The 55,762-nt window shown below is 64.6% G+C and carries 54 protein-coding genes, 1 tRNA gene and 1 pseudogene (2 of these 56 only partly in view); 28 read left to right on the forward strand and 28 right to left on the reverse strand.

Annotated features, from left to right (window positions below):
* Positions 1-1,633 carry the 3' portion of a thioredoxin domain-containing protein gene (locus EL335_RS11505; RefSeq protein ID WP_126447035.1) on the forward strand. Its footprint begins 191 nt before the window's first position, so only the last 1,633 of its 1,824 coding nucleotides appear in the window; its start codon lies beyond the left edge, outside the window; it ends in the stop codon at positions 1,631-1,633.
* Positions 1,634-1,723: 90 nt separating this feature from the next.
* Positions 1,724-2,050, forward strand: a complete 327-nt coding sequence (locus tag EL335_RS11510) for a c-type cytochrome (RefSeq protein WP_126447037.1) — start codon at positions 1,724-1,726, stop codon at positions 2,048-2,050.
* A gap of 64 nt (positions 2,051-2,114) precedes the next feature.
* On the opposite strand, the gene EL335_RS11515 is transcribed toward EL335_RS11510, so the two are convergent.
* Positions 2,115-2,768 carry a response regulator transcription factor gene (locus EL335_RS11515; protein WP_126447039.1) on the reverse strand — a complete coding sequence of 218 codons (654 nt, stop codon included), beginning with the start codon at positions 2,766-2,768 and terminating at the stop codon, positions 2,115-2,117.
* A complete protein-coding gene (locus EL335_RS11520; protein WP_172600095.1) occupies positions 2,765-4,471 on the reverse strand; it encodes a sensor histidine kinase in 1,707 nt (568 codons plus the stop codon). Before EL335_RS11520 ends, EL335_RS11515 begins: the two co-directional genes overlap by 4 nt.
* Before the next feature lie 205 nt (positions 4,472-4,676).
* On the opposite strand from EL335_RS11520, the gene EL335_RS11525 reads away from it, so the two are divergent.
* The 8 genes from EL335_RS11525 (at position 4,677) to EL335_RS11555 (ending at position 11,386) form a co-directional block, all read left to right on the forward strand.
* Entirely contained in the window at positions 4,677-5,822 is a 1,146-nt protein-coding gene (locus EL335_RS11525) for a YeiH family protein (protein ID WP_126447043.1), read from the forward strand.
* Between the two features lie 16 nt (positions 5,823-5,838).
* Positions 5,839-5,988, forward strand: coding sequence for a hypothetical protein (locus EL335_RS14365; protein WP_172600096.1), 150 nt, complete (start codon positions 5,839-5,841; stop codon positions 5,986-5,988).
* Positions 5,985-6,434 carry a universal stress protein gene (locus EL335_RS11530; protein WP_126447045.1) on the forward strand — a complete coding sequence of 150 codons (450 nt, stop codon included), beginning with the start codon at positions 5,985-5,987 and terminating at the stop codon, positions 6,432-6,434. Before EL335_RS14365 ends, EL335_RS11530 begins: the two co-directional genes overlap by 4 nt.
* Before the next feature lie 89 nt (positions 6,435-6,523).
* Positions 6,524-7,759 carry a branched-chain amino acid ABC transporter substrate-binding protein gene (locus tag EL335_RS11535; RefSeq protein ID WP_126447047.1) on the forward strand — a complete coding sequence of 412 codons (1,236 nt, stop codon included), beginning with the start codon at positions 6,524-6,526 and terminating at the stop codon, positions 7,757-7,759.
* A 78-nt stretch (positions 7,760-7,837) separates the two neighbouring features.
* Entirely contained in the window at positions 7,838-8,830 is a 993-nt protein-coding gene (locus EL335_RS11540; protein ID WP_126447049.1) for a branched-chain amino acid ABC transporter permease, read from the forward strand.
* Complete coding sequence (locus EL335_RS11545; RefSeq protein ID WP_126447051.1) at positions 8,827-9,885, forward strand: ABC transporter permease subunit; 1,059 nt, start codon at positions 8,827-8,829, stop codon at positions 9,883-9,885. The genes EL335_RS11540 and EL335_RS11545 overlap by 4 nt, the downstream gene beginning before the upstream one ends.
* Positions 9,882-10,658, forward strand: a complete 777-nt coding sequence (locus tag EL335_RS11550; protein WP_126447053.1) for an ABC transporter ATP-binding protein — start codon at positions 9,882-9,884, stop codon at positions 10,656-10,658. The genes EL335_RS11545 and EL335_RS11550 overlap by 4 nt, the downstream gene beginning before the upstream one ends.
* A gap of 26 nt (positions 10,659-10,684) precedes the next feature.
* Positions 10,685-11,386 carry an ABC transporter ATP-binding protein gene (locus tag EL335_RS11555; RefSeq protein WP_126447873.1) on the forward strand — a complete coding sequence of 234 codons (702 nt, stop codon included), beginning with the start codon at positions 10,685-10,687 and terminating at the stop codon, positions 11,384-11,386.
* Here the strand turns inward: EL335_RS11555 and EL335_RS11560 are convergent.
* The 3 genes from EL335_RS11560 to EL335_RS11570 form a co-directional block, all read right to left on the reverse strand.
* Positions 11,371-13,776, reverse strand: coding sequence for an EAL domain-containing protein (locus EL335_RS11560; RefSeq protein ID WP_126447055.1), 2,406 nt, complete (start codon positions 13,774-13,776; stop codon positions 11,371-11,373). The two genes, EL335_RS11555 and EL335_RS11560, sit on opposite strands and share 16 nt — an antisense overlap.
* Before the next feature lie 4 nt (positions 13,777-13,780).
* Positions 13,781-14,665 carry a phosphate/phosphite/phosphonate ABC transporter substrate-binding protein gene (locus EL335_RS11565; RefSeq protein ID WP_126447057.1) on the reverse strand — a complete coding sequence of 295 codons (885 nt, stop codon included), beginning with the start codon at positions 14,663-14,665 and terminating at the stop codon, positions 13,781-13,783.
* Between the two features lie 111 nt (positions 14,666-14,776).
* On the reverse strand, positions 14,777-15,781 hold the full coding sequence (locus EL335_RS11570; protein WP_126447059.1) for a CDP-6-deoxy-delta-3,4-glucoseen reductase: 1,005 nt from the start codon (positions 15,779-15,781) through the stop codon (positions 14,777-14,779).
* Between the two features lie 14 nt (positions 15,782-15,795).
* Between EL335_RS11570 and EL335_RS11575 the strand changes: the two genes are divergently transcribed.
* Genes EL335_RS11575 through EL335_RS11585 form a run of 3 tightly spaced genes read left to right on the forward strand, consistent with a single transcriptional unit; the run spans position 15,796 to position 18,319 of the window.
* Complete coding sequence (locus EL335_RS11575) at positions 15,796-16,680, forward strand: NAD-dependent epimerase/dehydratase family protein (protein ID WP_126447061.1); 885 nt, start codon at positions 15,796-15,798, stop codon at positions 16,678-16,680.
* Entirely contained in the window at positions 16,668-17,084 is a 417-nt protein-coding gene (locus EL335_RS11580; RefSeq protein ID WP_126447063.1) for a CopD family protein, read from the forward strand. The genes EL335_RS11575 and EL335_RS11580 overlap by 13 nt, the downstream gene beginning before the upstream one ends.
* An 11-nt stretch (positions 17,085-17,095) precedes the next feature.
* The gene (locus EL335_RS11585; protein WP_126447065.1) at positions 17,096-18,319 is read left to right on the forward strand and encodes a THUMP domain-containing class I SAM-dependent RNA methyltransferase; all 1,224 of its coding nucleotides are present in this window, start codon (positions 17,096-17,098) and stop codon (positions 18,317-18,319) included.
* A 3-nt stretch (positions 18,320-18,322) separates the two neighbouring features.
* On the opposite strand, the gene EL335_RS11590 is transcribed toward EL335_RS11585, so the two are convergent.
* From EL335_RS11590 to EL335_RS11600, 3 genes are read right to left on the reverse strand one after another with little or no spacing between them, the layout of a single operon-like run.
* The gene (locus EL335_RS11590) at positions 18,323-18,811 is read right to left on the reverse strand and encodes a hypothetical protein (RefSeq protein WP_126447067.1); all 489 of its coding nucleotides are present in this window, start codon (positions 18,809-18,811) and stop codon (positions 18,323-18,325) included.
* Positions 18,812-18,832: 21 nt separating this feature from the next.
* On the reverse strand, positions 18,833-19,969 hold the full coding sequence (locus EL335_RS11595) for a PilT/PilU family type 4a pilus ATPase (protein ID WP_126447069.1): 1,137 nt from the start codon (positions 19,967-19,969) through the stop codon (positions 18,833-18,835).
* Between the two features lie 5 nt (positions 19,970-19,974).
* Entirely contained in the window at positions 19,975-21,018 is a 1,044-nt protein-coding gene (locus EL335_RS11600; RefSeq protein ID WP_126447071.1) for a type IV pilus twitching motility protein PilT, read from the reverse strand.
* A gap of 67 nt (positions 21,019-21,085) precedes the next feature.
* Between EL335_RS11600 and EL335_RS11605 the strand changes: the two genes are divergently transcribed.
* Genes EL335_RS11605 through EL335_RS11625 form a run of 5 tightly spaced genes read left to right on the forward strand, consistent with a single transcriptional unit; the run spans position 21,086 to position 24,264 of the window.
* Complete coding sequence (locus EL335_RS11605) at positions 21,086-21,778, forward strand: YggS family pyridoxal phosphate-dependent enzyme (protein WP_126447073.1); 693 nt, start codon at positions 21,086-21,088, stop codon at positions 21,776-21,778.
* Positions 21,775-22,587, forward strand: coding sequence for a pyrroline-5-carboxylate reductase (gene proC / locus EL335_RS11610; RefSeq protein WP_126447075.1), 813 nt, complete (start codon positions 21,775-21,777; stop codon positions 22,585-22,587). The genes EL335_RS11605 and proC overlap by 4 nt, the downstream gene beginning before the upstream one ends.
* A complete protein-coding gene (locus tag EL335_RS11615; protein ID WP_126447077.1) occupies positions 22,587-23,132 on the forward strand; it encodes a YggT family protein in 546 nt (181 codons plus the stop codon). The genes proC and EL335_RS11615 overlap by 1 nt, the downstream gene beginning before the upstream one ends.
* Positions 23,132-23,425, forward strand: coding sequence for a DUF167 domain-containing protein (locus EL335_RS11620; RefSeq protein WP_126447079.1), 294 nt, complete (start codon positions 23,132-23,134; stop codon positions 23,423-23,425). The genes EL335_RS11615 and EL335_RS11620 overlap by 1 nt, the downstream gene beginning before the upstream one ends.
* 2 nt (positions 23,426-23,427) lie before the next feature.
* Positions 23,428-24,264 carry a symmetrical bis(5'-nucleosyl)-tetraphosphatase gene (locus tag EL335_RS11625; protein ID WP_126447081.1) on the forward strand — a complete coding sequence of 279 codons (837 nt, stop codon included), beginning with the start codon at positions 23,428-23,430 and terminating at the stop codon, positions 24,262-24,264.
* A 1-nt stretch (position 24,265) separates the two neighbouring features.
* Here EL335_RS11625 and ychF read toward each other — a convergent pair whose 3' ends face one another.
* From ychF to EL335_RS11650, 5 genes are all read right to left on the reverse strand, one after another.
* Entirely contained in the window at positions 24,266-25,360 is a 1,095-nt protein-coding gene (ychF, locus tag EL335_RS11630) for a redox-regulated ATPase YchF (RefSeq protein WP_126447083.1), read from the reverse strand.
* Entirely contained in the window at positions 25,357-25,950 is a 594-nt protein-coding gene (pth, locus tag EL335_RS11635) for an aminoacyl-tRNA hydrolase (RefSeq protein ID WP_431306272.1), read from the reverse strand. Before pth ends, ychF begins: the two co-directional genes overlap by 4 nt.
* A gap of 506 nt (positions 25,951-26,456) precedes the next feature.
* On the reverse strand, positions 26,457-27,122 hold the full coding sequence (locus tag EL335_RS11640) for a 50S ribosomal protein L25/general stress protein Ctc (RefSeq protein ID WP_126447085.1): 666 nt from the start codon (positions 27,120-27,122) through the stop codon (positions 26,457-26,459).
* 54 nt (positions 27,123-27,176) lie between these two features.
* The gene (locus EL335_RS11645) at positions 27,177-28,127 is read right to left on the reverse strand and encodes a ribose-phosphate pyrophosphokinase (protein WP_126447087.1); all 951 of its coding nucleotides are present in this window, start codon (positions 28,125-28,127) and stop codon (positions 27,177-27,179) included.
* A gap of 63 nt (positions 28,128-28,190) precedes the next feature.
* Positions 28,191-28,267, reverse strand: a tRNA-Gln gene (locus EL335_RS11650).
* Between the two features lie 97 nt (positions 28,268-28,364).
* Between EL335_RS11650 and EL335_RS11655 the strand changes: the two genes are divergently transcribed.
* The 4 genes from EL335_RS11655 (at position 28,365) to EL335_RS11670 (ending at position 31,512) form a co-directional block, all read left to right on the forward strand.
* Positions 28,365-28,928, forward strand: coding sequence for a CDP-alcohol phosphatidyltransferase family protein (locus tag EL335_RS11655; RefSeq protein WP_126447089.1), 564 nt, complete (start codon positions 28,365-28,367; stop codon positions 28,926-28,928).
* On the forward strand, positions 28,912-29,748 hold the full coding sequence (locus EL335_RS11660; RefSeq protein ID WP_126447091.1) for an ROK family protein: 837 nt from the start codon (positions 28,912-28,914) through the stop codon (positions 29,746-29,748). Before EL335_RS11655 ends, EL335_RS11660 begins: the two co-directional genes overlap by 17 nt.
* A gap of 175 nt (positions 29,749-29,923) precedes the next feature.
* Positions 29,924-30,283, forward strand: a complete 360-nt coding sequence (locus EL335_RS11665) for a thioredoxin family protein (RefSeq protein ID WP_126447093.1) — start codon at positions 29,924-29,926, stop codon at positions 30,281-30,283.
* Entirely contained in the window at positions 30,280-31,512 is a 1,233-nt protein-coding gene (locus EL335_RS11670; RefSeq protein WP_126447096.1) for an MFS transporter, read from the forward strand. Before EL335_RS11665 ends, EL335_RS11670 begins: the two co-directional genes overlap by 4 nt.
* Here EL335_RS11670 and EL335_RS11675 read toward each other — a convergent pair.
* From EL335_RS11675 to hemE, 5 genes and pseudogenes are all read right to left on the reverse strand, one after another.
* Entirely contained in the window at positions 31,499-32,311 is an 813-nt protein-coding gene (locus EL335_RS11675; RefSeq protein WP_126447098.1) for an ABC transporter ATP-binding protein, read from the reverse strand. The two genes, EL335_RS11670 and EL335_RS11675, sit on opposite strands and share 14 nt — an antisense overlap.
* Complete coding sequence (locus EL335_RS14590) at positions 32,304-32,738, reverse strand: CZB domain-containing protein (protein ID WP_431306273.1); 435 nt, start codon at positions 32,736-32,738, stop codon at positions 32,304-32,306. The genes EL335_RS11675 and EL335_RS14590 overlap by 8 nt, the downstream gene beginning before the upstream one ends.
* Before the next feature lie 30 nt (positions 32,739-32,768).
* Positions 32,769-33,023 (reverse strand): annotated as a pseudogene (locus EL335_RS14595) (methyl-accepting chemotaxis protein); the annotation flags it as partial.
* 742 nt (positions 33,024-33,765) lie between these two features.
* Entirely contained in the window at positions 33,766-35,748 is a 1,983-nt protein-coding gene (locus EL335_RS11685) for a primosomal protein N' (RefSeq protein WP_126447102.1), read from the reverse strand.
* Between the two features lie 360 nt (positions 35,749-36,108).
* Positions 36,109-37,167, reverse strand: a complete 1,059-nt coding sequence (gene hemE / locus EL335_RS11690) for a uroporphyrinogen decarboxylase (RefSeq protein WP_126447104.1) — start codon at positions 37,165-37,167, stop codon at positions 36,109-36,111.
* A 100-nt stretch (positions 37,168-37,267) separates the two neighbouring features.
* On the opposite strand from hemE, the gene EL335_RS11695 reads away from it, so the two are divergent.
* On the forward strand, positions 37,268-38,410 hold the full coding sequence (locus EL335_RS11695) for a 6-phosphofructokinase (protein ID WP_126447106.1): 1,143 nt from the start codon (positions 37,268-37,270) through the stop codon (positions 38,408-38,410).
* A 2-nt stretch (positions 38,411-38,412) separates the two neighbouring features.
* Complete coding sequence (locus EL335_RS11700; RefSeq protein ID WP_126447108.1) at positions 38,413-38,988, forward strand: TMEM165/GDT1 family protein; 576 nt, start codon at positions 38,413-38,415, stop codon at positions 38,986-38,988.
* Positions 38,989-39,025: 37 nt separating this feature from the next.
* Here EL335_RS11700 and EL335_RS11705 read toward each other — a convergent pair whose 3' ends face one another.
* The 7 genes from EL335_RS11705 to rsmB all read right to left on the reverse strand — a co-directional run bounded on the left by EL335_RS11705 (position 39,026) and on the right by rsmB (position 47,056).
* The gene (locus EL335_RS11705) at positions 39,026-40,480 is read right to left on the reverse strand and encodes a TrkH family potassium uptake protein (protein ID WP_126447110.1); all 1,455 of its coding nucleotides are present in this window, start codon (positions 40,478-40,480) and stop codon (positions 39,026-39,028) included.
* A 31-nt stretch (positions 40,481-40,511) separates the two neighbouring features.
* Positions 40,512-41,900 (reverse strand): Trk system potassium transporter TrkA, encoded by a 1,389-nt coding sequence (trkA, locus tag EL335_RS11710; RefSeq protein ID WP_126447112.1) that lies wholly within the window; start codon positions 41,898-41,900, stop codon positions 40,512-40,514.
* Entirely contained in the window at positions 41,897-43,153 is a 1,257-nt protein-coding gene (locus EL335_RS11715; RefSeq protein WP_126447114.1) for a sigma-54-dependent transcriptional regulator, read from the reverse strand. The genes trkA and EL335_RS11715 overlap by 4 nt, the downstream gene beginning before the upstream one ends.
* Positions 43,154-43,240: 87 nt before the next feature.
* A complete protein-coding gene (locus EL335_RS11720) occupies positions 43,241-43,429 on the reverse strand; it encodes an EAL domain-containing protein (RefSeq protein WP_348541431.1) in 189 nt (62 codons plus the stop codon).
* 18 nt (positions 43,430-43,447) lie between these two features.
* A complete protein-coding gene (locus EL335_RS11725) occupies positions 43,448-45,229 on the reverse strand; it encodes a sensor histidine kinase (RefSeq protein ID WP_126447118.1) in 1,782 nt (593 codons plus the stop codon).
* Positions 45,226-45,816 carry a DUF4390 domain-containing protein gene (locus tag EL335_RS11730; RefSeq protein WP_126447121.1) on the reverse strand — a complete coding sequence of 197 codons (591 nt, stop codon included), beginning with the start codon at positions 45,814-45,816 and terminating at the stop codon, positions 45,226-45,228. The genes EL335_RS11725 and EL335_RS11730 overlap by 4 nt, the downstream gene beginning before the upstream one ends.
* Positions 45,776-47,056, reverse strand: coding sequence for a 16S rRNA (cytosine(967)-C(5))-methyltransferase RsmB (gene rsmB / locus EL335_RS11735; RefSeq protein WP_126447123.1), 1,281 nt, complete (start codon positions 47,054-47,056; stop codon positions 45,776-45,778). The genes EL335_RS11730 and rsmB overlap by 41 nt, the downstream gene beginning before the upstream one ends.
* A gap of 44 nt (positions 47,057-47,100) precedes the next feature.
* Between rsmB and EL335_RS11740 the strand changes: the two genes are divergently transcribed.
* Complete coding sequence (locus EL335_RS11740; RefSeq protein ID WP_126447125.1) at positions 47,101-48,516, forward strand: homospermidine synthase; 1,416 nt, start codon at positions 47,101-47,103, stop codon at positions 48,514-48,516.
* Here EL335_RS11740 and fmt read toward each other — a convergent pair.
* Both fmt and def read right to left on the reverse strand, forming a co-directional pair.
* On the reverse strand, positions 48,494-49,426 hold the full coding sequence (fmt, locus tag EL335_RS11745; protein ID WP_126447127.1) for a methionyl-tRNA formyltransferase: 933 nt from the start codon (positions 49,424-49,426) through the stop codon (positions 48,494-48,496). The genes EL335_RS11740 and fmt overlap by 23 nt on opposite strands.
* Positions 49,423-49,926: a peptide deformylase gene (gene def / locus EL335_RS11750; protein ID WP_284155357.1), complete on the reverse strand. Its 504-nt coding sequence runs from the start codon at positions 49,924-49,926 to the stop codon at positions 49,423-49,425. Before def ends, fmt begins: the two co-directional genes overlap by 4 nt.
* A gap of 73 nt (positions 49,927-49,999) precedes the next feature.
* Between def and EL335_RS11755 the strand changes: the two genes are divergently transcribed.
* The 3 genes from EL335_RS11755 to EL335_RS11765 are packed head-to-tail and all read left to right on the forward strand — an operon-like array spanning position 50,000 to position 54,695.
* A complete protein-coding gene (locus EL335_RS11755) occupies positions 50,000-51,025 on the forward strand; it encodes a LysM peptidoglycan-binding domain-containing protein (protein ID WP_126447131.1) in 1,026 nt (341 codons plus the stop codon).
* Between the two features lie 16 nt (positions 51,026-51,041).
* The gene (gene dprA / locus EL335_RS11760; protein ID WP_126447133.1) at positions 51,042-52,124 is read left to right on the forward strand and encodes a DNA-processing protein DprA; all 1,083 of its coding nucleotides are present in this window, start codon (positions 51,042-51,044) and stop codon (positions 52,122-52,124) included.
* Between the two features lie 45 nt (positions 52,125-52,169).
* Positions 52,170-54,695, forward strand: a complete 2,526-nt coding sequence (locus EL335_RS11765) for a DNA topoisomerase III (protein ID WP_126447135.1) — start codon at positions 52,170-52,172, stop codon at positions 54,693-54,695.
* A 21-nt stretch (positions 54,696-54,716) separates the two neighbouring features.
* On the opposite strand, the gene EL335_RS11770 is transcribed toward EL335_RS11765, so the two are convergent.
* A protein-coding gene (locus tag EL335_RS11770; RefSeq protein ID WP_126447137.1) for an HD-GYP domain-containing protein crosses the window boundary here: on the reverse strand, positions 54,717-55,762 show its 3' portion. It continues 178 nt past the right edge of the window; 1,046 of the gene's 1,224 nt are visible here — the last part of the coding sequence; its start codon lies beyond the right edge, outside the window; the stop codon is at positions 54,717-54,719.

Below are 55,762 nucleotides of genomic sequence, written 5' to 3' on the forward strand. Positions count from 1 at the left end.
GCACGAATCCTTCGAGGACGATGCCGTCGCGGCGGTGATGAACCGGCTGTTCGTCAACATCAAGGTCGACCGTGAAGAGCGCCCCGATCTCGACCAGATCTACCAGACCGCCCACCAGATGCTCACCGGGCGCCCCGGCGGCTGGCCGCTGACGCTGTTTCTCACCCCGGAGGGCACCCCTTTCTACGGCGGCACTTACTTCCCGAAGGAGGCGCGTTTCGGCCTGCCCGGCTTCGTCGAGTTGTGCGAGCGCATCGGCGAGATCTGGCGGACGCGCCGGCATGACATCGAAGCGCAGAACCGCGAGCTGCTCGCCGCGCTGCACCGCCGCACCCCATCCCCCGCGATCGCGCTCGACGAGCGGCCGATCGCCATGCTGAGAAACCTGTTGCTCGGCAGCTTCGACCGTGACTATGGCGGTTTCGGCAGCGCGCCGAAATTCCCGCATCCGACCGATCTCGCCTTCCTGCTGCACCGCAAAGACGACCCGCCGGCGCAGGAGGCGGCGCTGTTTACGCTGCGTCGCATGGCGATGGGCGGCATTCACGACCAGTTGGGAGGCGGCTTCTGCCGCTACAGCGTCGATGAATTCTGGGAGATCCCGCACTTCGAGAAAATGCTCTATGACAACGCGCAGTTGCTCGGCCTGTACGCCGATGCCTTCACGCTGAGCGGCGAGCCGTATTTCCGGGAGGTGGCCGAAGGCATCGTCGGCTGGCTACTGCGCGAAATGACCAACCCCGACGGCGCCTTCTACTCGTCACTCGATGCCGATTCGCAAGGCGAGGAAGGCAAGTTCTACCTCTGGGATCGCGCCGAGGTCGCCCATCTGCTCACGCCCGAAGAGTCGGCGCTGGCGGGACGGCACTGGGGGCTCGATGAGCGGCCGAATTTCGAAAATCGCAACTGGCATCTGAAAATCGCCCAGCCGCTCGCGGCGGGCGAAGAAGCCTTGCGCGACAGCGCGCGCGCCAAGCTCTTCGCCGCGCGCCAACAGCGCGTCCGCCCTGGCTGCGACGACAAAATCTTGACCAGCTGGAATGCGCTGGCGATCGCCGGGCTCGCCCATGCGGCACGGGTGCTCGATCGGCCAGAATGGCTGGCACACGCGCGTCGGGCACTCGACTACCTGAAGACGCAGCATTGGCAAAACGGCCGGCTGCTCGCCACTTCACGCCTAGGCAAGGCGCATTTGCCCGCCTATCTCGACGATCACGCCTTTCTGCTCGCCGCCCTGCTCGAGCTTCAGGAAACCGATCCACGCAACGAGGACATCGATTTCGCACGGCAGCTCGCCGATATCTTGCTGACGCACTTCGAGGACCAGCAAAACGGTGGTTTCTTCTTCACCGCCCACGACCATGAAGCGCTGATCCAACGCTCGAAGAGCGCCCACGACAATGCCTTGCCTTCCGGCAATGGCATCGCGGCGCGCGCCTTGCACGAGCTCGGCGAACTCGTGGGCGACGCACATTACCTCGCTGCGGCACGGCGCACGCTGCAAGCCTTTGCCGCGCCCATGCAGGCGCAGCCGGCCGGCTGTGCGACGCTGATCATGGCGCTCGAAGCCGAGCTCGCCGTCAACCCGCCGTCCTGCGACGGCGTTAATTGCTCTGTGCCGACAGCTGGCTAAAGCCCGGCGGACGAATTCTCAAGCCCGGCGTTTTCCGCTAGACTGGCGCATGCGATTTATCCCTAACCAACCACTACGAGGAACGAAGCAATGAAACAGATCAAACTGATCGCCTCCGCCCTGATCGCCGCCGGCGTGGTCGTCTCCGCTCCCGCCTTTGCCTCTGCCGGCCTCGATTTGGCCAAGAAGAGCAACTGCATGTCCTGCCACATGGTCGACAAGAAGCTGGTCGGCCCGGCCTATCAGGATGTGGCCAAGAAATATGCCGGCCAGAAGGACGCCGAGGCCAAGCTCTTCGAGAAGGTCAAGAAGGGTGGCAAGGGTGTCTGGGGCGAAGTGCCGATGCCGCCCAACTCCGCCGTCAAGGACGAGGACATCAAGACCCTGGTCAAGTGGGTCCTCGATGGCGCAAAGTAATCTGCCTTGATCTGCCTGTATCGTGATGAGAACGGGGAGCCGTGGCTCCCCGTTTTTCATTGCCTCACGGCGTCGCTGCCGCTTTGCTTCCCTGCCCTTGCGCCGCCGGAGAATCCGCCAGCAGAATCAGCCGGGCGATCTCGGCGGTGGAATGCACGCCGAGCTTTTCCATCGCATGCTGGCGATGCACCTGCACGGTCTTGTCGCTGATCGCGAGCTTGCGGGCGATGATCTTGTTGCACTCGCCGGCCGCAAGCAGCTCGACGACTTCGCGCTCGCGCGCCGTCAGGGTGGCGAGCCGTCTGCGTGCCGCCTCGATGCTGGAACGCGACAAGCACTGCTGGATACTCATGCGCACCGCGCGTCCGACGGCGTCGAGCAGCTCGTGATCCTTGCAGGGTTTCTCGAGGAAATCGATCGCCCCGCGCTTCATCGCCTGCACCGCCATCGGCAGGTCGCCGTGCGCGGTCAAGAAAATCACCGGTAGGCAGAGGTCCTGGGCACGCAGCTGGCGCTGCACTTCCAACCCGCCCATCAGCGGCATCAGCACATCGAGCACCAGACAGCCGGGCCGGTTGCGCTCGAAGGCGGCGAAGAATTCTTGGGCCGAGGCGAAGCTGTGCGTGCGCCAGCCCGCCGCATCGAGCAGGAAGCTCAGCGAGTCGCGCATCGCCGCATCGTCATCGACGACATAGATCACTGCATCCCGTTCGTTCATCCGTGTTCTTCCTCCGGCAACCAGAAACTGGCGCACACGCCGACATCCGCGTCATGTAGTTCCAGCGTGCCACCGTGCGACTCGACGATCCCCTTGCACAGCGACAAGCCCAGCCCCAGACCGGCCGGCTTGGTGGTAAAGAACGGTTCGAACAGCCGGGCGCGCTGTTGCGTATCGAGCCCGCCGCCGCGGTCGCGCACCGCGACGCGATAACCATGCTGCTCGGCCGTCAACGAGACTTCGATTGGTGCACCAGGATTGCCATGCGTCGTCTGGGCCTCGATGGCATTCTGCAACAAATTGAGCACCACTTGCTGGATCTGGATCGCATCGGCCCGCACCCGAGCTCCAGCACGAACGCTGTCGCCTTTCCAGACCACTTTGGCCTCGGGGCAGGCGATTCCGAACAGATCGACGGCTTCCTTGACGAGAGGTTCCAGCGCCACCGGCTGGATGCTGCCACCCCCTTTGTGGGCGAATTCGCGGATTTTCTCGATGGTCTGTGCCGCGCGACTGCTCTGGCGTGCGATTTCCCGGCAGACGTTCTGCAAAGGCTCCGCCTCCAGCCGTCCGGTGGCGATGCGCCGGTCGATGCCGCGCGCATAATTGGCGATAGCCGCCAGCGGCTGTTTCAGCTCGTGGGCGATCGCGCTCGCCATGCCGCCGAGGATTGCCATGCGTCCCGCATGTTCAAGCTCGCTCTGGCGTTCGCGCATCGCCGCGGCCAGACGCTCTTTTTCCGCGTGCATCTCGCTGAGCTCGCGGGTGCGGCGCGTGACCAGATAATCGACGCGCACGGCATGGATGATGAGGGCAAACAGCAGCACGGCGACCACGCCGATGCCGACGCGATGCCGCTGGATCAGCGCCGCCAGGGTCTCCTGCTGCAAACGCGCATAGCGGCCAATGCCGAGATCGCGGAACAGTTCATCGACACTGTCATATTGCGCCGGGATCGTCCATTGACTGCCGCTCGGCGAGCGCGGCATCTCGAGCAACGCGATCGTCACTGCCTTGGCCAGCCGAGGAGCGGTATCGGCAAGCGCGGCGAACGGCCAGTCGGGATACAGGCGTGACGAAGTTTGACACGGAAAGCCGGTGATCTGCCGCGGCGAGAGCACGCGCAACGCGCCCGGGGCGATTTCCCCACGCTCGACCATCTGCTCGATCAGGCAGGTCTTGACGATGCCGGCATCGGCCTTGCCGTCGCGCACCGCACGCGCGATCGCCTGGATCGGGAAGCCGACGAACTCCAGGCGCCCCAGGTCGCTTTCCGGATCGACACCGGCCAGTTTCAGCTCGCGCGCCGCGATCTGAAAGCAGCAGAACGCGTCGGGGCTCGCGGCCAGGACATGCTTGCCTTGTAAATCGGTCAGCTCGGTAAGTGGCGCATCCGCGCGCACGATCACCGCCGAGCCGACGGCCTGCGTCGGTGAAAGCGCGAGCGGCGAATCCAAGGTCACCAGCCGCGTCAGCCCGTCGCTATGTTCGAGCTCGCTGTAATTGCCGGCATTGGTGATCACGAAATCGACGCTGCGCTCATGCACCGCCTGGCGCAGTCCCGGGTGATCGAGAGCGACGAGGACGAAATCGAGCTGCGGCAGACGGCCTCGCAGCCAGTCGAAAACGTAGGCCCACTCCGCTTCGGCGCTCTCGATGCCCTTATCCGCGAGCACCGCGACGCGGATCGTCTGGCGCACCATCGCCCGGTGCTCTTCAAGCGCAGCGGCAGGGGCCGACAGAAGGAAAGATAGCCACGCCGCCCATAACACAAAACCTCGAAACAGTAAATTGGGCAATTCATTTACCTCGCTTGGGTAATCGGCCAATATCCAGCCGCGCCTCGCGTCTCTATAGTCCCAAAAATCGAGTTTATCGGATGGTTCAACCCACGGAGGAGGAAAAAGCATGACGACCGCAAAAGAAACGGGCTTCGTAGGTAAACTGCCCGGTGCGCTGCCCGGTTTGGCGCTGCTGATCGGCACGATGGTGGTGATCCGGCTCTGGGTCGAGCCGTGGATGGCCAACGCCGTGGTCTTCGGCCAGAAAGGCTGGCTGATCAAGGTCACGCACCTCAATTACATTCTGCTTGGCATCATCATGGGCATGCTTTACCGCAATGTGCTCTTCGGCGGCAAGCTGCCGGAAGTGTTTGCCGATGGTTTCAGGCTGTCGCGCCTGTTCATCAAGACTGGCATCATCTTGCTCGGCTCGCTCTACACCGTGCAGGCCATCGTCAAGCTCGGTGCGCTGGCGATCTTCCTGATCGGCGGCTTCGTCGTGCTGTCGATCGTGATGGTGTTGTGGCTCGGCAAGCTTTTCGGCATGGAGCGTTCGATGACCGGCGTGATGGCCAATGCCTGTTCGATCTGCGGTGTGTCCGCGGCGGTCGCTACCGCGCCGGCGGTCGAAGCCAAGGCCGCCCACGTCGCCTATGCGATCGCCACCATTCTCGGCTTTGGCATCCTGACGATGTTCATCAGCCCTTTCATCGGCCATGCGCTGGGGCTCAACGACCTGCAATACGGCGCCTGGGTCGGCACCGGGATCCTCAATTCCGGTCAGGTGCTCGCCGCGTGCCTCGCGTTCAACCCGACCGTCGCCCCCGGTACTGCCGTCTCCGTCGGCGAAATCTGGAACATCATGCGCGTGATCTCGATCCCCTTCGCCGTATTCGCCGTCACCGTCTGGTACTGGGCCGGCCATGAGCAGCCGCAGGGACAACGCAAGTCGCTCACCACCCTGCTGGTCGAAAAATTCCCGGTGTTCGTGCTCGGCTTCCTCGGCATGGTGCTGCTCACCAGTATCGGTGCCTTCGGTGATGCCGGTATCAAGGGTGGGCCGCCGGCTTCTGCGACGATCAAGATGATTCGCGACTGGATGCAGTGGATCTTCGGTATCGGCCTGGTCGGCATGGGCGGTTACATCGACTTCAAGGAGCTCCGCCAAGCCGGCGGCACGCCGCTCAAGGTCGGCCTGATCGTCGGCGTCACCAAGTATGTGCTCGCGCTGGTCGTGGTGCTGTTGATCCGCGACTATCTCGTCGAAATTTGATTCAGAGGAGGACGTCATGGCAGAAGTGAAAATCGGCTCCGAAACCGTCGCCAGCGCCGCGAAGGGAAAAATGACGCTGTTCCGCGACGACCGACAGGAAGACTGGGGAGCGATCGTCTTGAGCATCCTGATCATCGCCATCATCGTCCTGCTGACCATGAAATGAGTGCGAGGCTGCCGATCGCGGTCGCCGTCGATGGCTCGCCGGCCAGCGATGCCCCGCTCGCGGAGGCGTTGCGGCTGGCGCAGGCCGACAACCGGCCGCTGCTCGGCGTGTTCGTGCTCGACACCGGCTGGGCGGACTACATCGGCAACGACTGGCAGTCCGCCGCCGGCGCGCGCCAAGGCTTCCTCGACTACATCCGCGGCCAACTCGAAAGTCAGGCCGAGGCTGCCCGCACGCAGTTCGCGGCGGTCACGCGCGACCTCCCTTCCGCACACTTCAGGGTCATTCCAGGCGAGCCGCTAGAGGAACTCTGCGCACTGATCGCGCGCGGTGAGGCTGAGATTCTGGTCGTGGGCCCGCAAGCCTTTCAAATTTGCGGGCGGCCGAGCGTCAAGACGCTGGCACGCGATCTGGCGCGTCGGGCTTCCTCGTTGCACATCGTCTGATCGATGCTTCCGAGCGTTTGACACGCCAGAAACGGCGCGCGACAATCTTTTTCGCATTGCATGAATAACGACGAACAGGAGACCCGCCAATGAACACAGCCGTCAAAGTCCTCTCCCTTTCCGTCGCCACGGCCCTGGCGTTGCTGGGCTGCGGCAAGAAGGAAGAAGCGCCGAAGCCTGCCGCGCTGGCCGCAGCGCCCGCCCCTGCCGCACCTTTGCCGGTGACCATCAAGATCGGTCACGTCGGTCCGCTCACCGGTGGCATCGCCCACCTCGGCAAGGACAACGAAAACGGCGCGCGTCTGGCGCTCGACGAAGCGAACGCCGCCGGCATCAAGCTCGGCGGCGCGCCGGCGAAGTTCGAGCTCATCGCCGAGGACGACCAGGCCGACCCGAAGGTCGGCAACACCGTCGCCCAGAAACTCGTCGATGCCAAGGTCGTCGGTGTCGTCGGCCACCTCAATTCCGGCACGACGATTCCCGCCTCGGCGATCTACAACCAGGCCGGCATCCCGATGATCTCGGGTTCCGCGACCAATCCGGCGCTCACCGAGCAGGGCTTCAAGAACGTCTTCCGTGTCGTCGGCCGCGACGACCAGCAAGGCCCGGCCGTGGCCAATTATCTGATCGCGGTCGCAAAACCGAAGCTTGCCGCGGTGATCGACGATGCCACCGCCTACGGCGAGGGGCTGGCCAACGAAGTCGAGAAGACCTTGAAAGAAGCCGGCGTCAAGGTGCTGCCGCGCGAGAAGGGCACCGACAAGACCTCCGACTGGAAAGCGGTGCTGACCAAGCTCAAGGGCAAGAAGCCCGATGTCGTGTTCTACGGTGGCATGGACGCCACTGGCGGCCCGTTGCTCAAGCAGGCGCGCGAGCTGAAGATCAATGCTACGTTCGCCTTCGGCGACGGCGCCTGCACCGACAAGATGGCCGAACTCGCCGGCACCGCCGCCGAAGGCCTGATCTGCTCGCAGGCCGGCATCCCGGTCCAGGCGGCAGGCAAGAAGTTCCTCGACGCCTATAAGGCAAAGTTCGGCATCGACCCGATCCTCTATTCGCCCTTCACTTATGACGCGGCCTGGCTGTTGATCGAGGCGATGAAAAAGGCCGATTCCGCCGATCCGGCCAAGTATCTGCCGGCGCTGCAGTCGATCCAGCATGACGGCGCCTCCGGCCACATCGAGTTCGACGAGAAGGGCGATCGCAAGGATGCGGAGATGACCATCTTCACGATGAAGGACGGCAAGGTCACCCCGCTGGCGATCATCAAGGGCGGCAAATCGCTGACGCTCGACGAATACGCCGCGCTCTCCGCCGCGAAGTAATCCGGCCCCTTCCCCACCACGGCGTCTTGTGGTTATCCACACGACGCCGTTGTTTTGCCTGCCGTATCATCCGCGCCCGTGGATATCTTTATTCAGCAGCTCATCAACGGCTTGACCACCGGCAGCGTCTACGCGATCGTCGCGCTGGGCTACACGATGGTCTATGGCGTGATCCAACTGATCAATTTCGCGCATGGCGAGGTGGTGATGATCGGCGCGATGGTCGCCTTCACGGTGATCATGGCGCTCGTCGGCATGAACCTGCCGATCCCACCAGCGCTGATCGTCTTCATCGGCGCACTGGCCGCGATCCCCGTCTGCATGGCGATCGGCTATCTGCTCGAGCGCCTCGCCTACCGTCCGCTGCGTCACGCGCCGCGGCTGGCCCCCTTGATCACCGCGATCGGCATGTCGATCATCCTGCAGCACCTCGCCCTGTTGCTCTGGGGGCGCGATCCGCGCGCCTTTCCGCAAATCATGGAGAACGTGAGCTTCGCGATCGGCGGGGCGGCGATCAGCACGGTGCAGATCGCCATCATCCTGCTGTCCGTGGCGATGATGGCGGGGCTGACCTGGTTCGTCTATCGCACCAAGTTCGGCATCGCGATGCGCGCCGCTGCCGAGGACGTGCGCATCGCCGCATTGATGGGTATCGACGCCAACCGCGTGATCGCCGCAACCTTCGTGATCGGCGCGGGTCTTGGCGCGGTGGCCGGCGTGATGGTCGGCACCTACTACGGCATCGCCCATTACACGATGGGGTTTACGCTCGGCCTGAAGGCTTTTTCCGCCGCAGTGCTCGGCGGCATCGGCAACATCGCCGGCGCGATGGCGGGCGGCATCCTGCTGGGGCTGGTCGAGGCGCTCGGCACCGGCTACATCAGCGAGATCAGCGACTTGTGCCACTGGCCGGTGGTGAGCGGCTGGCTGACCGATCGTTGTGCCGACGGCGGCAACGTCGTCCTGTTCGGTAGCAACTACCAGGATGTGTTCGCCTTCCTGGTGCTGATCCTCGTGCTCGTCTTCCGGCCCTCGGGCCTGCTTGGCGAACGCGTCGCGGAGCGTGCATGAGCCGCAGGCGCTTCGGCCTTCTCCTCGTCGCCGTCACCCTCTTGGCGCTGCCGCTGGTGCTCACCCAGATCGGCACGGCCTGGGTGCGCATCGCGAATCTCGCGATCCTGTTCGTCTTCCTCTCGCTGGGGCTCAACATCGTCGTCGGCATGGCCGGGCTGCTCGATCTCGGTTACGTCGCCTTCTATGCGGTCGGCGCCTACACCTGGGCGCTCCTGGCCTCGCCGCATTTCGATCTGCATCTGCCGTTCTGGGTCATCCTGCCGCTGGGCGCCCTGTTGGCCTGCATCGCCGGTGCCGTGTTGGGAGCGCCGACTTTGCGCCTGAGGGGCGACTATCTGGCGATCGTCACGCTCGGCTTTGGCGAAATCGTGCGCATCTTCATGAACAATCTCTCGGCGCCGTTCAACATCACCAACGGCCCGAAGGGCATCACACGCATCGACGGGATGCGGATCGGCAATCTCGATTTCGTCCGCACCGATACGCTGTTTTCCATCGACTTCAGCGGCCCGGTGAAGTATTACTACGTGCTATTGCTGCTGCTGTTGGGTGTCATCGTCGTCAATCTGCGTCTGCAGAATTCGCGCATCGGCCGTGCCTGGGTGGCGATCCGCGAAGACGAGATCGCCGCCAAGGCCGCCGGCATCAATACGCGCAACGTGAAGCTGCTTGCCTTCGCGATGGGCGCTTCCTTCGGCGGCATCGCCGGCGGCATGTTCGCGGCGATGCAGGGCTTCATCAGCCCGGAAAGTTTCGTGCTCAACGAATCGATCATGATCCTGGCGATGGTGGTTTTGGGCGGCATGGGCAATGTCTGGGGCGTGATCGCCGGCGCGCTGTTGCTCTCTTTCGTGCCCGAATTCCTGCGCTACTCGGTCGAACCGCTGCAGCGCGCCTTATTCGGCCGCATGCTGATCGATCCCGAAGTGCTGCGCATGCTGCTGTTCGGCCTCGCGCTGGTGCTGACGATGCGTTTCCGACCCGCCGGCCTGTGGCCGGAAAAGCGTCACCGACGCGAGATGAGCGAAGCCGGGGAGGAAGCGGCAAGATGAGCGCCCTCCCGCCGATACTGCTCGAAGCGCGCCACATCAGCAAGCGTTTCGGCGGCGTGCAGGCCCTCAAGGATGTCTCGCTGACCATCCGCACAGGCGAAATCTACGGCCTGATCGGCCCCAACGGCGCCGGCAAGACCACCTTCTTCAACGTGCTCACCGGGCTTTACCCGCGCGATACGGGTGATGTGCTGTTCCTCGATCGGGCGCTCGATCTGTCGAGCCCGCACCGGGTTGCTGAAGCCGGCATCGCGCGCACCTTCCAGAACATCCGCTTGTTCGGCAACATGACCGCGCTGGAGAACGTCATGGTCGGCCGACACGTGCGCAGCCGTGCCGGCGTATTCGGCGCGATCCTGCGCAGCAAGGCGCAGCGGGCGGAAGAAGCCATGATCCGTGAGAAGAGCATGGCGCTCTTGCACTACGTCGGCATCGCCGATCGCGCTCACGATCTCGCGCGCCATCTGCCTTATGGTGACCAGCGCCGGCTGGAGATCGCCCGGGCGCTCGCCACCGAGCCGAAGCTGTTGGCGCTCGATGAACCCGCCGCCGGGATGAACGCGCTTGAAACCGCGGGCTTGCGCCAGCTGATCGAAGGGCTACGCAACGATGGCCTGACGGTGCTCTTGATCGAACACGACGTGAAGCTGGTGATGGGCTTGTGCGACCGTGTCGCCGTGCTCGATTATGGCGAGAAGATCGCCGAGGACGTCCCCGCGGTGGTGCAAAAGGACCCCCAGGTCATCGCGGCTTATCTCGGAGGCGCTCGATGAGCGCGCCGCAAGACCGCAAACATGCGCTGCTCGAGGCGATTGGTCTCGAAGTCCATTACGGCGGCATCTGTGCGGTGAAGGGCATCTCGTTCGCGATCGAAGAAGGCGAGATGGTTTGTCTGATCGGCGCGAACGGCGCTGGCAAGACCTCGACGCTGAAAGCCCTGGCGCGGATGATCCCCTCTTCTGGCGAAATCCATTACCGGCAAGAGCGCCTCGACAAACTTCCCAGCCATGCGCTGATCAAGAAGGGATTGGCGCTGGTGCCCGAAGGGCGCGGCATCTTCGCCCGTCTGACGGTGGCCGAGAACCTCGCGATGGGCGCTTATCACCGCAATGACAAGGCTGGCGTCAGTGAGGATCTGGAGCATGTCTATGGCCTGCTGCCGCGTCTTAGGGAGCGCGCCGGGCAACTGGCCGGCACGCTTTCCGGTGGCGAGCAGCAGATGCTGGCGATCGGCCGCGCGCTGATGGGCCGCCCGAAGCTTTTGCTGCTCGACGAGCCGTCGATGGGCCTGGCGCCGTTGATGGTCGAGAAGGTCTTCGAGCTGATCCGCGCGATCGCCGCCGAGGGCGTGACGATCTTCCTCGTCGAGCAGAATGCCCGCCTCGCCCTCGCCACCTGCTCGCGCGGCTACGTGATGGAAAGCGGCAAGATCACCCTCGCCGACAGCGCCGACAGACTGCTCGCCGACCCGCGCGTGCGCGCCGCCTATCTCGGCGAATGATCGATCGCGCCGGCAATCGGCATGGCGATCGCCCGAATGATGCCCTCGAGCTTGTCGAGCAAGGCATCGCGCTTGGCCAGCAAGTCCGGCAGTAGCGCAGCCGCCGCAGCGTGTTCGTCGCTTTCGCAGAGCATCGCGATGCGCCGGCCGAGTGCGTGGATTTCCTCGTGGAGCGCATCGATGGCGGCGAATTCCGCCAGCCGGGCATAACGGCGCCGCCCTTCGCCATGCAGCCAGATGCCGAAGCGGCAGGCACGCGGATCGAGCGGAATCTGGTCGGCCCGATACGCTTCCCTGCGCTCGACGCACGCCAGCAGCCTTTCGACCCAGCGACGATGTTCGACCGCGGCGGTGACGATCGGCAGATCGGTGCGCGGCAACGTATATCTAGAAACCTCGCGCAGCGCCGCATCCGGCTGCCAGGCAGCGATCCAGCCGGGCAGCGCCTCGGCCGGCATCGGCCGGCCGATGCCATAGCCCTGCGCCCGGTCGCAACCGAGATGCAGCAGCATCCTCGCATGATCGATGGTCTCGACGCCTTCGGCGATCACCTCGTCGCGGAAGGCCTGCGCAAGCCCAAGCACGCCTTCGACGATCGCCAAGTCGTCCGGGTCGTGCAGCATGTCACGGACGAAGGACTGGTCGATCTTCAACAAATCGATCGGCAGCCGGCGCAGATAGGCCAGCGAGGCATAGCCGGTGCCGAAATCGTCGAGTGCGAAACGCACACCCAGCGCGCGACACCGCTCCATGCGCGCGGAGACGCCGACGACATCCTCGAGCGCCGCCGATTCCAGCACCTCGAGCTCGAACAACGCTGGCGGCGCGTGCGGATGGCGCGCCAGCGCCGCGGCGAGGAAATCGGCGAACGACGGCTGCTGCAGATGCACGGCCGGCAGATTGATGCTGATGCCGATCGCAAGCCCTTGCGCCTGCCAGGCTTCCAGCTGGGAAAGCGCCGTCTCGATCACCCATTCCGAGAGGCGGATGCCAAGCTCGCGCTCCTCACTGATCAATGGCAGGAAATCGGCGGGGCCGATGAGGCCGCGCTCCGGGTCGCGCCAGCGCACCAGCGCCTCGACGCCGACGATGCGCATCGCTCGCAAATCGGCCTTGGGCTGATAGTAGAGGCACAGCTCGCCGCCCTCGAGCGCTCGAGCAAAGCGGGCGATGGCTTCCTGGCGCACCTGGGTGTCACGGTCCACGCGGGTATCGAAGACATGCGTGCGATTGCGCCCCGACTGCTTGGCGAGATACATCGCCTGGTCGGCGTGGCGAATCAGCGCATCGGCGTCGGCATCGTCGTCGGGGAAGAAGGTGACGCCGATACTGGCCGAGAGGCTCACCTGCTCGCCATCGATCGGATAGGGTTGCGCCAACGCGGCAAGGACGCGCCCCAACAGTTGCAGGTAATCATGCTCCTCGGCCGCCCCGGAGAGCACCAGCACGAATTCATCGCCACCGAGGCGGGCGATCGTGTCGGTTTCGCGCAAGGTCGCACGCAGCCGGTTGGCCACTTCGATCAGCACCCGGTCACCGACGGCATGCCCCCAGGTGTCATTGACCGGCTTGAAGCCGTCGAGATCGAGCAGCGCCACGGCGCCGCGACGGCCATCGCGGCGCGCTTGCGCAAGCGCCATCACCAGTCGGTCGGCGAGCAGCGCCCGGTTGGGCAGCTGGGTGAGCGGATCGAAGTGGGCGCGATGAACGAGACTGTCGGCCATCCGGTTGAAAGCGTCCGCCAGACGCGAGAGCTCGTCGCTGCCGGGCAGGCGGATACGGGCGTCGAGCTGGCCGGCGGCCAGACGCTGGGCAGCCTGTTCGAGCGCGCCCAGACGCCGCGTCACCCAGAAATCGAGCGGCAACAGTAGCGCCAGGCCCAGCAGGATGCCGACGAGACCGATCTGCAACAGCTGGGCGGTGGTGTGGCGGCGCGCCTTTTCGAGGAACTCGAGCGAAATGCCGTAGTGCACTTCGCCGAGTCGCTGAGCGACGAAATCGATCGGCGTTTGAAAATGCCGCACACCGTGTCGTTCCTCGCCTGCCTCTGGCAGCGCCCCCCCTGCCGGCCAGCCGACGCGGACGATCATTCGCCCCTGATGATCGAAAATCACCAGATGCGTGGCCGTGCCTTGGGCGACGAGGCGCTCGGCGATACCGGCAAGCGTCGCGTAATCGCGCTGCGCGAGCGGCAGCGCGAGCGAAGCGGCAAGCAGCGTGTCGGTACGTTCGACCTGTGTCCGAAGCTGCCCGCGCAGCTCCGTTTCGAGCAGATCCCAGGTCTTCCAGACCAGCAGTCCGAGCAGGACCAGTAGCGCCGAGAGCGACATCATCGCCAGCTTGGCGCGAAACGACAGATGGGCGAACGGGTTCGGCATCTTCGCGGTCATGCCCTCAAGGTTGGCTCATCACACGCCGCGTCTCGGGCAGAAAACGCTCGAGCACCGCCAATTGCTGCATATCGGGTAAATCGAAGCCGAGCTGTCCGGATTCCTTGGCGAAGATGCGCCCGGCGGTACTGGCGTCGAAGTCGAAGATGGCCTTGCGGATCGCTTCTGGAGTGGGTAGATCGGCGGCCGGCCGCATCATCAGCATGCCACCCGGCAGTCCCTCAGAGCGATAGATGATCTGCAGTCGACTGCGCAGCTCGTCCGGTAAATCGGGCCAGGCCACATCCGGACAAGCCGCGGCGGCTACCTCGCCGAGCGCCACCGCCTGGACGGCATTGAACGGCGTCTTCTCCGTGCGCAACATCACGTCACGGCCTGGCTCGAGGCCATTTCCCTGCAGCAAGGCCGCAGTGACCTGGGCCGTCACGGTGAGCGGATCGATCGTCGCCACCATCTTGCCGCGCAGATCGGTCAGCTGGCGGATCGTCCCACCCTGCGCCACGACGAGATAAATCCTCAGGATCGCCTTGGCGACGACCAGCACGAGGTGATGACGATCGCGATGGACCTGCCAGCCGGGGCCGGGGCCGATGAAGTAGAGGTCATATTCTCCATCGAGTGCGCGGCGCTGGAAGCTCTTGAAATCGGGCGCCGTCGACAGGGCGATCGGACGCTGAAAGCTTGCGGCGAAATGAGCGCGCAGCGGCTCGAAGATGGTCAGCAGCCGTGCGGTCGGCAGATAAGGAACGACGCCGAATTCGAGCGGCCGATCACGGCCGGCGAGATCCGCACCGCAGACCCGACCAGCGAGCATGACGCCCGCCGCGCCGAGTGAACTCAGGAGCAGGCGCCGCCGGAGCGGATCGATGTCGGGATGTCTGGCAGCCATGGCAGCTACGGCGTGACGGATCGCAATACCAAAATCATAGCCGGAATTCGGCAGTGTGCGTGCCGTCTCGCCAGCGCCGAGTTTCGGAATCCCCCGGACGAAGGGGATTATTTACTTTGCCGCGTAGCTGAACACGTCGGCGAAGAACTCTTGCGGGGGCAGCCCATGCGCGACGAAATCGCGCTGCGCCGCCTCGCACATCGCCGGCGCGCCACAGACATAAGCCTGGTACGCGGACAGATCTGGATGGTCGGCGAGCACGACTTCATGGACTAGGCCAGTGCGACCTTGCCAATCGGCATCCGGCTCGGAAAGCACCGGAGTGTAGCGAATGCCGTTTTCCTGCGCCCAGCGCTCGCACAGCGCGTTCAGGTAGAGGCCGGCGCGGTTCTTCGCTCCCCAGTAAAGCGCCATCGGGCGTTTGATGCCGATGTGCAGCGCATGCTCGATCAGGCCCTTGATCGGTGCAAAGCCAGTGCCGCCGGCGACCAGGAGGATCGGCTTGTCGGATTCCTCGCGCAGATGGAAGCTGCCGAACGGCCCTTCGATGCGCAGGATCTCCTTGACCTTCATCTTCGAAAACACATGCTCGGTGAAATTGCCGCCAGGAATGTGGCGCACGTGCAGTTCGAGCAAGTCGTCGGCATGCGGCGCATTGGCGAGCGAAAACGCGCGGCGCTTGCCGCCCGCCAACAGGAACTCGATGTACTGGCCGGCGAGGAACTGCAGGCGCTCGTTGCTCGGCAGCTTGAGATGAATCACCATCACGTCGTCGGCGACGCGTTCCAGCTGCTCTACGCGGCAGGGCAGGGTTTTCACCGGGATGTCGCGCGCGGCATTCACCTCATGCACCTCCACGATCACGTCGGAAAGCGGTCTTGCGCAGCACATGAGCGCCATGCCGGCAACACGCTCATCGGCCGGCAGCGCGCTTTCCTGGGCGGCGCCGAGATCGACCTTTCCCCTAAGCACCTTGGCCTTGCAGGCGCCGCAGGCGCCGTTCTTGCAGCCATAGGGCAGGTGGATGCCGGCATCGAGCGCGGCCTCGAGGATCGTCGCGCCATCGGCGACAGAGAAGCTGTGGCCGCTGGGCTGGAGAGTGACTTGATGAGCCATGCGATAATCGTCTGGTGAGAAAAAGAAGATTGCTGATCGTCGGTTGCGGGGATGTCGTGCGACGCGCGCTGCCCTGCCTCACCCGCCGCTGGCAGGTCACCGCGCTGGTGAGAAGCTTCGATCCCGCCTTGCGCGCCCAAGGGGTGCGGCAGATCCGCGGCGACCTCGATGCGCCGGCCACGCTGCGCCGGCTTGCCGGAATCGCCGACGCGGTGCTGCACAGCGCGCCGCCCCCAGGCGAAGGGAACGACGATCCGCGCACCCGCCATCTCCTCGCAACGCTGACCAGTGCGCGGAGTCTACCACGCAGACTCGTCTACATCAGCACCAGCGGCGTGTATGGCCCCTGTGGCGGCGAACGTGTCGCCGAGACGCGCCGGCTGGCCGCCGCCACCGGCCGCGCGCGCCGCCGGGTCGCGGCGGAAACCCGGCTGCGTGCCGCAGGACGCCGAGGCATGACGGTCAGCATCCTGCGCGCGCCCGGCATCTATGCCGCCGACCGGCTGCCGCTGGAGCGCGTGCGGCACGGCGATCCGGTGCTGCTCTTCGCCGAGGATTCCTACACCAACCACATCCACGCCGAAGACCTCGCCGCCGCCTGCTGCGCGGCGCTGGAGCGCGGCCGGCCCAACCGCAGCTACAACATCAGCGACGACTCGGACATCCGCATGGGCGACTGGTTCGACAAACTCGCCGATGCGTTCCAACTGCCCCGCCCGCCGCGCGTAACGCGCGCCGAGGCGCAGACCCGCCTGTCGCCCCAACTGCTATCTTTCATGAACGAATCGCGCCGCCTCGACAATACCCGCATGAAGCGCGAACTGCGGCTGAAACTGCGCTATCCCACTGTCGATGCTGGCATCGAAGCTGCCTTGAGGAATCCGCCATGCTCTGGCTGAAAGCCTTCCACATCTTCTTCGTCGTCTCCTGGTTCGCCGGCCTGTTCTATCTGCCGCGCATCTTCGTCAATCTTGCGCTGGTGCCGATGGAAAGCGCCGCCGAGCGCGAACGCCTGCTCGTGATGGCCAGAAAGCTCTACAAATTCGTCACGCCGATCGGGCTGTTGGCCGTCGTCACCGGCTTGACGCTCTGGTTCGGCTTTGGTTTTTCCGGTGGCTGGCTGCATGTCAAGACCACGCTGGTCGCCGGGCTGCTCGCCTATCACTTCTACTGCGGCCGTCTGCTGCGGCAGTTTCAGGCGGGCGCCAACACGCGCTCGCATGTCTGGTTCCGCGTCTTCAACGAGCTGCCCGTGCTGGTGCTACTCGCCGTCGTGATCCTCGTCGTGGTGAAACCGTTTTGACGCGCATGATCATGCGTCGCCGTGCTGGCCCGCAATGTGACCGCGTAGAACATGGCAGCGTTGGCGCCGGGCCGCCCCAAGCCAACGCGGCTTATTTTTCGACCTGCCCCCGCGGGCTGGAGGCGCTGCTCGCCGAGGACATCGCCGCCTGTGGCGGCACCGCGATCACCACGACGCCCGGCGGCGCGGGGTTTTCGGGCAGCCTGGAAACCTGCTACCGGTTGAACCTCCATTCGCGCATCGCCACCCGCGTGCTGTGCCGTCTCGCCAGCGCCGAATATCGAGACGAGCGCGACATCTACCGGCTCGCCTTCGAGATCGCCTGGCCAAGACTGTTCGAGGTCTCGCGCAGCATCCGCGTCTATGTCACCGCGACCAAGGCGCCGGTAAAAAGCCTCGAATACCTCACGCTGAAAGTCAAGGATGCCGTCTGCGACCGTTTCCGCGCCGATTGTGGCCGCCGGCCCGATGTGAATACCGCGGCGCCCGACGTGCGCATCCACCTCTACGTCACGGCCACAGAGGCGACCTTGTATCTCGACACCTCGGGCGAGCCCCTGTGGTTAAGAGGCCAGAAAATCGCCAAGGTCGCCGCGCCGCTGAAGGAAAACCTCGCCGCCGGCATCCTGCGTCTGTCCGGCTGGAGGCCCGGAGTGCCACTGATCGATCCGATGTGCGGCTCGGGTACCTTGCTGCTCGAGGCGGCCGGGATGGCACTCGATGACGCGCCGGGCCTGTCGCGCGAGATGAAGGATTTCGGCTTCACGAAGTGGCTCGACTACCGGCCGGCGCTGTGGAAGCGGCTGTGCGTCGAGGCCGCCGAGCGTCGTGTCGCCGCGCCGGGAAAGCTGCCGATCTGGGGAGCCGACCTCAATGCCGATGCCGTGGCGCGCACGCGGCAAAACCTGGCCCATGCCGGTCTGGATCACCTGATCGAGGTGCGCAAGATCGACATTCTCGACATCACCCCGCCGGCGCCAGGCGGTGTGCTGGTCGCCAATCCGCCTTATGGCGAACGTCTTGGCGAGCTCGACGCGCTGGCGGCCTTCTATCCGCGACTCGGCGATGCGCTCAAAAAACGCTTCGCCGGCTGGAGCTGCTGGTTCCTCTCTGCCGATGCGCGCCTGCCGAAGCTGATCGGTCTGAAGCCGAAGCGAAAGATTCCGCTCTGGAACGGGCCGCTCGAGTGCCGGCTCTACGGCTTCGATATCGTCGCTGGCAGCGCGCGCAAATGATGACTATTTGCTGAACAAGGGCAGAATAAACTGCCAGACGAGATACAGAACGACGAGGACGACCGCCAGTTTGCCCACCACGGCAAAGAGTCCGCCACTGCTTCCTTCGCTGTGCTGAATGTGGGTCACCGGCTGCGGTTTGACGCCGATCTCCCGCTCTTCGCGGGCGTAGCTGTCCCGCGCCACGAGCGGATCGAGCGGGTCGCCCAGATCCGCGCCGCGGTCCTGTTTGTCGACCTTTTGATAAGCCTCGCGCAGTGGAATCTGCAACTTGCGGGCGAGATCGATCGCGCGGATCAGCTTGTTGATCTCGGCGAGGAATAGCAATTCAGCCGTCACCTCGACAGGGAAACCGCTGCGTTGGCCATCGCGCGTATCCGTCATCAGATGCGTGATGTACTGGTCGAGATCGTGGGTGCCCCACAGCATGCAGATGCGATTGCGGATGTGCGGGTAGGCTTCGATGGCGCTGGCTTCAGTGGTGGGCTTCATGATCGGTTCGTCCTGGGCAGGTTAGACGATGTCGAGATTCTTGATGCCGCTGGCGAGATCGCGCTCGGCCATTTCCTTGCCGTGCAGCTTGATCTGCAGGCGCACTTCGTTCATCGAGTCGGCGAAGCGCAGTGCATCCTCGTAGCTGATCTTGCCGGCTTCATAGAGATCGAACAGCGCCTGGTCGAATGTCTGCATGCCGAGTTCCCGCGAACGCTTCATCACCTCCTTGATCTCGTGCACCTCGCCCTTGCCGATCAGATCGGAGATCAGCGGCGAGTTGATCAGGATCTCGACCGCCGCGACGCGCCCCTTGCCTTCGCGTGCCGGTAGCAGCCGCTGCGAGACGACGGCCTTCAGATTCAATGACAGATCCATCAACAGCTGTGGCCGCCGATCCTCGGGAAAGAAGTTGATGATGCGATCCATCGCCTGGTTGGCATTGTTCGCGTGCAGTGTCCCCATGCACAGATGGCCGGTCTCGGCGAAGGCGATCGCGTGCTCCATCGTCTCCCGATCGCGGATCTCGCCGATCAGGATCACGTCGGGCGCCTGACGCAACGTATTCTTCAGCGCCGCTTCCCAGGAATCGGTATCGACACCGACCTCGCGCTGGGTAATGATGCAGTTCTTGTGCTCATGCACGTATTCGATCGGGTCTTCGATCGTGATGATGTGGCCGTAGCTGTGTTCGTTACGGTAGCCGATCATCGCCGCGAGCGAAGTCGATTTGCCCGAGCCGGTGCCACCGACGAACAGCACCAGACCGCGCTTGGTCATGCCGATGTCCTTGAGGACGGGCGGCAAGCCGAGGTCCTCGAATTTCGGGATCGCCGTGTTGATGGTGCGGAACACCAGGCCGACGCGCCCCTGCTGGATGAAGGCATTGACGCGGAAGCGGCCGATGCCGGCAGGCGAGATCGCGAAATTGCACTCCTTGGTTTCTTCGAAAGTCGCCGCCTGCTTGTCGTTCATCACCGCGTGCGCCAGCTCGATCGTGTGCTGGGGCATCAGCGGCTGCGCGGTGACCGGCGTCACCTTGCCGTCGACCTTGATCGCCGGCGGAAAGCCGGCGGTGATGAACAGGTCCGAACCCTTCTTCTGCACCAGCATCGCCAAGAGCTGGTATAGGAATTTGAGCGATTCGTCGCGTTCCATGCGCTTTACCCGAGGAAACTATCCTTGTTGGCGGCTTTGGCGCGCGCCTCGGCCGCCGAGACGATGTTGCGCTTGACCAGATCCGCCAGACACTGGTCGAGGGTCTGCATGCCAAACGCCTGGCCGGTCTGGATCGCCGAATACATCTGCGCGACCTTGTTCTCGCGGATCAGGTTGCGGATCGCCGGTGTGCCGATCATGATCTCGTGTGCGGCGACCCGACCATTGCCGTCCTTGGTCTTCAACAGCGTCTGCGCGATCACCGCGCGCAAGGATTCGGACAACATCGAACGCACCATCTCCTTTTCCGCCGCGGGGAAGACGTCGACGATCCGGTCGATGGTCTTGGCCGCCGACGAGGTGTGCAGCGTGCCGAACACCAAGTGGCCGGTTTCGGCGGCAGTGAGCGCCAGACGGATCGTTTCCAGATCGCGCATCTCGCCGACGAGGATCACGTCCGGATCCTCACGCAAGGCCGAACGCAAGGCATTGGCGAATGACAACGTGTGCGGGCCAACCTCGCGCTGGTTGATCAGGCACTTCTTCGACTCATGGACGAATTCGATCGGATCTTCGACGGTGAGGATGTGAGCATATTCCTTTTCGTTGATGTGATCGATCATTGCCGCCAGCGTCGTCGATTTGCCGGAGCCGGTGGGCCCAGTAACCAGCACGATGCCGCGCGGCTGGTCGGCAATCTCGGCGAAAATCTTCGGCGCGTTGAGCTGTTCGAGGGTGAGCACCTTCGATGGAATGGTACGGAACGCCGCCGCTGCACCGCGGTTCTGCACATAGGCATTGACGCGGAAGCGCGCCAGATTCGGCACCGCGAACGAGAAATCGCATTCCAGCGTCTCTTCGTAGTGCTTACGCTGGGCATCGTTCATGATGTCATAGACCATCGCATGCACATCCTTGTGCTCCATCGGCGGCAGGTTGATGCGCCGGATGTCGCCATGCACGCGGATCATTGGCGGCAGTCCCGAAGACAAGTGCAGGTCCGAGGCCTTGTTCTTGACGGCAAACGCCAGCAATTCGGTAATGTCCATGTGAGAAACGCTCCGTGCAACCGGTCAGGGCGGTTCGGTATACTGATTCCAGCAATTCAAACGCTATATGACAACAATTTCTGCCAACCTGCAAGCCGTGAATAGGCGCATTATCCACGCCTGTTCTGCCGCCGGGCGCGACCCGGGCACGGTACGGCTCATCGCCGTCTCGAAAACCTTCCCGGCAGAAGCGGTGCGCGAAGCCCATCATGCCGGCCAGCAGGCCTTCGGTGAAAGTTACGTGCAGGAAGCCTTGGCGAAACAGGCCCAACTTGCCGATCTCGAGCTCGAATGGCATTTCATCGGCCCACTGCAGAGCAACAAAACCAAGGCCGTGGCCGAGCATTTCGCCTGGGTGCATTCGGTCGACCGCCTCAAGATCGCCGAGCGGCTCTCGGCGCAGCGCCCCGCCGACCTGCCGCCGCTTAACGTCTGCGTCGAGGTCAATGTCAGCGGCGAAGCGACCAAGAGCGGCTGCACGCCAGAGGAAGCGCCGGCCTTGTGCCATGCGGTGGCGCAGCTTCCCAATCTCAAGCTGCGCGGCCTGATGACGATCCCGGCGCCGGCGCCGGACTCGGCGCTGGTCAAACGGCAGTTCGCCCAGCTGCGCTCCCTGTTCGAACGAATCAGGCGGGGTGGCCTGGAGCTCGATACCTTGTCGATGGGCATGAGCCACGACCTCGAAGAGGCCATCCAAGAGGGCGCGACCATCGTGCGCATCGGCACGGCCATTTTCGGCGAGAGGAAACACACGACATGAAAATCACCTTCATCGGCGGCGGCAACATGGCCACCGCGCTGATCGGCGGCCTGCGCCAACAGGGCTTCTCGGCCGCCGGCATCCAGGTCGTCGATCCTGTCGAGGAAACCCGTGCGCGGCTCACCGAAACCTACGGCGTGCGCTCTACACCGGCCATCGACCCCGCGGCCCTCAACTGTGAAGTGCTGATGCTCGCCGTCAAGCCGCAGATCATGAAGGAAGCCCTTCTGCCTGCCGCCGGCAAGCTGACGGACCAGCTCGTCATCAGCATCGCCGCCGGCTTGCGGCTTGCCGACATCAGTCGCTGGCTCGGTGGTTACCAGCGCATCGTGCGCAGCATGCCGAACACGCCCGCGCTGATCGGCGCTGGCATCACGGGACTTTACGCACCGCCCGCGGTCGATCACGCAGACCGCGCGCAGGCCGAGAAGATCCTTCGCGCGGTCGGTCGCACGCTGTGGGTCGACGACGAGGCGCTGATGGACGTCGTCACCGCCGTCTCGGGCAGCGGGCCGGCCTATGTCTTCTACTTCATCGAAGCCCTGCAAAATGCCGGTGCGGCGCTGGGCCTTGGGGCCGAAACGGCGCGCCTGCTGGCGATCGAAACCTTCCTCGGCGCGGCCAAACTCGCCGCAAAGAGCACCGAACCCGTTGACCAGCTGCGCCAGCGCGTCACCTCGAAGGGCGGCACCACCGCAGCGGCGCTCGAAGTATTCGATGGCGAAGCGCTCGCCGCAATCGTCGCCCGAGGTGTGGCAGCGGCGGCCGCGCGCGGCCGAGAACTCAGCGAAATCCTCGGGAAAGACTGATGCTGGCGCAGATTCTCGCTCTCCTGCTCGGCACCGCGACGAGCCTCATCACCCTCGCCTGTCTTTTGCGCATCTGGATGCAATGGCTGCGTGCCCCCTTTGGCAATCCCGTCGGCCAGTTCGTCGTCACATTCACCAACTGGGCCGTGTTGCCGTTGCGGCGCCTCGTGCCCGGGCTGTTCGGCCTCGATCTGGCCAGCGTGCTGGCCGCTTGGCTTGCGCAATGCGTGTATTTCTTCGTCATGGCGAGCCTGGCCGGCGTCGACATCCTCGCCTGGGGCGGCTTTTTCGCCCTCGTCTGGACTGCCACCTTGGCGCTCCTCAAACTGTTCGTCTATCTGCTGATGGGCATCGTGATCCTCGCCGCGATCCTGTCATGGATCGCGCCTTACGCTCCGGCATCACCGCTGTTTTATGCTCTCGCCGCACCGCTTTTGCAGCCGGCGCGCCGCCTCGTGCCAGTGATCGGCGGGCTCGATTTCGCCCCGCTCATCGTCGTCCTGCTGTTGCAGGTGGTGCTGATCGTGCTGGAGAACCTGCGCTGATGGCTGACTGGATCAAATCAGACGGCGATGGAGTGATCCTCCTACTCCACATCCAGCCGGGGGCAAAGAAGACCGAGGTCGCCGGCCTGTATGGCAATGCGCTGAAGATCCGGCTTGCCGCACCGCCGGTCGAGGGCAAGGCCAATGACGCGCTGCACGCCTTCCTGGCGAAGAAACTCGGCGCTGGCAGGAAGGCAGTGGAGCTCGTCAGTGGCGAGACTTCGCGGACCAAGCGCGTGCGCATCCTGGGTGTTGCGGCAAAGGACGTGCGGGCGGCACTCGGCATGGGGTGAGCATGGCGACCTACGCGATCGGCGATGTGCAGGGTTGTTTCGAGCCGCTCGAACGGCTGCTCGACTACCTGCGTTTTTCACCCGCGTCGGATCGGCTCTGGTTCGTCGGCGATCTGGTCAATCGCGGCCCCGCCTCGCTCGAGGTGCTGCGCTTCGTCAAGGCCCTGAACGATGCGGCGACCATTGTGCTCGGCAATCATGATCTGCACTTGGTGATGCAGGCCGAAGGCTTCGGCAAGGCAAGCCGAGAGGACACGCTCGATGCGGTGCTCACGGCGCCCGACCGCGAGGAGCTCATCGCCTGGCTGCGCAGCCGGCCGCTGTTCCATGTCGAGGGTGAATGGGCGATGGTGCATGCCGGCCTGTTGCCATGCTGGGACGTGGCCAAGGCGCAGGCGCTCTCGGATGAGGTCTCGGCGGCGCTCACCGCATCCGATTACCGTGAATTCCTCGCCCACATGTGGGGCTCGGAGCCGGACGCCTGGCGCGACGATCTTTGCGGTTGGGATCGGCTGCGCGTGGTGGTGAATGCGATGACGCGGATGCGCTTCGTCACGCCAGAGGGGCGCATGGAATTTCGCGCGGCCGGCGCAAAGGGGCCGCCGGAACGGGGGCCCGCCGGCACGCTGCCATGGTTCGCGGTACCGGGACGCAAGAGCGCCGATCACCACATCGTCTTCGGCCACTGGTCGGCGCTGGGCTTCCGGCAGATGGACAACGTGCTGGCGCTGGATTCGGGCTGCCTGTGGGGCGGCAGCCTCACTGCGGTGCGCCTCGAAGACCGGCGCGTGTTCCAGATGCCTTGCGGGCAGGCGGCCAAGCCGACCGGTTGGCAATGATTCAGACGTTGAACAGAAAGTTCATCACGTCGCCATCCTTGACGACGTAATCCTTGCCTTCGGCGCGCATCTTGCCGGCTTCCTTGGCGCCTTGCTCGCCCCCAAAGGCGATGAAGTCATCATAGGCGATGGTCTGGGCGCGGATGAAGCCGCGCTCGAAATCGCTGTGGATCACGCCGGCTGCCTGCGGCGCGGTGTCGCCCTGATGGATCGTCCAGGCGCGCACTTCCTTGACCCCGGCGGTGAAATAGGTCTGCAGCCCCAACAGGTGATAGGCGGCGCGGATCAGGCGATTCAAGCCCGGCTCGGCTAGCCCCAAGTCGGCGAGGAACACTTGCTTGTCTTCGTCCGACAGATCGGCGATCTCGGCCTCGATCGCCGCGCAGATCGGCACCACCTCCGCGCCCTCCTTGGCGGCGTGCGCGATGACGGCATCGAGATGCGGATTGTTCGTGAAGCCGTCTTCCTTGACATTCGCCGCGTAAAGCACGGGCTTCGCGGTAAGCAGAAAGAACTGCCGCAGATTGCCCCATTCCTCTTTGGCCAGATCGAGCGCGCGCACCGGCTTCGCTTCGTTCAGTTGCTTTTGACACTTTTCCAGCACATCGACCAAGAGCTTCGCTTCCTTGTCGCCGCCGGCCTTGGCCTGCTTCGAGTAACGCGCCAGCGCTTTCTCGACGGTGGCGAGATCGGCCAGACACAGCTCGGTATCGATCACCTCGATGTCGCGGATCGGGTCGACGCTGCCCGAGACATGAACGACGTTCGGATCATCGAAGCAGCGCACGACATGGACGATTGCGTCGGTCTCGCGGATGTTGGCGAGGAACTGGTTGCCCAGACCCTCGCCCTTGCTCGCCCCGGCGACGAGACCGGCGATGTCGACGAATTCGACGACGGCTGGGACGACGCGCTGCGGCTTGACGATCTTTGCCAGCTCAGCCAGACGCGGGTCGGGCACCTCGACGATGCCGACATTCGGCTCGATGGTGCAGAAGGGATAGTTCTCCGCGGCGATGCCCGATTTGGTCAGTGCATTGAACAGGGTGGACTTGCCAACGTTGGGCAGCCCGACGATTCCGCATTTCAAACTCATGATGCTTCCTTTTTCGGTGCCGCGGGACGCGCATTGATGCGCTGCATCGCGGCGTTGAAATCGCCGTTGATGATGAGCGGCCAGACGGCCAGCGCGCGATCGAGCGCGGCGTCGATTTCCGCCGCTTCTTCCTTGCGCGGCGGCTTCAACACATAGTCGATCACTTGGTTGCGATCGCCCGGATGGCCGATGCCGATGCGCAGCCGCCAGTAATCCTGCGTGCCGAGATGGCTGGTGATGTCCTTCAAGCCGTTGTGGCCACCCAAGCCCCCGCCAAACTTGAGGCGCAGTTGGCCCGGCGGCAGGTCGAGCTCGTCATGGACGACGAGCATTTCGGCAGGCTCGATGCGGTAGAAATGCAGCACCGCCTGCACCGACAGGCCCGAGCGATTCATGAAGGTCTGCGGTTTCAAGAGGAAAAAATCGGCGCTGCCGACACGGCGTTTGGCGATGAGTCCATGAAAACGTGCTTCGCGCGCAAACGGCACGCCAAGCTCACGCGCCAGCCGCTCACAAAACCAAAACCCGGCGTTGTGCCGGGTTTCAAGGTAGTCGGGGCCTGGGTTGCCCAGCCCGACGACGAGACGCAGCGCCACAGGGAAACGATCATCCACGCAGCGTTGGCGAACGGCCGCCCCGAGCCAACGCGGCACGCGCCGGATGGCGCAAACTGCTCTGTCCAAGCCACGGAGAACCCCTCATCTTCGTGAGCGCAGCGAGCCAGTCTGGAACCCCCCGCGAGGGGGGCGAAGGGGGGCGGGCCGTCGCAAAACTGCGGCGCAGCGTTGGCGAAGGGCCGCCCCGAGCCAACGCGGCACGCGCCGGATGGCGCAAACCGCTCTGTCCAAGCCACGGAGAACCCCTCATCTTCGCGAGCGCAGCGAGCCAGTCTGGAACCCCCCGCGAGGGGGGCGAAGGGGGGCGGGCCGTCGCAAAACTGCGGCGCAGCGTTGGCGAAGGGCCGCCCCGAGCCAACGCGGCACGCGCCGGATGGCGCAAACCGCTCTGTCCAAGCCACGGAGAACCCCTCATCTTCGCGAGCGCAGCGAGCCAGTCTGGAACCCCCCGCGAGGGGGGCGAAGGGGGGCGGGCCATATTACTTCTTCTCTGGCTTTTTCTCAGACGCAGCGGCCGGCTTCTTCTCGGTGATGATCTGCGTTTCGGCCGGCGCGGCTTCTTCCTCGCTGGCAGCACCAGCGCCACGCACCACGATGGTGACGACGACCGGATCACCCTCGCCATGATGCACTGCCTCGACGCCCGCGGGCAGCGTGAGCTGCGAGACGTGCAACGACTGGCCGCCTTTCAGATCCTTCAGGTCCACTTCGATGTACTCGGGCAGGTCCTTCGGCAGGCACTTGACGTCGAGCTCGGTCATCACATGCTGCACCATGCCGCCATCGAGCTTGACGCCCGGAGCGATCTCGGCGTTGACGAAATGCAGCGGTACCTTCTGGTGAATCTCGTGGGTAGCGTCGATGCGCTGGAAGTCGACATGGCGGATCTGCCGCTTGACTGGGTGCATCTGCACGTCACGCAGCAGGCACATCTCCTTCGCATCGCCGATCACCAGATTGATGATCGAGGAATGGAAAGCTTCCTTGCGCAGCGCCTGGAAGAGCTCGTTGTGGTCGAGCTCGATCATCTGCGCAGCGCCGCCGCCTCCGTAAAGAATACCGGGGACTTTGCCGGCGCGACGCAGGCGGCGGCTCGCACTCGATCCCTGCGCCTCGCGCTTGGTTGCATTGATTTCGAATTGCATGGTTGGCTCCAGAAAATGTCCTGCCCGCGACCAGGCCGGACGGTTGTTGAAAAGCTATTCCATGAACAGCGAGGACACCGACTCTTCGTTGCTGATGCGGATGATGGTCTCGGCCAAGAGGCCGGCGATCGAGACGACACGGATCTTCTCGCAGGCGAGCGCGTCTTCGCGCAGCGGGATGGTGTCGGTGACGACCAGCTCGTCGAGGTCGGATTCCTCGATGCGCGCCACCGCGCTGCCGGAGAGCACCGGGTGCGTGCAGTAGGCGATCACTTTCTTCGCGCCATGTTCTTTGAGCGCGCGCGCCGCCTTCACCAGCGTGCCGGCGGTATCGACGATGTCGTCCATGATCACACAGCTTCTTCCCTCGACATCGCCGATGATGTGCATCACCTCGGCGACGTTCGCCTTCGGGCGGCGCTTGTCGATGATCGCCAAGTCCGTCTCCAGGCGCTTGGCCGCAGCCCGTGCCCGCAGCACGCCACCGACGTCGGGGGAGACGACCAGCAGGTCGTCATGGCGCTGCTTCCAGATGTCGCCGAGCAGGATCGGCGTCGCGTAGATGTTGTCGACGGGAATGTCGAAGAAGCCCTGGATCTGGTCGGCGTGCAGATCGACGGTGAGCACGCGCTGCACGCCGACGGCCTGCAGCATGTTGGCGACCACCTTCGCCGCAATCGGCACGCGCGCCGAGCGCGGCCGACGGTCCTGGCGGGCATAGCCGTAGTAGGGCACCGCGGCGGTGATGCGCCCGGCCGAGGCGCGCTTCAAGGCGTCGGCGAGGATCACCAGTTCCATCAGATTGTCGTTGGCCGGCGCGCAGGTCGGCTGCAGGATGAAGACATCCTTGCCGCGCACGTTTTCCAAGAGCTCGACGTTGCTCTCGCCGTCCGAAAAACGGCCAACGGTGGCGCGGCCGAGTGAAATGTTGAGGCGCTTGGCGACGTCGGACGCCAACTTCGGGTTGGCGTTGCCGGTGAAGACCATCAGACTGTCGTAGGCCATGGCGTCCCTGAAAGAGAAACGGGCAGCCTCAGGATCTGGGCCCGGGTCTGCCCGTGAAATGTCTGGCTGGGGAGGAAGGATTCGAACCCTCGTATGCCGGAATCAAAATCCGGTGCCTTAACCAGCTTGGCGACTCCCCAAACTCCGGCCGCGAGTGCGGCAGCGCGGAAGGACGCGGATTTTCCGGGTTTCGAGTCAGGCTGTCAATGCCTTGCGCCGACTCAGTAGAATTGTTCAATGCTTCCGAACCGGGTCCTCACCCTGCCGAACATCGTCACCTTCATCCGCCTCGGCTTGCTGCCGCTGCTGCTGTGGATGCTGGCGGCGCGACGCTTCGAGCTGGCCTTTTGGCTGTTCATCGCCGCCAGCGTCGGCGACGGTCTCGACGGTTATCTCGCGCGCCGACTCGACCAACACTCGCGCCTCGGCGCGTTGCTGGACCCGATCGCCGATAAGCTGACGATCCTCGGCATCGCGTGGATCCTTGCCGCCCAAGGGCTGTTGCCGGTGTGGATCGCCGCGCTGATGAGCCTGCGCGATCTGGTCATCGTCACCGGCGCGCTCGCCTACCGGCAGCTGGTCGGGGCGCTGGAGATGGCGCCCACAATGCTCTCCAAGTTCAATACCCTGCTCGAATTCCTGCTGCTCGCGCTCGTGTTGATGGCGCAGAACCGCTGGATCGAAACGGCGCCCTGGCTTGCGCCGCTCCTCGGCGCCGTGGCGGTGACGATCGTCGCCTCGGGGGCGCAGTATGTCTGGGTCTGGGGCAACAAGGCGCGGGACCATGCGCATCGGCATTGATCTGGGCGGCACGAAGACCGAGATCATCGTGCTGGGCGACGATGGCGCGACGCTGCTGCGCGAGCGCGCGCCCACCCCGCGCGGCGATTATGCGGCGACGGTGGCGACGATCGCCTCATTGGTGCGCAGGGCCGAGCAAAAACTCGGCGTTGGCGGGACGGCACCACCGATCCCCGTGGGCATCGGCATCCCTGGTGCCGAATCGCGGGTCAGCGGGCTGATCAAGAACGCCAATTCGACCTGGCTGATCGGCAAGCCTTTGCGTGCCGATCTGGAAGCGGCGCTGTCCCGGCCGGTGCGGCTGGCCAACGATGCCAATTGTTTCGCGCTCTCCGAAGCGACCGATGGCGCGGCAGCGGGCGCAACGGTGGTTTTCGGCGTGATCCTCGGCACGGGTGTCGGCGGCGGCATCGTCGTCGAGGGCAAAGTGCTGGTGGGGCCGAACGCGATCGCCGGCGAATGGGGTCACAACCCGCTGCCGGGCGCGAGCGAAGGACGCCCCTGCTACTGCGGCCGTCAGGATTGCATCGAGACTTATCTTTCCGGCCCGGCGTTGGCGCTCGATGGCGGCGCCGACGACGAAGCCGCGCTCGAGCGCTACGAGCGCCGGCTCGCCCGGGCGCTCGCCGGTGTCATCAATCTGCTCGACCCGGACGTGATCGTCTTGGGCGGCGGCGTGTCGAACCTCGATCGGCTGTATGATCGCGTTCCCCGCCTGTGGCGCGAATGGGTGTTCTCCGACCACGTCGCCACTCGACTGCTCAAAAACCGGCATGGCGACTCGTCCGGGGTCAGAGGCGCCGCCTGGCTGTGGGGCTGATAATAAACTCGCCCCCGTTCGACCCGCCCCCCTTCGCCCCCCTCGCGGGGGGGTTCCAGACAGGCTCGCTGCGCTCGCGGACATGTAAACGGCGGTGCGGTTTGCGGCTTCGCCGCGTGCCGCGTTGGCTCGGGGCGGCCCTTCGCCAACACTGCGCTTTAAACTACTTCTTGCTATGCACCATCACCCCCAACCCGATTTCATCTTCGACGTCGATCTCGATGACTTCGAGACACGCGTGATCGAGGCCTCGAAAAGCGTGCCGGTGATCGTCGATTTCTGGGCCGACTGGTGCCCGCCCTGTCGCGCGCTCACGCCGGTGCTCGAACGCATCGCCCTGGCGATGGAGGGCAGGCTCAAGCTCGCCAAGGTCGAGGTCGATGAGGGCGCGAACATGAAGCTCGCCGGCCGCTATGGCTTGAAGGGCTTTCCGACCGTGCTCTTGTTCATCGATGGCGAGATCAGGGGACGCTTTTCCGGGGCGCGCGCCGAGCATTGGCTGCGCGACTTTCTGGTCGAGCACGGCGTCAGATGAACGCTGCCGTGCCCAACCCGTGGACACGGGTCTTCGCGCCGTTCGCGATCGGCTATTTCTTCTCCTATCTGCTGAGAAACGCGAATGCCGTCATCTCCCCCGAGCTGCGCGGCGATCTCGGCCTGACCAATGCCGATCTGGGGCTGTTGACCTCGGCCTATCTGCTCGCTTTCGGCGCTTTCCAGCTACCCTTGGGACTGCTGCTCGACCGTTTCGGCCCGCGCCGCGTCGAGGCCACGCTTCTTCTGATCTGCGCGGCCGGCTGCGCGCTGTTCGCGGCGGGGCAAGGCATCACTCAGCTGACGCTGGGGCGGGCGATGATCGGACTCGGTGTGTCGGCCTGCTTGATGGGCAGCTTCAAATCCTTTTCGTTGTGGTTTCCGCTCGAGCGGCAGGCCTCGCTCAATGCCGCGATCATGGCCGCCGGAGGGCTAGGTGCCATGTTTGCGAGCTCCCCACTTTCGCTGCTCCTGCCGCTTCTCGGCTGGCGCGGCATTTTCTTCGTACTCGCCGGCCTCACCCTCGGCGTGTCGCTATTGATCTTCACCTCGCCGGAAAAATCCATTCACAGCGGACGCGAAACGCTCGCCCGGCAGCTCGAGGGCTTGGCCACGATCTTCAAAAGCCGCAGCTTCTGGCGCTTCGCACCGCAAACCACGCTGATCGTCGGCGGCTTCATGGCCTTGCAAGGGCTGTGGGCGCTGCCCTTCATGACCCAGGTCGATGGACTCTCGCGCGAGGCCGCTGCTCGCGTGCTGCTGATGATGGCTGCGGCGATGATGGTCGGCTTCCTGCTCATCGCCTTCTTCGTACGACGGCTTACCCATGCCGGCCTGCCGCCAGCGCATCTTTTGGCGATCGGCATCGGCTGCGGACTCATCATGACGTTGGGCATCGTTTTGCAGCTTGGGCCGGCCTGGTTGCTCTGGCCATCGTTGGGGTTGGTGTTCGCGGTGAGCAATCTTGCCTACGCGCTGCTGACCGCCGAATTTCCGGTCGAACTCGCCGGCCGCGCCAATACCGCGTTGAATTTCGGCTCATTCATCGGTGCCTTCGGCATCCAGTGGCTGTTCGGCGTCGCGGTGGACGCCCTGCAGCGCGCTGGCCTGGCAACACCCGAGGCCTATCGCGCCGCCTTGGCCGTCGTGCTCGCGCTGCAGGCCGCAGGCTGGGGTTGGTATGTGCTGGAAACGCGCCGCGCGCAGCGTGGCGCTGTCAAGCTGCCATGAGCCGCAGATCGTCCCTGAACGGCGGGGCGGGGTGGTGAAAGGCCACCGGGCCGTCGGGTTTGGCATGGATGAACTGATGCACGGCCGGATCACGCGAGTCGAGCAGTTCCTGGGGCGTGCCGCTGGCGACGACGACGCCGTCATGGATGAAGTAGGCGTAATCGACGACCTTCAGCGTTTCCGACACGTCGTAGGTGACGACGATCGAGGTAGCGCCGAGCGCGTCGTTGAGACGGCGGATCAGCTGGGCGATGACGTTGAGCGAGATCGGGTCGAGGCCGGCGAAGGGTTCGTCATACATCGTCAGCACCGGATCGAGCGCGATCGCGCGCGCCAGCGCCACCCGCCGCGCCATGCCGCCGGAGAGCTCGTTGGGCATCAGCTGGCTGGCGCCGCGCAGGCCCACCGCATGGAGCTTCATCAGCACCAGGTCGTGGATGATCTCCTCGGAAAGGTCGGTGAGCTCGCGCATCGGAAAGGCGATGTTGTCATAGACGGAGATGTCCGAGAACAGCCCGCCGGCTTGGAACATCATGCCGATCTCGCGGCGCAGCCGGTAAAGCCCGGCATCGTCGAGCTCATGCACCACCTGGCCAGCGAAGACGACGCGGCCCTGCTGCGGCCGCAACTGGCCACCAATCAGCCGCAGCAGCGTGCTCTTGCCGGCGCCTGAAACACCGAGGATGCCCACCAGCTTGCCGCGCGGCACGGATAACCGGATGCCGCGCAGCACGCGGTTTCCGCCATAGGCGAAATGCACATCGTCGATCTCGATCAGGGCTTCGCCACTTTCAGGCATGGCACAACAGGCTCGGATCGTTTTCGCCGCTCGCCGCAAGCTTCTCCAGGCTGGCGAGCACCTTGAAGCTTGCCTCTTCCATCTTGGCGATTTGCGCGAAGCTGGCTTCCATCTCGCCCGCGGCATTTGCGGCGAGCGCTGCTAGGCCGGCGTCGTGGAAGGCTTTGTGCGGCCCTTCCATCTCGGCGTAGCCGGGCAGCTTCGAGAAGCACTCGCGCCCTTCGCCTTCGTAATACCACTTGCCGAGCCGGCAGGCGGTGTGCGGCGCGAAATCGGCCGCCGTCTTGGTCGACACGCCCATCAGCACGCGATAGATCTCGAACTTGTAGATCAGGTGATCGATCTTGGCCACTTCGACGAAGCTCCTCAGCGCGGCGGCGGTGATCGTGCTTTCCATGCGCCGGGACAGATCGAACAGCGCGCGCATGTCCTCGGTCGCCGCAGCGCCTTCCTTGCCAAAATCGGCGCTGCGGCCGGCCCACTGTTCCATCTGCTCGCGCGTGACGCGCGTTTCACTCTGGATCGCGCTCACCAGGCCAGAGATTTCGTTGGTCGCGGTCGCGGTTCGCTCGGCCAGCTTTCTCACTTCGTCCGCCACCACCGCGAAGCCGCGCCCCATCTCGCCGGCGCGCGCCGCCTCGATCGCCGCATTGAGCGCCAGGAGATTGGTCTGGTCGGCGATCTCGCGGATCAGCTGCACGATGCCGCCGATCTGCTGCGCGCGCTCGGCGAGACTTTGCACGTTCTGCGCCATCGTGGCGCTATCACCGGCCTGGTTGGAGAGGCTGGCGGCGATCTTCTCCATCGACTGCCGGCAACTGCCAGAAACCGTCGCCGCCTCGATCGCGTAGCGCTTTTCCTCGCGCAGATCGGCGGCGATCGAGGCCTGCGAACGTTGGATTTCGAGGAAGGAATCGCCGAACGACTGCATCGTCCGGTAGATGCGCTGGCAACGGTCGAGATCGCCATTCATCAGCGCGAGGTTTTCCTCCGCTGCGCGGCGGGCCTGCAACGCCACATCGCGTTCCCGCTCGGCCGCCTCGGCCCGCGCACGCTCGGCGCGCAACTCGGCTTCCAGTTCTCCGATCTTCTTCTTGTAGCTGCCGCAGAACATGATGCCTTCCTTTCCCTTTGCACCAAGGGGGTGGTGCTTTCGACGAAAGCGATATCTTACCTCCCGATCGCAGCCGATCGGACGCGACCTTCAAAATCTGGGTTCAACCTAAAAACCTCAGTTGGACGCGCCCGATGGTGCGTTCCGGCGGGTGCATGGCGCGACGCATCGAGGCCGCAGGCTCATGCCTGCAAGGAGGAGCTTTAATGCCAGGCGCCCGCCGGGGTGTGCCAGCGGGTGCGTAGCGGGGTCACCCTCTCGGTGAGCGGTGAAGGTGAGGCACCTGATGATTCGTGATGGCATTTTCACCTTGAGAAGCGGTCAACTGGGGTTTTTAGGTTCAATACTCCGCCGGATCGACATCGAGGTGCCAGCGTAGATCGCGCGGCGCCTTGAAGCCGTAGAGCGTGGTCAGCCAGGCATCGAGGAAGGCGTGCAGTCTCGGCCGGCTGGTCGATTCGATCAAAACTTGCGCGCGCTCGCGGCTTTTCAGACGGAAAAGCCGCATCGGCACCGGGTCATAAAGCGTCACATCGGCAAGACTCGGCGCTCGCGAGACGGCATCCTTCAGGAAGGCGAGTGCATCATCGAGCGCATGCGCCTCGGCGCGCAAGATCGCCTGGTGGGAAAACGGCGGAAAGCCCGCCGCCTGGCGCTCATCGAGCTGCTGGCGGGCGAATGAGACATAGTCGTGGCCGATGAGCGCCTGATAGAGCGGATGATCCGGGTATTCGGTCTGGATCAGCACCTCGCCGGGTAGCCGATGGCGGCCACAGCGGCCGCCCACCTGCATGAGCTGGGCAAACAGCCGCTCGGGAGCGCGAAAGTCGGCGGCGAACAACGCCGCATCGGCGCCGACGACGCCGACGAGCGTGAGGTTTGGAAAATCATGCCCCTTGGCAAGCATCTGGGTGCCGACGAGGATATCGGCCTCTCCGCCGTGGATCGCGGCCAGGAGCGTCTGCCATTTCTTCGGCGAGTCGGCCGAGTCGCGGTCGATGCGCAGGATGCGTGCATCGGGAAAGAGGGTGGCGAGGCGTTCTTCGAGCCGCTGCGTGCCGCGGCCGAACGGCTGGATGTCGAGGTTGCCGCAGTCGGGGCAGGCGCGCGGGATGGGCGCTTCGAGGCCGCAGTGATGGCAGCGTAGCCGCCGGTCCGCCAGATGCAGCACCAGATTCGCCGCGCAACGCCGGCAGCGCGAGATCCAGCCGCAGGCCGGACAGGCGAGCACCGGGGCATAGCCCCGCCGGTTGAGGAAGACCAGGCTCTGCTCGCGCCGATGCAAGCGAACGCTCAGCGCCTCGATCAGCTCCTGGCTCAGGCCGTCCTGCAGTGTCTGCTTGCGTGTATCGACGGTGACGACCGTGGGCAGCTCGGCAGCGGCGAATGCACGCTCGGGCAGCGCGAGCAGGGTGTAACGGCCGCTCATCGCGTGGTAGAAGGTTTCGAGCGACGGAGTGGCCGAGCCCAGCACGATCGGCACGTTCCTTAGCCGGGCGCGCCAGATCGCCACGTCGCGCGCCGAATAGCGCAGCCCTTCCTGCTGCTTGAACGAAGCGTCGTGTTCTTCATCGACGACGATCAAACCGAGCCGCGGCAGCGGCATGAACACGGCGAGCCGTGTGCCGAGCACGATGTCGGCCTCGCCCGTGAGCGCGGCGAGGAAGGCACGGGCGCGCGCGGCATCACTGACGCCACTGTGGGCGGCGACGATCCGCGCTGCCGGAAAACGGTCGCGCACGCGGCCTTCGAGCTGCGGTGTGAGCGCGATTTCCGGCACCAGCATCAACGCCTGGCCGCCCTTGGCCAGTACCGCCTCGATCGCGCGCAGGTAGACCTCGGTCTTGCCGCTGCCGGTCACCCCGTGCAACAGGAAGGTCGCGAAGCCCGTGGCGCCGCCGATCGCATCGATCGCAGCCTGCTGGTCGGCGGTCGGGTCGTAGCCGGCCGGGGATGCCGTCTTTCCAGCGCCGACTTTCGGCTTCGGCTCGCGCGGTCGTTTGCCGCGGCGCATCAGCGGCGGCAGCGCGAACGCCATCACCTGACCGAGCGGATGGTGGTAGTACTGGGCGCAAAATCGGCACAGCTCGAGCCATTCCTGCGGCAGCACCGGCAAGGTGGCAACGGGTTCGGCGGTCTTGAGCCTTTCCACCGGCTGATCGCTATGCGCGATTTCGCCAACCACCACGCCGATCTTGCTGGGCTTGCCAGAGGAGCCGAAGGGGACTTTGACCAGCCTTCCGGCAGGATCGCCCGCGCCTTCGAGACGGTAATCGAACAGCCGGGGCACCGGCAGATCGAGGGCGACCTGGACCAGCCTCACTTAGCGAAGCTCCTTCGAGAAAAACTACGCAATCGCCTTCAATCGATTGCTTGGAAAGCTTTTTTTCATCCCCAGCCCAGCCTGTGGATAATTTTGTGAACAACTCCTGGCGAAAACGGCCGGAGAGCCGCCTTAGCCCACCAAAGCCATAGATTTCATACGCATGGAATGTTATTTCTCATTTATTATCATTAAGTTATCTTGAACGTACTCTTCGCCGAGCGAAAAACCGCTGGCAAATCATGGGGATCGTGATTCTGTGCATAACTCGGCTCCCGTGATTGCCGGAAAGCCCGTCAGCCGGGGTTTCGCGGCGGGTGGTCACTCAGATTGCCGGCGGGAAGTGGGTTCCCGCCCACCTCATTTCCGGACGTAGCGGTGAACGGTTTCGACCAGCACTGCGACATTGTCCGGCGGGGTGTGCTGATGGATGCCGTGGCCCAGGTTGAAAACGTGGCCAGTCATCCCGCCGCCAAAGCTTTCCAGCACTCGTGTCGCCTCACGGGCGACGGCTTCGGGTGAGGCGAACAGCGCGATCGGGTCCATGTTGCCTTGCAGCGCCACCTTCTCGCCGACACGGTGGCGCGCCTCGCCCAGATGGGTCGTCCAATCCAGACCCACCGCATCGCAGCCGCAAGCGGCGATCGCTTCGAGCCACTGACCGCCGCCTTTCGTGAACACGATACAGGGCACCCGCTCGCCATCGCGGGTCTTTGTCAAGCCCTCGATCACGCGCTCGATGTAGGCGAGCGAGAACTCGCGGAATGCGGCATGCGACAGCGCGCCGCCCCAGGTGTCGAAAATCTGCACTGCCTGGACACCGCATTCGATCTGGGCGTTCAGATAGCGCGTCACCGCCTCGGCATTCACCTCGAGGACGCGATGCAACAGATCCGGACGGTCATAGAGCATCGTCTTGACGGTACGAAAATCGTCCGAAGAGCCGCCTTCGACCATGTAACAGGCGAGCGTGAACGGCGAGCCGGAAAAGCCGATCAGCGGCACGCTGTTATTGAGCGCGCGGCGAATCTCGGCCACTGCGTCGAGCACATAGCGCAGGTGATCGTAGGGATCCGGGGCGGCCAAGTCGCGGATCGCCCATTCCTCGCGCAAGGGTCGCTCGAACTTCGGGCCTTCGCCATCGGAAAAATATAGTCCCAGACCCATCGCGTCGGGAATGGTGAGGATGTCCGAAAACAGGATCGCCGCATCCAGATCGTAGCGCGCCAGCGGTTGCAGGGTCACTTCGCAGGCGAGACTGGGCGTCTTGCACAATTCCAGAAAGCTGCCGGCACGCTTGCGGGTTTCGCAATACTCGGGCAGATAACGTCCCGCCTGGCGCATCAGCCACACGGGGGTGCGGGTGGTGGGTTCGCGCAGCAGGGCGCGCAGAAAATCGTCGTTTTCGGGACGGGCCATTTCGAAAATCCCCTATGGAGAAATCGAATTATCGCATGCTGGTCTTGCCGAAATCGCGGACAATGCGGAGCATGCAGCGGCGTGAGAAAGGGAAGCTTCCATGGCAACCAGACAGATCGGCATCCTGACCGCCGGCGGCGACAGCCCCGGCCTGAACGCAGCGATCCGCGGTGTCGGCAAGGCGGCGATGGGTTATTACAAAATGCACCTGATCGGCTTTCGCGACGGCTTCCGCGGCCTGATGGAAAACCGCACGATGGCGCTCGACGGCGGCCAGCTCTCCGGCATCCTCACGCTCGGCGGCACGATCCTCGGCACCAGCCGCGACAAGCCGCACAAGATGCCGGTCGGCGGCAAGATGCTGGACATGACCGATGCGATCGTCGCCAACTATCATGAGCATCACCTCGACTGCCTCGTCTGCCTGGGCGGCGGCGGCACATTGAAAAATGCGCTGCGCCTCAAGAAACGGGGCCTCAATGTGATCAACCTGCCGAAGACCATCGACAACGACGTCTGGGGCACCGATACCACCTTCGGCTTCGATACCGCGCTTTCCATCGCCACCGAGTGCATCGACCGCCTGCACAGCACCGCGCACAGCCATCACCGCATCATCGTCGTCGAGATCATGGGGCATCGTGCCGGCTGGCTGGCGCTCGGCGCCGGTATCGCCGGCGGCGCCGACGTGATCCTGATCCCGGAGATCCCCTACGAGGTCGACAGCATCGCCGAGGCGATCCGCGAGCGGGTCAATGGAGGCAAGCCTTTCTCGATCGTCGCGGTCGCCGAGGGCGCGGTCTCGAAGCAGGATCTGGCGGCGATCGCTGCGGCGAAACAGCAGAAGAAGGCCGCCAAGGGGAAGATGAAGAAGGCAGCCAAACTCGCCAGCAAGATGGACGACAGCGAGGCCGATGCCGCCGAGCTGATCTACGCCAGCCGCACGCTCAGGCTCGCCCGCCAGCTCGAAAAGCTCACCGGACTCGAAGCGCGCCTGACCATCCTCGGCCACTTGCAGCGCGGCGGCACGCCCTCGGCAGCCGACCGCATCCTCGCCACCCGGCTCGGTACCGCCGCCGCCGACTTGATCGCCAAAGGTCATTACGGCGTGCTGGTCGCGGCACGGGGCGAGGGCACGCGGCCGCTGCCGATCGAAGAGGTCGCCGGCAAGGTGAAGACCGTGCCCCCTGATCATCCGCTGATCCTCTCGGCGCGGCGGGTCGGTACGAATTTCGGCGATTGATCGTGGAAGCGTTCCTGATCTCCACCGGCATCGTCGCCTTGGCCGAAGTCGGTGACAAGACGCAGCTGCTCGCGCTCGTCCTCGCCGCCAAGTTCCGCCGTCCCTGGCCGATCGTCGCCGGCATCTTCGTCGCCACCCTAGCGAACCACGCGCTCGCCGGTGCGCTCGGCGTGGCAGTGGCCGCCCTGTTCGCGCCCGAGACGCTGCGATGGCTGCTCGGCCTGTCCTTCATCGGCATGGCCATCTGGCTGTTCATTCCCGATGAGGTCGATGAGGAAAAGACGCGGCTTGCCCGCCTGGGCGTGTTCGGGACGACGCTGACGGCCTTTTTCTTGGCCGAGATGGGCGACAAGACGCAAATCGCCACGGTCGCGCTGGCGGCGCAGTTCGGCTCGGTCATGGCTGTTGTTCTCGGCACCACGCTGGGCATGATGATCGCGAACGTGCCTGCCGTGCTGCTCGGCAGCCGCATCGCCCACGCGCTGCCGGAAAAACCGATCCATGCGCTCGCCGCGGCGATCTTCCTCGCGCTGGGCGTTGCCACGCTGCTGGGCTTTGGCGAGCGCTTCGGACTGTAAACCCCAGCGGGCAGGCACAAGGCCTGCCCCTACGGGGCTATTTCTTCCAGAACGCCGGTGTGAATACGACCAGCAGCGTGAAAATCTCCAGCCGGCCAAGCAGCATCGCGAAGGTGCACACCCAGGTCTGGAAGTCGGAAAGAGACGCATAGGTCGTCGCCGGGCCGACTTCGCCCAAGCCCGGGCCGGTGTTGTTGATGCTGGCGACGACGGCAGAAAACGCCGTGATGCTGTCCAAGCCCGAAAAGGACATCACCAGGGTCAGCGTCGTCACCGCGACCATATAGACGAAACCGAAGGCCAGCACCGCGAACAGGATCTTGGCTTCGACCGGCGTGCCCCCGATGCGCACCAGCCACACCGCCTTCGGGTGCATCGCGCGCATCAGCTCGCGATAGACCTGTTTGAAGAGGATGATCGCGCGCATCATCTTGATCCCGCCGCCGGTCGAGCCGGCGCTGGTGGCAAAGCTGCACAGAAACAGCATCCACAGCGGCGCGAAGGCTGGCCAGAGCGCATAGTCGGTGTTCGCATAGCCGGTCGTCGTCGCGATCGAGACGACGTTGAAGGCGGCAAAGCGCAACGCCGTCGAAAAATCCATATAAACGTCGTGTGCGTAAAGATAAAGGGCGATGCAAAGGACGCTGCCGAGGACGACGACGAGATACCAGCCAAGCTCGGGATCGCGCAGGTAAGGGCGCAAGCTGCGACCATGCACGGCGAGAAAGTGCGTCGCGAAGTTGACGCCGGCCAGCAGCATGAAGACGATCGCCACCGCTTCGACGGCTGGCGAATTCCAGTAACCGAAGCTCGCATCGTGACTCGAAAAGCCGCCCAGCCCCATCGTCGTGAAGGCATGCATCACGGCATCGAACCAGCTCATCCCCGCAAGCCGATAGCCGAGCACGCAGGCGAGCGTGATGCCGGCATAGACCGCCCAGAGGCCCTTCGCGGTATGGGTCATGCGGGGGGTGAGCTGCGCATCCTTCATCGGTCCGGGTGTTTCGGCCTTGAACATCTGCCGGCCGCCGATGCCAAGGAGCGGCAGCACCGCGACCGCCAGAACGATCAGGCCCATGCCGCCCAGCCAGACCAGCATGCCGCGCCAGAGGTTGATCGAGGGCGGCAGCGTATCGAGATGGTCGAGCACGGTTGCGCCGGTCGTCGTCAGCCCCGAGACGGCCTCGAAGTAGGCATCGGTGAAGGAGATGCCGAGATGGAACACGAACGGCAGACAGGCGAAGGCCGGCAGCAGCGTCCACACCATCACCACCAGCAAAAAGCCGTCGCGCACCTTGAGCTCGTTGCGGTCGCGGTGTGCCAGCCACCACAGCCACAGGCCGCAGGCCAAAGTCGTCAGAAAAGCCTCGTCATAGGCCGATTCAGCACCATCGTGCCAGAGCGAGGAAAACAACACCGGCACCAGCAAGGTCAGCGAAAAGCCCGTCAGCAGAACGCCAAAGACGCGGATCACCGGGAAGAAGCGCTTCATGACGGCGTCAGAGGAACTGGAAGCCCACCTGTCAGAGGAACTGGAAGCCCACCTGGAACAGCTTCTCGACCTGTGCCACCTCGCGCTTGCGCATGCAGAAAACGATCACGTGATCCTCGGGCGCGATCACCGTATCGTGATGCGGGATGATCACGCGCCCGCCCACGGTGCCGTCCTGGCGGACGATGGCACCGATGTGCGCGCCGCGGATCTTCGGCAATTCGTCGATGCGTCGGCCGACGACCTTCGAGGTCTTGCGGTCGCCGTGGGCGATCAGCTCGAGCGCCTCGGCAGCGCCGCGCCGCAGGCTGTGCACGCGCGCGACGTCACCGCGCCGCACGTGCGTGAGCAGCGGGCCGATCGACACCTGCGCCGGCGACATGCCGATGTCGATCGGCCCGCCCTGCACCATGTCGGCATAGGCGCGGCGGTTGATCAGCGCCAGCACGCGCTTGCAACCGAGTCGCTTGGCGAGCGACGCCGCCATGATGTTGTCCTCGTCGTCGTTGGTCAGCGCCAGGAACATGTCGATCTCGTCGATGTTCTCCTGGGAAAGCAGGGTCTCGTCGGTCGCCTCGCCGTGCAACACCAGGGTGCGGGAAAGCTTGCCGGCGATCGTTTCGGCGCGCCGCCGGTCGACCTCGATCAGCTTCACTTCATAGCGTTCTTCGAGCGTGCGCGCCACACGCAGGCCGATGTTGCCGCCGCCGGCGATCATCACGCGCTTGACCGGCTCGGCACTGCGCCGTAGTTCGGTGAGCACCAGGCGGATGTATTGGCTGTCGGCGAGCAGGAAGACTTCATCGCCTTGCTCGATGACCGTGTCGCCGTCCGGATCGACCGGCTGATGCTCGCGAAAGATCGCGGCGATGCGCGCATCCACGCCGGGCGGCAGGTGCGCGCGCATCGCGCGGATCGGCTGACCGACCAGCAGCCCGTCCTGCTTCGCACGTACGCCGACCAGGGTCACCTTGCCATTGGCGAATTCGAGCACTTGCAGCGCGCCGGGAAATTCGATCAGCTTGGCGATGTATTCGGTGATGTCCTGTTCCGGGCAGATCGCGTAATCGACCGCGAAGTTCTCGTTGGCGAGCAGCACCGGGTCGAGCAGATCGGGCGAGCGCAGACGGGCGATGCGCGTGGTGACGGAAAACAGGCTCCTGGCGATCTTGCAGGCCACCAGATTGGTCTGGTCGGACTGCGTGACTGCGACGAGCAGGTCCGTGTCCTCGATGCCGGCTTCGCGCAGCACCGATGGATAGGCGGCGTTGCCCGTCACCGTGCGCACATCGAGCCGGTCGGCAAGCTGCGCGAGCGCCTCGTGATTCTGATCGACGACGGTGATGTCATTGGCCTCCGAGGCGAGCGCCTCGGCGACGGAGGCGCCGACCTGACCGGCGCCGAGGATGAGGATTTTCATTCTTCTTCTTTGGTGGCGTTGCGCAAGCCCAGGTCTTTCAGCTTGCGATACAGGTGCGTGCGTTCGAGACCGGTCTTTTCGGAAAGTCGTGTCATGCTGCCGCCATCGACGCGCAAATGGTGCTCGAAGTAGAGCCGTTCGAACAGCTCGCGCGCTTGCTTGAGCGGCATTTCGAACATTTCCGGCAACAGGCCAGGCGGAATCTCCGGCGCCACGGCCAGTCCAGGCGCGAGCAGATGCTCGGCCTCTTCGACGCCGATTTCCTCGTCGAGCGCAGCCAGCGCCAGCGACTTCAAGGCGCTGCGCAGCTCAGGATATCCCTCCGGCCACGAATACTGGCGCAACGCATTCTGCGCCGCGACCGACAGGCGTCTGAGCGGCGCCTCGCCGGCTTCGGCGAGCTGCGCCAGTAGATGCGTGGCGAGATCGGGAATCTCGTCCTTGAGCTCCGCGAACGACGGCAAGCCGATGCTGACCTCGAACAGACGGTCGATGACGGCAGCGTCCCAGCCATGCTCGCTGAGTGCGCTGGCGGTGTGTGTCGTCGCCGCGACGAGGCGCAGGTTATGGCGTTCGAGACGTTCGAGCGCGAAAGCGAGGTTCTTCTGCTGCAGGCGCGTCAATTTCGCCAGCTCGCCGCAGTAGAGCACCCCGCCGCTGGCCTGGGCAAGCATGTCGAGCGAGATCGGGCTGGAATCCTGACCAAGGTCGACCCAGGGTTTGCCCGGAATCTGCAGCGTGCGCGCAGAAAGCTCGACGATCGAGGCTGGCGGCGCGCGCAGCAGCACCGAGCGGCTCTTGGCCGCCAGCTGCTCGAGGCGCCGGCGCAGGTCTTTGAGCAGTGCCGAACGCGGGAAGGCAGCCAGGGTGAGTGCCGAGCCGGTTTTCGGATGATGTTCGAGCCCCTGCTTCACCGCAGCAAGCAGCTTTTGCAGGCTGATCGGTTTTTCGAGGAAGCCGACCGCGCCGATCTTCGTCGCCTCGACCGCGGTTTCGATCGTCGCATGACCGGACATCATCACCACCGGCATGTTGAGCTTGCCGGCCGCCGCCCATTCCTTGAGCAGCGTCACCCCATCGGTATCGGGCATCCAGATGTCGAGCAAGACGAGATCGGGGCGATGACTATCGCGGATGGCGCGGGCCGCAGCCGCATTTTCTGCAGTGACGACATCGTGCCCCTCGTCGGTGAGGATCTCGGAGAGCAGCTCGCGGATGCCGACTTCGTCGTCGACGACCAGAATCTGGGACATGTCTGCAGATTATCGCGAAAAATTACGCCGTGCCATAGAAATCAGAGGAGCTTTCAGCCCTGCAAACGCCGCGATCGTCTTGGCTATTCAGACCCGCAGCGGCGGGCCGGCGTGGGCAAAGAATGCCGCCGCCGGTTGCGGTCGGCCGAACAGATAGCCCTGGAAGAGCCGGCAGCCGTTGTGTATCAGCCAAGCGCGCTGCGCGTAGGTCTCGGCGCCTTCGGCGACGACTTCGAGGTGCATCTGCCGGGCTGTCAGCAGAATGGTCTTCGACAGCGACGGTAGCGCGAAGGGTCAGACATCGGCGTTTCTCCCTACAGAGGCGATGGGCAATTGTACGCAAACGCTCGCGCCACCGCCTTCGGCCAAAGGCCGGTTGGCGAGCGTCACGGTACCGCCGTGATCGACGACGATCTTGTGCACGATCGCCAGCCCAAGGCCCGTGCCCTTCGGCTTGGTCGTCACATAGGGCTCGAACGCATGCTGGAGGATCTCGGGCGGGAAGCCCGGGCCGTCGTCTTCGACGGTCAGCTCGACGTTGCGGCCTTGCGAACGGGTCCTGACGATGATGCGTGCCGTCTTGCCAGCGCCGAGTTTTTCACTGCCGGCCTCGCTGGCGTTCTTGATCAGATTGTGCAGCACCTGGCGGATCTGGTCGGCATCGGCCAACACCGGCGGCAGGAGCGGATCGAGTTCGGTTTCGATGCCGAAGCCGCTGCTGGCATAGAGTTCGAGCACCTCGGCGATCAGCCGGTTCAGATCGAGCGGCTGCGGATTCGGCGGCGGCAGGCGCGCATAGTCGCGAAAGTCGTTGACCATCGCCTTCATCGCCTCGACCTGATCGACGATGGTCTTCGTCGCCCGCTCGAGTATCGCGGCATCTTCCGGCGCGAGCTTGCCAGCAAGTTTCATCTGCAGCCGTTCGGCCGACAGTTGGATCGGCGTGAGCGGATTCTTGATCTCGTGGGCGAGCCGGCGGGCCACTTCGCCCCAGACTGCGGCGCGCTGCGCGGCTTCGCGTTCGATGCGCGCCTGGGCGAGCTGTTGCGTCATCTCGTTGAACGAGCGCGTCAGCACCCCCAGCTCGTCGTCGGTCTCCAGCACCGCGCGCGGTGTCAGATCGCCGGCGGCCACCGCCCGCGTGCCTTCGGCGAGCATCAGCAGCGGCTTGGCGAGCCGGCCGGCGAGGAAGAAGGCCAGCGCGATCGCGGCGAACAGCGCCAGCAGCAACGCAAAGGTCAGGGTCAGCGTATAGAGGCGTTTGAGGCCAATGCGACCGAGCTGCAATTGCTGGTAGTCGCGCTGCGCGGCCTCCACCAGGGCGGCGCTTTGCGCGATCGCGGCCGGCACTGGCTGCTCGAGCTGCAGGATCAGCGGCTCGGCCGCGAAATGATAGGCGCGCACCGGAACGAGGGCGCGCACCACGAAGCCGCTTCCCGCATCGCCCTCGACACGCGCGCTGCCCGTGCCGCTACGCGCCTGCCGCAGCTCGGCCGGGTCGGGCAGCGGCGGCAGGAGATCTTGCTGCTCGCTGGCGCTGCTGCTGGCGATCAGCTGGCCGCTCGCCGTCACCAGCACGGCGGCATTCACGCCGGCCTGTTCGCGCAGGCGATTGAGGAGCACCGCCCCCGGCGCAGGCACTTCGGCCAGATCGAAGGCCATCGAACGGCCTTTGACGAGGAGCTCGGCTTGCATCGTCTCGAACACGCTGTGCGCGAGATCCAGTCCGCCGTCGAGCGCGGCCTCGATGCGCACGTCGAACCATGAGTCGATGCTTTTCACCGCGAACTGCATCGAAACCGCATACACCAGCACGCCGGGCAGCACCGCCATCATCGCCAGCATCATCATCAGCCGCGTCTTGAGGCGTGCGCCGAACACGCCTTGGCGCCGATCGCGCCACAGGCGGCGCAACTGGGTGATGACCAGTCCGAGCAGCAGGAGGGCCGCCAGCGCATTGAAGACGATCAACAGCGGCGTGTGGCGGGCGAACAGGGCGGTATCGGCGGAAGCCGAGGTGAGTAGGATCACCAGCATGCCGCCGAGCGCCGCGGCGAGTGTCAAGGCGATGATCATTGCGGCTCGGCGGCGGGCACGAACTGCCAGCTCAAGGTGTGGGCATCGACCCGCCAGTCGTCGTTGGCGAGCGCATCAATCTGCAAGGGCTTCGGCAGCTGGCTTTGATCGAGCGAGAGGCGAACGGCCGCGATGAGCGTCTCGCCTTGCGGCAGGGCGCCTGCGTCGGCGATGTGCAGGCGCCGGATGTGGCCGAGCGCCGCAAGCGCCGCTTCGAGGGTAGCGAAGTTCTGGTAGAGGCTGCCGACGGCGAGCCGATACTGGCGCGTCAGCGCGTGATAGCTCAGCCGGTAATTGACGACACGGCCGGCCAGATGTTCGTCGATCCAGTACCAGCGCTTGCGCTTGATCTGCACTTCGAAACGGAAATGAAGCGGCACGCCCTTGCCGACGGCATCGATGAGGCGAGCGCCGATCTCGACGTCGAATTCGGCATTCACCGCCCAGCCGCGCTCGTCCGGCACCACGGCGGCACTCTGCGGCTGGATGCTGCCCGCCCAGGCAAGCCAAGCGACGAAGAGCCCGACGCCCAGCGCAACGAGCCGTTCAAGGCATTTTTTCCAACAGGGCGTAATAGAAGCCGTCATGAGTGGCCGAGGGCATCAGTTGCAGTTCTTCTTCGCTGCCGCCCGTCGGCAGGCGGCGCGCATCCGGATGACGCGCAACGAACGCGCGCACCTGCCCGGCATTTTCGCCGGGAAACACCGAACAGGTGCAGTAGAGCATTTTGCCACCGGGGGCCAGGAGCGGCCACAAGGCATCGAGAATGGCGGCCTGGGTCTGTGCGAATCCCGCCACATCCTCGGGGCGCCGCAGCCACTTGATGTCCGGGTGGCGGCGCACCACCCCGGAAGCGGAGCAGGGCACATCGGCGAGAATGCGCTCGAAAAGCCGACCGTCCCACCAGCCCGCCGGTTTACGCGCATCGCCGATTTCTACCTTCGCGGCAAGATGAAGTCGAGCGAGGTTTTCCTCGATGCGCCGGGCGCGGGCGGCATCGACTTCCAGCGCGGTCAGCTCGATCTCATGCCGCTCCAAAAGATGCGCGCTCTTGCCGCCGGGCGCCGCGCAGGCATCCAGCACGCGCATGCCGTCCTGGGCATCGAGGAGCCGCGCCGCCTGCTGGGCGCCCCAGTCCTGCACCGAGACGCAACCTGCCTGAAAGCCGGGGAGGCGCTCGACCGGCAAGGGGGCTTCGAGCAGGATCGCCGTCTCGTCGAGCGTCTGCCCCGCACCGCCGGCTTTGGCCAACTGCGCGAGAAATTCGGCGCTGGTGATGCGGCACCGCGCGTTCAACCGCAGCGTCATTGGCGGATGACCATTGCCGCTGGCGGCGATCTCCCGCCAGCATTCCGGATAGGCCTCGGCGAGCAGCGCGAGCCACCAGCGCGGATGGCGGAAAGAAGCCACTTCGTCGGCATCCGCCGCGGCGATGAGCTCTGCGCGGCGGCGCTGGAAATGGCGCAAGATGGCATTGGTCAATTTCTTGAATGGCTTGTCGGCAGCCTCGACGGCCTGATCGACGAGGGTGTGCGCTTCTTCGGGTCGGCGCTCCAGACGGGCGAGCGCGACGAGCAGAAGCGATCGCGCCGCCTTGTCTTTCAGCGGCCGCTCGAGCAAGCGGGCAAGGAAAAAATCGCCGCGGCCATAATCGCGCAAGGCAGTCATCGCCAGATCGCGCGCGGCCGGCCGCAGTTCGATGGGCAGCGCGGCAAGCGTCGTCTCCGGGGTGCGGCCGGCGAGCACTTCCACAACCGCGCCCACCGCAGCGGCGAGCGCCCGGGAAAGCGGCGGGTTGCGAAAGGAAGGCGGAAAGGTGGCATTCATGGTCGACTGCGCATGGTAACCGCGATCTGTGGTAAACGTCGGTCATGAACCCTTCCGCCCATACCCCCATTCCCTTCCCCGGCCGACTGACGATCGTCGGCTGGGGCGCCATCGCCCAAGGCGTTTTGCCCTTGCTGTTTGGCCATTTCGCGCTGCGCCCCGAACAGGTCACAATCGTCACCGCCGATGCCGACGGCATTGGAGAAGCGCAGGCTTACGGCGTTTCCCACATGATCCTGCCGCTCGACCGCGATAACTTCCGGCATGTGCTCGCCCCGCTCGTCGGAGCTGGCGACTTTCTGCTCAATCTCGCCGTCAATGTCGCCAGCGTGGCGCTGATCGAGTTCTGCCGCGAGCGCGGTGCACTCTACCTCGATGCCTGCATCGAACCCTGGGCCGGCGGTTATACCGATCCGCTGCTTTCCCCTTCGCAGCGTTCGAACTACGCGCTGCGCGAACAGGCGAAGGCACTGCACCGGCCGGGTGGCCCAACCGCAGTGCTCACCCACGGCGCCAATCCCGGCTGGGTGTCGCATTTCGTCAAGCAGGCGCTCCTCGACATCGCCCGCGATTGCGGCTTCGCTGCCATGCCGCCCGCCGACCGTGCCGGCTGGGCGCGGCTGGCACAAACGCTCGGCGTCCGGGTGATCCATATCGCCGAACGCGACTGGCAGGTGGCCGAACCCAGGAAGCGTCCTGGAGAATTCGTCAACACCTGGTCGGTCGACGGCTTCGTCGGCGAAGGCTGTCAGCCAGCCGAGCTCGGCTGGGGCAGCCACGAAAAGGCGCTGCCGCCGGACGGCCATCGCCACGGCTTCGGCTGCGAGGCGGCGATCTGGCTCGAACGTCCCGGCGCGGCGACGCGCGTGCGCACTTGGACGCCGCTGGCCGGTCCGCTTCACGGTTTCCTGATCACACATGGCGAAGCGATCTCGATCGCCGACTATCTGACCATAGGCGCCGGCACGACGCCGGAATACCGGCCGACCGTGCATTACGCCTACCATCCCTGCGACGACGCGGTGCTGTCGCTGCACGAGCTCGCCGGCCGCGAATGGCATTTGCAGGAAAACAAGCGCATCGTGCGCGACGAGATCGTTTCCGGCGTCGATGAGCTGGGTGTGCTGTTGTTGGGCCATCCGAAGGGCGCCTACTGGCTCGGTTCGCGTCTATCGCACGCGGAAGCGAAGCGGCTCGCCCCCTACAACTCGGCGACGGTGTTGCAGGTCACGGCGGGTGTGATGTCCGGGATGATCTGGGCGATCGAAAATCCGGCGATGGGCGTGGTCGATCCGGACGAACTGCCGTACGACGAAATGATCGCTTTGTGCCGGCCTTACTTGGGCGAGGTGGTCGGCGTCTATTCGGACTGGACGCCGCTGAAAGACCGTGCCGAGTTCTTCCCGCAGGACGTCGATGTCGACGACCCCTGGCAGTTCAAGAATTTCCGGGTGAGCTGAATCTTTCGCCGGCAGCGAGCGGAAAACCGCGCAGGAAATCGGCAGCGGGCAGCCGCCGGCCGCCAGGCTTCTGCAGCTCGGTCAAGCGCAATGCGCCTTCGCCGCAGGCGACGACGATGCCGGAAGGCCCAACGGCAATGATTTCACCTGGCCGGCCTGCACCTTCCGCAAGCTCTGCATGCCACAGCTTCAGCGTCGTCTCTCCCAGCTGCGAGGTAGAACCCGGGAACGGATCGAAGGCGCGCAAGCGCCGTTCGATCTCGACGGCCGGACGCGTCCAGTCGATCCGTCCTTCGGCCTTGTCGATCTTTGCCGCATAGGTCGCGCCTTGCTCAGGCTGCGGCGTCGGCTTCAGGCTGTCGAGCCTGGTGAGCGCCTCGACGATCAGCCGGCCGCCGAGGTTGGCAAGCTTGTCGGTGAGGCTTTCTGCCGTCTCGTCAGGGCCGATTTTCAGTCTTTCGGCCAGCAGCATCGGCCCGGTGTCGAGTCCGGCATCCATCTGCATGATCGTGATGCCCGTTTCAAGATCGCCCGCCTCGATCGCGCGCGCAATCGGCGCCGCCCCCCGCCAGCGCGGCAGCAGCGAGGCATGGATGTTGACGCAACCGCGCCTCGGGATGTCGAGCACGGCCGGCGGCAGAATCAAACCGTAGGCCGCGACCACCAACACATCGGGCGCGGCGGCGATCAACGGCGCATGGGTTGCGGGATCGCGCAGCTTTTCCGGCTGATGGACGGCAATGCCGTGGGCCAACGCCACGTCTTTGACGGGGCTCGTGACGAGTTTCTGCCCGCGCCCAGACGGGCGGTCGGGCTGGGTCAGCACCAGCGGGATGTCGAAACCGGCAGCGATCAGCGCCCGCAGCGCGATGGCGGCGAACTCGGGCGTGCCGGCAAAGGCGACTTTCATGCGGTGATGCGCGCTTGCTTCGCCAGCTTGGCTTTGATCCTGGATAGCTTGAGCCGGGACAGGTATTCGACGAACACCTTGCCGTCGAGGTGATCGATCTCGTGCTGCAGACAAACCGCCAGCAGGCCATCCGCCTCGAGCTCGAAGGGTTCGCCTTCGAGATTCAGCGCGCGCACCTTGATGCGTTCACTGCGTTTCACCGTCTCATAGATGCCGGGCACCGACAGGCAGCCTTCCTCACCGACATGCTCGCCCCACCGTTCGAGGATTTCCGGGTTGATGAAGACCATCGGCTTCGATTTGTCCTCCGACACATCGAGCACCAGCAGGCGCTTGTGCACATCGACCTGGGTGGCCGCCAGTCCAATGCCCGGCGCCTGGTACATGGTTTCCAGCATGTCGGCGGCAAGCTTCCTGATCCCGGCATCGACGGCCTCGACCGGCTTGGCCACCGTATGCAGGCGTGGATCGGGATAACGCAGAATCGGCAATAAGGCCATGAAAGTCTTCTTTAACAGGTTGATGCGTGCGGAATTTGCGGGCAGAATCCGACGTACGTCCGGAGGTCCCACCATGCGTCACATTATATTCGCGCTGATTTTCGCTTTTTCAACCTCTGCCGCGCTGGCCCAGAGCGCCAAGCCGCTCGAGCTCGCGCCAGATGCGCCGGAACGCCACATCGTCGTGCCGGGCGACACCCTGTGGGGCATCGCGGCGAAGTTCCTCAAGGATCCGTTCCGCTGGCCCGAACTGTGGAAGATGAATGCCGAGCAGGTCAGAAACCCACACCGCATCTATCCCGGCCAGGTGCTGATCCTCGACTTGAGTGGCGGCCAACCGCAGCTGAAACTCGCCACGTTGAAACTTTCCCCCAAGGTGCGCGCCGAAGCGCTCGGCGAGGCGATTCCGGCGATTCCGGCCAGCGCGATCGAGCCCTTCCTGTCCCAGCCGCTGGTGATCAATCCCGGCGAGTTCGACACCTCGCCGCGCATCGTCGCCACGCAGGAGGATCGGGTTTTCACCGGCACCGGCGACAAGATCTACGCCACCAACAACGCCGATCCCAAGATCAAGCGATGGCATGTCTTCCGTCCCGGACGGCCGTTGGTCGATCCGGACAGCAAGGAAGTCCTGGGCATCGAAGCCGTCTATCTCGGCAGCGCGCGTCCCGATGGCGAGCCCGGCGACGTCCTGCCGCTCGTGCTGACCAGCGTCAAGCAGGAAATCGGTCGCGGTGATTATCTCGTGCCGGCCGAGCGCCCCGAGGTGATGAGTTATGTGCCGCATGCGCCGACCCAGGACATCAACGGCCGCGTGATGCTGATCTATGGCGGCGTCGGCGAGGGTGCGGTCAACTCGGTCGTCTCGCTCTCGCGCGGTAAGCAGGATGGGCTGGAAGTCGGCCATGTGGTGGCGATCTATCGCGCCGGCTCCGCAGTGACGAACCGTTTCGAAGACGACAAGCCGCAGACCCATCTGCTCCCCGACGAGCGCATCGGCCTCGCTTTCGTGTTCCGCGTCTTCGATCGGGTCTCTTACGCGCTGATCACCAGCGCCAGTCGCCCGGTGATGGAAGGCGACCGGATCCACAAGCCATGACTCACTTCCCTTCCGGATGGATGCGCCGGACGAGCTGGCCGACTGGCTGCGCCTGACCCTGATCCCCGGTCTGGGCGGCGAAGGCGAGCGCCGCTTGTTGCAGGCTTTCGGCGAGCCGGCGGCGATTTTCTCCGCTTCGCCTGGAATGCTCGCCAAGCTGCTCGGCGTGCAGCTTGCCGAGCGCGTCCTGTGCCATGACAGTACCGCCGAGATCGAAGCCGCCATGCGCTGGGCGCAGATGCCCGGCAACCGGATACTCACGCTCGCCGATGCGGCCTATCCGCAGGCGCTCTTGACCGCCGCCGACCCGCCGCTGCTGCTTTACGCCAAAGGCCGTATCGAGCTTCTGAACCGCCCCGCCTTGGCGATCGTCGGTTCGCGCAATGCAACCCAACAGGGCGAGGCCAATGCAAGCGCCTTTGCGCGGACGCTTGCCGCAGCAGGGCTGACCATCGTCAGCGGGCTGGCGGCAGGTATTGACGCCGCCGCCCACCGGGGCGCGCTGCAAGAGCCTGCTTCCACGGTTGCGGTGGTCGGCACCGGCTGTGACCGCATCTACCCGGCCCGCAACGAAGCGCTCGCCCGCGAGATCGCCTTCAAGGGCTGCATCATCAGCGAATTCCCTCTCGGCACGCCACCGATCGCCGCCAACTTTCCGCGCCGCAACCGGTTGATCGCGGGTCTGAGTCGCGGCTGCCTCGTCGTCGAAGCGGCGAAAGAGAGCGGCTCCCTGATCACTGCACGGCTGGCGGCCGAAGCGGGCCGCGAGGTGTTCGCGATCCCCGGCTCGATCCACTCGCCGCAATCGAAGGGCTGCCATGCGCTGATCAAGCAGGGTGCGAAACTGGTCGAATCGGCGCAGGACATCCTCGAGGAGCTGCGCTGGGAGAACGTGACGAATCCAGTGATCGTCCCGCCGGTGAAGGAGGCCGAAAGGGATCCGATCCTGCTCGCTCTCGGCGGCGATCCCGTTGATCTCGACACCCTCGCGGCGCGCACGGGGCTTAGCGCCGACGCGCTGCTGGCCCGTCTCTTCACGCTCGAAATGGAAGGCCGCATCGCGAATCTGCCGGGTGGCCGTTATCAACGGCTGAACTGAACCAGCTTGCCAGCGGACATGAAGCCCGCTTAACATCCGCCCCCCATGAGCAAACAATTGATCATCGCCGAAAAGCCATCGGTCGCGCAGGACATCGCGCGTGCCCTGGGCGGTTTCACTCGCGAGGGTGACTATTTCGAGAGCGAGTACTATGTGCTGTCCTCGGCCGTAGGCCATCTTCTGGAACTGGCCGTGCCGGAGGAATATGAGGTCAAGCGCGGTAAATGGAGTTTCAGCCATCTGCCGGTGATTCCGCCACGCTTCACGCTGCATCCGATCGAGAAGACCGCCGATCGCCTGAAGTTGCTCGTGCGGCTTGCCAAGCGCAAGGATGTCGTGGCGCTGATCAATGCCTGCGACGCGGGACGCGAAGGCGAGCTGATCTTCCGCTACATCGTCCAGTTTGCCAAGATCGACAAGCCGATCCGTAGGCTGTGGCTGCAGTCGATGACGCCACAGGCGATCAAGGACGGCTTTGCCCACCTGCGCACCGATGAAGAGATGCTGCCGCTCGCGGATGCAGCGCGCTGCCGCTCGGAGGCCGACTGGCTGATCGGCATCAACGGCACGCGCGCGATGACCGCCTTCAATTCTCAGGAAGGCGGCTTCTATAAAACCACCGTCGGCCGCGTGCAAACGCCGACCTTGGCGATCCTCGTCGAGCGCGAGAAGGCGATCCGCGCCTTCCAGCCGCGCGACTACTGGGAGGTCGAGGCCGAGTTCCAGGCGGTCGCTGGCACTTATCGCGGCAAATGGTTCGACGAAAAATTCAAAAAGTCGGACGATGAGCATGCCAGGGCCGAGCGCCTGTGGGACATCGAGCAGGCCGAGGCGCTGCGCAAGAAGTGTCTGGGCAAGCATGGCGAGGTCACGGAAGAGGCAACCCCCAAGACCGAAGCCTGTCCGCTGCTCTACGATCTCACCAGTCTTCAGCGCGACGCCAACGGCCGCTTCGGCTTTTCGGCACGCAACACCCTGGCGCTCGCCCAAGCGCTCTACGAAAAACACAAGGTGCTGACCTATCCGCGTACCGACAGCCGATACTTACCCGAGGACATGATCGGCGCCGTCAAGGAGACGCTCGCGGCGCTGACCGATTCGCCCCTCGGCCAGCATGCCGCAACGGTGCTCAAAAACGGCTGGGTGCATCCGACCAAGCGCATCTTCGACAACGCCAAGGTCTCCGACCACTTCGCGATCATTCCCACCGGCACCCCGCCGAAACATCTTTCCGAGCCCGAGCAGAAACTCTATGACCTCGTCGTCAAGCGTTTCATCGCGATCTTTTACCCTGCCGCCGAGTATCTCGTCACGACGCGCATCACGCGCGTCGAAGGGGAGCCGTTCAAGACCGTCGGCAAGGTGCTGGTGACCCCGGGGTGGCTCGCCGTCTATGGCAAGGAGGCGCAGGGGGGGGAAGAGAGCCCGAATCTACCACCGCTGGCCAAGAACGAACGGGTGTGGACCAACGACGTCGAAGTGAAACCCAACCACACCAAGCCGCCGCCACGCTTCAACGAAGCGACGCTGCTCACGGCAATGGAAGGCGCCGGCAAGCTGGTCGAAGACGAAGAACTCCGGGAGGCGATGCTTGATCGGGGCCTGGGCACGCCGGCCACCCGCGCGGCGATCATCGAAGGATTGATCCAGGAAGAATACGTGCATCGTCACGGCCGCGAATTGCAGCCGACCGCCAAGGCCTTCAACCTGCTGTTCGCCCTCGAACAGCTCAAAGTCGACGAGATCCGCTCGCCGGAGCTCACCGGGCTGTGGGAATGGAAGCTCAGGGAGATGGAACATGGGCGCCTAAAGCGCGAGGCGTTCATGGCGCACATCGTCGAGCAGACGCGCGAGATGGTCGAACGCATCAAGACCGGCGAGCTGCACGACACCGATTTCGGCACGCTCGAAACGCCTTGCCCGAAATGTGGCGGAAAAATCCACGAGACCTACCGCTACTTCAAGTGCGACCAGTGCGACTACAAGCTGTGGAAGGTGATCGCCGGCCGCCAGTGGGAGCCGGAGGAAATGGAAGAGCTGCTGAAAAACCGGCAGATCGGCCCGCTTTCCGGCTTTCGCAGCAAGATGGGGCGCGCCTTTTCCGCCGTCATCCGCCTCGATGAGGATTTCGCGCCGAAGTTCGACTTCGGCAACGAGGAGGATGCGGCCGAGGCAGTCGATTTCAGCGGACAGGTGCCGTTGGGCCCCTGCCCGAAGTGCGGCGCGCGGGTATTCGAAATGCCGATGGCCTACGTCTGCGAAAAGGCCGTAGGTTCAGCGAAGTCCTGCGACTTCCGCTCTGGCAAGGTGATCCTGCAGCAGGAAATCTCCCGCGCCGAGATGCAGAAGCTGCTCGAAACCGGCCGGACCTCATTACTCAAGGGCTTCGTCTCGAACCGCACGAAGAAGAAGTTTTCCGCCTATCTGGTGCGCAACGCCTCCGGCAAGATCGGCTTCGAGTTCGAGCAGCGCACGGCAAAACCTACCCAGGCGAAGACGGAAACGAAAGTCGGCGCTGGTGAGGCGGCAAGCGCAGCGAAAAAGTCCTCGACGAGAAAGAAAAGCGGCTGATCCGCGGCGCGCAGGCTGGAGTCAGTCCTGCGCCCAGAAGCGGCTGACGTCCCGAATGCCCCATTTCGCCGCCTCTTCGCGACCGACGATCTTTTCCGTCGGCTGCCTGGAGAGATCGACGACTTCCGGCGCAAGATAGGTTTGTGATTTCGTCGAGAAAAAGACCTTGACCTTCGGCGTGAGCAGCGATTGCGGCGATTGCTCGATGACGACGCCGAGACGGCCTGAGGATAGCCGCACCAGCGAACCGACCGGGTAGATGCCGATGCTCCTCACGAAGGCGTGGAAGATGCGCTCGTCGAAATGGCCTTTCCATTCGGCCATCCGGCGGATCGACTCGGACGGCTCCCAGCCGGCCTTGTAGGGACGGTTCGAGGTGATCGCGTCATAGACGTCGCAGACCGCGCCCATTTTGGCGAACAGGCTGATCGCCTCACCCGACAAGCCTTCGGGATAGCCGCTGCCGTCGATCTTCTCATGGTGGTGCAGGCACACATCGCGGGGAATCTCGCCTGCCGCGCCGCCCTCGACCAGCAGACGATGGCCATCGACCGGATGGCGTTTCATGATCACGAACTCTTCGTCGGTGAGCTTGCCCGGCTTGTTGAGCACTCCAGGTGGCGTCAGCGCCTTGCCGAGGTCATGCAACAATCCCGCCATGCCAACCTCGCGCGTCGTCGCCTCATCGAGCTCGAGCACGCGCGCGAGTGCGACCATCAGCGCACAAACGGCGACCGAGTGCATATAAGTGTAGTCATCGGCCGATCGCAGCCGCGCCAGGCTGATCAACGCGCCGGGGTTGCGCATCACCGAGGCGGAAATCTCATCGACCAGCGCGCCGGCGGCGGCATGGTCGATCGCCTTGCCCATGCGCACTTCCTGGAACATCGAGATGACCTGTTCCTTGCCTTGGGCGCAAATCTTCGCCGCCCGCCGTACTTCCTCGGCCAGGAGCACGGGCCGCCGGATCGTCGGAGCCGGCGCTGGCGGCGCCTCGATATGCATGAGCTCGTCTTCGACGCGGGCGGCGATTTCCTCGCGGGTGGGCGCCGACGCCTCGACGTCGA

It is taken from the genome of Sulfuricystis multivorans, from assembly GCF_003966565.1.
Classification (GTDB): domain Bacteria; phylum Pseudomonadota; class Gammaproteobacteria; order Burkholderiales; family Rhodocyclaceae; genus Sulfuricystis; species Sulfuricystis multivorans.

Coding starts and splice junctions, on each gene's coding strand:
- EL335_RS11530 (WP_126447045.1), top strand. CDS start 5,985: ATGAGTGCGAGGCTGCCGATCGCGGTCGCCGTCGATGGCTCGCCGGCC.
- EL335_RS11570 (WP_126447059.1), bottom strand. CDS start 15,781: ATGGCTCATCAAGTCACTCTCCAGCCCAGCGGCCACAGCTTCTCTGTC.
- EL335_RS11670 (WP_126447096.1), top strand. CDS start 30,280: ATGAACGCTGCCGTGCCCAACCCGTGGACACGGGTCTTCGCGCCGTTC.
- EL335_RS11645 (WP_126447087.1), bottom strand. CDS start 28,127: ATGGCCTACGACAGTCTGATGGTCTTCACCGGCAACGCCAACCCGAAG.
- EL335_RS11605 (WP_126447073.1), top strand. CDS start 21,086: ATGACAACAATTTCTGCCAACCTGCAAGCCGTGAATAGGCGCATTATC.
- rsmB (WP_126447123.1), bottom strand. CDS start 47,056: ATGAATGCCACCTTTCCGCCTTCCTTTCGCAACCCGCCGCTTTCCCGG.
- EL335_RS11660 (WP_126447091.1), top strand. CDS start 28,912: ATGCGCATCGGCATTGATCTGGGCGGCACGAAGACCGAGATCATCGTG.
- EL335_RS11580 (WP_126447063.1), top strand. CDS start 16,668: ATGCTCTGGCTGAAAGCCTTCCACATCTTCTTCGTCGTCTCCTGGTTC.
- EL335_RS11675 (WP_126447098.1), bottom strand. CDS start 32,311: ATGCCTGAAAGTGGCGAAGCCCTGATCGAGATCGACGATGTGCATTTC.
- fmt (WP_126447127.1), bottom strand. CDS start 49,426: ATGAAAGTCGCCTTTGCCGGCACGCCCGAGTTCGCCGCCATCGCGCTG.
- EL335_RS11600 (WP_126447071.1), bottom strand. CDS start 21,018: ATGGACATTACCGAATTGCTGGCGTTTGCCGTCAAGAACAAGGCCTCG.
- EL335_RS11525 (WP_126447043.1), top strand. CDS start 4,677: ATGACGACCGCAAAAGAAACGGGCTTCGTAGGTAAACTGCCCGGTGCG.
- EL335_RS14365 (WP_172600096.1), top strand. CDS start 5,839: ATGGCAGAAGTGAAAATCGGCTCCGAAACCGTCGCCAGCGCCGCGAAG.
- EL335_RS11545 (WP_126447051.1), top strand. CDS start 8,827: ATGAGCCGCAGGCGCTTCGGCCTTCTCCTCGTCGCCGTCACCCTCTTG.
- EL335_RS11740 (WP_126447125.1), top strand. CDS start 47,101: ATGAACCCTTCCGCCCATACCCCCATTCCCTTCCCCGGCCGACTGACG.
- dprA (WP_126447133.1), top strand. CDS start 51,042: ATGGATGCGCCGGACGAGCTGGCCGACTGGCTGCGCCTGACCCTGATC.
- hemE (WP_126447104.1), bottom strand. CDS start 37,167: ATGGCCCGTCCCGAAAACGACGATTTTCTGCGCGCCCTGCTGCGCGAA.
- EL335_RS11715 (WP_126447114.1), bottom strand. CDS start 43,153: ATGTCCCAGATTCTGGTCGTCGACGACGAAGTCGGCATCCGCGAGCTG.
- EL335_RS11615 (WP_126447077.1), top strand. CDS start 22,587: ATGCTGGCGCAGATTCTCGCTCTCCTGCTCGGCACCGCGACGAGCCTC.
- proC (WP_126447075.1), top strand. CDS start 21,775: ATGAAAATCACCTTCATCGGCGGCGGCAACATGGCCACCGCGCTGATC.
- EL335_RS11730 (WP_126447121.1), bottom strand. CDS start 45,816: ATGACGGCTTCTATTACGCCCTGTTGGAAAAAATGCCTTGAACGGCTC.
- EL335_RS11585 (WP_126447065.1), top strand. CDS start 17,096: ATGCGTCGCCGTGCTGGCCCGCAATGTGACCGCGTAGAACATGGCAGC.
- EL335_RS11595 (WP_126447069.1), bottom strand. CDS start 19,969: ATGGAACGCGACGAATCGCTCAAATTCCTATACCAGCTCTTGGCGATG.
- EL335_RS11520 (WP_172600095.1), bottom strand. CDS start 4,471: ATGGTGCGCCAGACGATCCGCGTCGCGGTGCTCGCGGATAAGGGCATC.
- EL335_RS11560 (WP_126447055.1), bottom strand. CDS start 13,776: ATGACCGCGAAGATGCCGAACCCGTTCGCCCATCTGTCGTTTCGCGCC.
- EL335_RS11755 (WP_126447131.1), top strand. CDS start 50,000: ATGCGTCACATTATATTCGCGCTGATTTTCGCTTTTTCAACCTCTGCC.
- EL335_RS11705 (WP_126447110.1), bottom strand. CDS start 40,480: ATGAAGCGCTTCTTCCCGGTGATCCGCGTCTTTGGCGTTCTGCTGACG.
- EL335_RS11665 (WP_126447093.1), top strand. CDS start 29,924: ATGCACCATCACCCCCAACCCGATTTCATCTTCGACGTCGATCTCGAT.
- EL335_RS11640 (WP_126447085.1), bottom strand. CDS start 27,122: ATGCAATTCGAAATCAATGCAACCAAGCGCGAGGCGCAGGGATCGAGT.
- EL335_RS11515 (WP_126447039.1), bottom strand. CDS start 2,768: ATGAACGAACGGGATGCAGTGATCTATGTCGTCGATGACGATGCGGCG.
- EL335_RS11590 (WP_126447067.1), bottom strand. CDS start 18,811: ATGAAGCCCACCACTGAAGCCAGCGCCATCGAAGCCTACCCGCACATC.
- EL335_RS14590 (WP_431306273.1), bottom strand. CDS start 32,738: ATGCGCGCGCTGTTCGATCTGTCCCGGCGCATGGAAAGCACGATCACC.
- EL335_RS11655 (WP_126447089.1), top strand. CDS start 28,365: ATGCTTCCGAACCGGGTCCTCACCCTGCCGAACATCGTCACCTTCATC.
- trkA (WP_126447112.1), bottom strand. CDS start 41,900: ATGAAAATCCTCATCCTCGGCGCCGGTCAGGTCGGCGCCTCCGTCGCC.
- EL335_RS11565 (WP_126447057.1), bottom strand. CDS start 14,665: ATGGCTGCCAGACATCCCGACATCGATCCGCTCCGGCGGCGCCTGCTC.
- EL335_RS11725 (WP_126447118.1), bottom strand. CDS start 45,229: ATGATCATCGCCTTGACACTCGCCGCGGCGCTCGGCGGCATGCTGGTG.
- EL335_RS11765 (WP_126447135.1), top strand. CDS start 52,170: ATGAGCAAACAATTGATCATCGCCGAAAAGCCATCGGTCGCGCAGGAC.
- EL335_RS11695 (WP_126447106.1), top strand. CDS start 37,268: ATGGCAACCAGACAGATCGGCATCCTGACCGCCGGCGGCGACAGCCCC.
- EL335_RS11550 (WP_126447053.1), top strand. CDS start 9,882: ATGAGCGCCCTCCCGCCGATACTGCTCGAAGCGCGCCACATCAGCAAG.
- EL335_RS11620 (WP_126447079.1), top strand. CDS start 23,132: ATGGCTGACTGGATCAAATCAGACGGCGATGGAGTGATCCTCCTACTC.
- EL335_RS11535 (WP_126447047.1), top strand. CDS start 6,524: ATGAACACAGCCGTCAAAGTCCTCTCCCTTTCCGTCGCCACGGCCCTG.
- EL335_RS11510 (WP_126447037.1), top strand. CDS start 1,724: ATGAAACAGATCAAACTGATCGCCTCCGCCCTGATCGCCGCCGGCGTG.
- ychF (WP_126447083.1), bottom strand. CDS start 25,360: ATGAGTTTGAAATGCGGAATCGTCGGGCTGCCCAACGTTGGCAAGTCC.
- EL335_RS11625 (WP_126447081.1), top strand. CDS start 23,428: ATGGCGACCTACGCGATCGGCGATGTGCAGGGTTGTTTCGAGCCGCTC.
- def (WP_284155357.1), bottom strand. CDS start 49,926: ATGGCCTTATTGCCGATTCTGCGTTATCCCGATCCACGCCTGCATACG.